Annotated in this window: 48 protein-coding genes and 2 pseudogenes (1 of these 50 only partly in view); 24 read left to right on the top strand and 26 right to left on the bottom strand. The window is 71.9% G+C overall.

The genetic code is table 11. The features are described 5' to 3' along the window. Positions 1-44 precede the first annotated feature (44 nt). Both DA075_RS13135 and DA075_RS13130 read left to right on the top strand, forming a co-directional pair. Positions 45-191: pseudogene (locus DA075_RS13135) on the top strand (IS5/IS1182 family transposase); the annotation flags it as partial. A gap of 616 nt (positions 192-807) precedes the next feature. After that, positions 808-1,659, top strand: coding sequence for a helix-turn-helix domain-containing protein (locus DA075_RS13130; RefSeq protein WP_232388387.1), 852 nt, complete (start codon positions 808-810; stop codon positions 1,657-1,659). Here DA075_RS13130 and DA075_RS13125 read toward each other — a convergent pair. From DA075_RS13125 to DA075_RS13110, 4 genes are read right to left on the bottom strand one after another with little or no spacing between them, the layout of a single operon-like run. Further along, positions 1,628-2,554, bottom strand: a complete 927-nt coding sequence (locus tag DA075_RS13125; protein WP_099953616.1) for a radical SAM protein — start codon at positions 2,552-2,554, stop codon at positions 1,628-1,630. The genes DA075_RS13130 and DA075_RS13125 overlap by 32 nt on opposite strands. A 23-nt stretch (positions 2,555-2,577) precedes the next feature. Then, entirely contained in the window at positions 2,578-3,453 is an 876-nt protein-coding gene (locus DA075_RS13120; RefSeq protein WP_099953615.1) for a hypothetical protein, read from the bottom strand. After that, the gene (locus DA075_RS13115) at positions 3,450-5,831 is read right to left on the bottom strand and encodes a tryptophan 7-halogenase (protein WP_099953614.1); all 2,382 of its coding nucleotides are present in this window, start codon (positions 5,829-5,831) and stop codon (positions 3,450-3,452) included. The genes DA075_RS13120 and DA075_RS13115 overlap by 4 nt, the downstream gene beginning before the upstream one ends. Beyond that, entirely contained in the window at positions 5,828-6,913 is a 1,086-nt protein-coding gene (locus DA075_RS13110) for a methyltransferase (protein ID WP_099953613.1), read from the bottom strand. Before DA075_RS13110 ends, DA075_RS13115 begins: the two co-directional genes overlap by 4 nt. A gap of 296 nt (positions 6,914-7,209) precedes the next feature. On the opposite strand from DA075_RS13110, the gene DA075_RS13105 reads away from it, so the two are divergent. The 5 genes from DA075_RS13105 to DA075_RS13085 all read left to right on the top strand — a co-directional run bounded on the left by DA075_RS13105 (position 7,210) and on the right by DA075_RS13085 (position 14,540). Next, complete coding sequence (locus DA075_RS13105) at positions 7,210-7,497, top strand: DUF3467 domain-containing protein (protein ID WP_099953612.1); 288 nt, start codon at positions 7,210-7,212, stop codon at positions 7,495-7,497. A 97-nt stretch (positions 7,498-7,594) separates the two neighbouring features. After that, positions 7,595-9,460 (top strand): efflux RND transporter periplasmic adaptor subunit, encoded by a 1,866-nt coding sequence (locus DA075_RS13100; RefSeq protein WP_099953611.1) that lies wholly within the window; start codon positions 7,595-7,597, stop codon positions 9,458-9,460. Between the two features lie 10 nt (positions 9,461-9,470). Next, positions 9,471-11,615 carry a PqqD family peptide modification chaperone gene (locus tag DA075_RS13095; protein ID WP_099953610.1) on the top strand — a complete coding sequence of 715 codons (2,145 nt, stop codon included), beginning with the start codon at positions 9,471-9,473 and terminating at the stop codon, positions 11,613-11,615. Next, a complete protein-coding gene (locus tag DA075_RS13090; protein WP_099953609.1) occupies positions 11,608-13,608 on the top strand; it encodes a preprotein translocase subunit SecA in 2,001 nt (666 codons plus the stop codon). Before DA075_RS13095 ends, DA075_RS13090 begins: the two co-directional genes overlap by 8 nt. 11 nt (positions 13,609-13,619) lie before the next feature. Continuing rightward, positions 13,620-14,540, top strand: coding sequence for an efflux RND transporter periplasmic adaptor subunit (locus tag DA075_RS13085; RefSeq protein WP_099956575.1), 921 nt, complete (start codon positions 13,620-13,622; stop codon positions 14,538-14,540). A 652-nt stretch (positions 14,541-15,192) separates the two neighbouring features. On the opposite strand, the gene DA075_RS13080 is transcribed toward DA075_RS13085, so the two are convergent. Further along, a complete protein-coding gene (locus DA075_RS13080; RefSeq protein WP_099953608.1) occupies positions 15,193-17,349 on the bottom strand; it encodes a methyl-accepting chemotaxis protein in 2,157 nt (718 codons plus the stop codon). Positions 17,350-17,765: 416 nt separating this feature from the next. Continuing rightward, positions 17,766-18,380 carry a TetR/AcrR family transcriptional regulator gene (locus DA075_RS13075; protein ID WP_099953607.1) on the bottom strand — a complete coding sequence of 205 codons (615 nt, stop codon included), beginning with the start codon at positions 18,378-18,380 and terminating at the stop codon, positions 17,766-17,768. 88 nt (positions 18,381-18,468) lie between these two features. On the opposite strand from DA075_RS13075, the gene DA075_RS13070 reads away from it, so the two are divergent. Together DA075_RS13070 and DA075_RS13065 are read left to right on the top strand one after the other, a co-directional pair. After that, positions 18,469-19,719 carry an efflux RND transporter periplasmic adaptor subunit gene (locus tag DA075_RS13070; protein ID WP_099953606.1) on the top strand — a complete coding sequence of 417 codons (1,251 nt, stop codon included), beginning with the start codon at positions 18,469-18,471 and terminating at the stop codon, positions 19,717-19,719. Between the two features lie 329 nt (positions 19,720-20,048). Then, positions 20,049-23,240, top strand: a complete 3,192-nt coding sequence (locus DA075_RS13065; protein ID WP_099953605.1) for an efflux RND transporter permease subunit — start codon at positions 20,049-20,051, stop codon at positions 23,238-23,240. Positions 23,241-23,649: 409 nt separating this feature from the next. On the opposite strand, the gene DA075_RS13060 is transcribed toward DA075_RS13065, so the two are convergent. The 5 genes from DA075_RS13060 to lptB form a co-directional block, all read right to left on the bottom strand. Further along, the gene (locus tag DA075_RS13060; protein ID WP_099956574.1) at positions 23,650-23,967 is read right to left on the bottom strand and encodes a hypothetical protein; all 318 of its coding nucleotides are present in this window, start codon (positions 23,965-23,967) and stop codon (positions 23,650-23,652) included. Between the two features lie 16 nt (positions 23,968-23,983). Then, on the bottom strand, positions 23,984-24,448 hold the full coding sequence (gene ptsN / locus DA075_RS13055; protein WP_048451812.1) for a PTS IIA-like nitrogen regulatory protein PtsN: 465 nt from the start codon (positions 24,446-24,448) through the stop codon (positions 23,984-23,986). Between the two features lie 90 nt (positions 24,449-24,538). Continuing rightward, a complete protein-coding gene (gene hpf, locus DA075_RS13050) occupies positions 24,539-25,141 on the bottom strand; it encodes a ribosome hibernation-promoting factor, HPF/YfiA family (RefSeq protein ID WP_099953604.1) in 603 nt (200 codons plus the stop codon). 164 nt (positions 25,142-25,305) lie between these two features. After that, positions 25,306-26,874 (bottom strand): RNA polymerase factor sigma-54, encoded by a 1,569-nt coding sequence (gene rpoN, locus DA075_RS13045; RefSeq protein WP_099953603.1) that lies wholly within the window; start codon positions 26,872-26,874, stop codon positions 25,306-25,308. A gap of 402 nt (positions 26,875-27,276) precedes the next feature. Further along, a complete protein-coding gene (gene lptB / locus DA075_RS13040; protein WP_099956573.1) occupies positions 27,277-28,107 on the bottom strand; it encodes an LPS export ABC transporter ATP-binding protein in 831 nt (276 codons plus the stop codon). 300 nt (positions 28,108-28,407) lie between these two features. Between lptB and DA075_RS13035 the strand changes: the two genes are divergently transcribed. Continuing rightward, positions 28,408-29,652 (top strand): amidase, encoded by a 1,245-nt coding sequence (locus tag DA075_RS13035; RefSeq protein ID WP_099953602.1) that lies wholly within the window; start codon positions 28,408-28,410, stop codon positions 29,650-29,652. A gap of 241 nt (positions 29,653-29,893) precedes the next feature. On the opposite strand, the gene DA075_RS13030 is transcribed toward DA075_RS13035, so the two are convergent. The 5 genes from DA075_RS13030 to DA075_RS13010 form a co-directional block, all read right to left on the bottom strand. After that, a complete protein-coding gene (locus tag DA075_RS13030) occupies positions 29,894-32,632 on the bottom strand; it encodes a bifunctional diguanylate cyclase/phosphodiesterase (protein ID WP_244936570.1) in 2,739 nt (912 codons plus the stop codon). A 414-nt stretch (positions 32,633-33,046) separates the two neighbouring features. After that, positions 33,047-34,333 (bottom strand): NAD(P)/FAD-dependent oxidoreductase, encoded by a 1,287-nt coding sequence (locus DA075_RS13025; protein WP_099953601.1) that lies wholly within the window; start codon positions 34,331-34,333, stop codon positions 33,047-33,049. Between the two features lie 37 nt (positions 34,334-34,370). Further along, positions 34,371-35,102, bottom strand: coding sequence for an amino acid ABC transporter ATP-binding protein (locus DA075_RS13020; RefSeq protein WP_099953600.1), 732 nt, complete (start codon positions 35,100-35,102; stop codon positions 34,371-34,373). Beyond that, positions 35,099-35,752 carry an amino acid ABC transporter permease gene (locus tag DA075_RS13015; RefSeq protein WP_099953599.1) on the bottom strand — a complete coding sequence of 218 codons (654 nt, stop codon included), beginning with the start codon at positions 35,750-35,752 and terminating at the stop codon, positions 35,099-35,101. Before DA075_RS13015 ends, DA075_RS13020 begins: the two co-directional genes overlap by 4 nt. 16 nt (positions 35,753-35,768) lie before the next feature. Next, entirely contained in the window at positions 35,769-36,548 is a 780-nt protein-coding gene (locus tag DA075_RS13010; RefSeq protein ID WP_099953598.1) for an ABC transporter substrate-binding protein, read from the bottom strand. Positions 36,549-36,669: 121 nt separating this feature from the next. Between DA075_RS13010 and DA075_RS13005 the strand changes: the two genes are divergently transcribed. Together DA075_RS13005 and DA075_RS13000 are read left to right on the top strand one after the other, a co-directional pair. Next, positions 36,670-37,308 carry a cupin domain-containing protein gene (locus DA075_RS13005; RefSeq protein WP_099953597.1) on the top strand — a complete coding sequence of 213 codons (639 nt, stop codon included), beginning with the start codon at positions 36,670-36,672 and terminating at the stop codon, positions 37,306-37,308. 103 nt (positions 37,309-37,411) lie between these two features. Continuing rightward, on the top strand, positions 37,412-38,179 hold the full coding sequence (locus DA075_RS13000) for an EAL domain-containing protein (protein WP_099953596.1): 768 nt from the start codon (positions 37,412-37,414) through the stop codon (positions 38,177-38,179). A gap of 69 nt (positions 38,180-38,248) precedes the next feature. On the opposite strand, the gene DA075_RS12995 is transcribed toward DA075_RS13000, so the two are convergent. Together DA075_RS12995 and ftsE are read right to left on the bottom strand one after the other, a co-directional pair. Then, on the bottom strand, positions 38,249-39,208 hold the full coding sequence (locus tag DA075_RS12995) for a cell division protein FtsX (protein ID WP_099953595.1): 960 nt from the start codon (positions 39,206-39,208) through the stop codon (positions 38,249-38,251). A gap of 18 nt (positions 39,209-39,226) precedes the next feature. Continuing rightward, positions 39,227-39,946, bottom strand: a complete 720-nt coding sequence (gene ftsE / locus DA075_RS12990) for a cell division ATP-binding protein FtsE (protein ID WP_099953594.1) — start codon at positions 39,944-39,946, stop codon at positions 39,227-39,229. A 190-nt stretch (positions 39,947-40,136) separates the two neighbouring features. On the opposite strand from ftsE, the gene DA075_RS12985 reads away from it, so the two are divergent. The 3 genes from DA075_RS12985 to DA075_RS12975 all read left to right on the top strand — a co-directional run bounded on the left by DA075_RS12985 (position 40,137) and on the right by DA075_RS12975 (position 42,011). Beyond that, positions 40,137-40,862: a zinc-ribbon domain-containing protein gene (locus DA075_RS12985; RefSeq protein WP_099953593.1), complete on the top strand. Its 726-nt coding sequence runs from the start codon at positions 40,137-40,139 to the stop codon at positions 40,860-40,862. Between the two features lie 5 nt (positions 40,863-40,867). Next, positions 40,868-41,437: a hypoxanthine phosphoribosyltransferase gene (hpt, locus tag DA075_RS12980; RefSeq protein ID WP_099953592.1), complete on the top strand. Its 570-nt coding sequence runs from the start codon at positions 40,868-40,870 to the stop codon at positions 41,435-41,437. A 193-nt stretch (positions 41,438-41,630) separates the two neighbouring features. Beyond that, entirely contained in the window at positions 41,631-42,011 is a 381-nt protein-coding gene (locus DA075_RS12975; protein ID WP_099953591.1) for a response regulator, read from the top strand. 8 nt (positions 42,012-42,019) lie between these two features. On the opposite strand, the gene DA075_RS12970 is transcribed toward DA075_RS12975, so the two are convergent. Then, a complete protein-coding gene (locus DA075_RS12970; RefSeq protein WP_099953590.1) occupies positions 42,020-42,913 on the bottom strand; it encodes a LysR family transcriptional regulator in 894 nt (297 codons plus the stop codon). Positions 42,914-43,020: 107 nt separating this feature from the next. Between DA075_RS12970 and DA075_RS12965 the strand changes: the two genes are divergently transcribed. Next, positions 43,021-43,998 (top strand): quinone oxidoreductase family protein, encoded by a 978-nt coding sequence (locus DA075_RS12965; protein WP_099953589.1) that lies wholly within the window; start codon positions 43,021-43,023, stop codon positions 43,996-43,998. Between the two features lie 7 nt (positions 43,999-44,005). On the opposite strand, the gene DA075_RS12960 is transcribed toward DA075_RS12965, so the two are convergent. Then, positions 44,006-44,530 (bottom strand): TspO/MBR family protein, encoded by a 525-nt coding sequence (locus DA075_RS12960; RefSeq protein WP_099953588.1) that lies wholly within the window; start codon positions 44,528-44,530, stop codon positions 44,006-44,008. A gap of 102 nt (positions 44,531-44,632) precedes the next feature. On the opposite strand from DA075_RS12960, the gene DA075_RS12955 reads away from it, so the two are divergent. Continuing rightward, positions 44,633-45,787 carry a trans-sulfuration enzyme family protein gene (locus DA075_RS12955; RefSeq protein WP_099953587.1) on the top strand — a complete coding sequence of 385 codons (1,155 nt, stop codon included), beginning with the start codon at positions 44,633-44,635 and terminating at the stop codon, positions 45,785-45,787. 84 nt (positions 45,788-45,871) lie between these two features. Beyond that, a complete protein-coding gene (locus DA075_RS12950; RefSeq protein WP_099953586.1) occupies positions 45,872-46,336 on the top strand; it encodes a hypothetical protein in 465 nt (154 codons plus the stop codon). Between the two features lie 7 nt (positions 46,337-46,343). On the opposite strand, the gene DA075_RS12945 is transcribed toward DA075_RS12950, so the two are convergent. The 3 genes from DA075_RS12945 to mdoH form a co-directional block, all read right to left on the bottom strand. Next, positions 46,344-46,934, bottom strand: coding sequence for a PIN domain-containing protein (locus DA075_RS12945; RefSeq protein ID WP_099953585.1), 591 nt, complete (start codon positions 46,932-46,934; stop codon positions 46,344-46,346). Between the two features lie 3 nt (positions 46,935-46,937). Next, on the bottom strand, positions 46,938-47,393 hold the full coding sequence (locus DA075_RS12940; protein WP_099953584.1) for an excisionase family DNA-binding protein: 456 nt from the start codon (positions 47,391-47,393) through the stop codon (positions 46,938-46,940). Between the two features lie 86 nt (positions 47,394-47,479). Next, entirely contained in the window at positions 47,480-49,420 is a 1,941-nt protein-coding gene (mdoH, locus tag DA075_RS12935) for a glucans biosynthesis glucosyltransferase MdoH (protein WP_099953583.1), read from the bottom strand. Positions 49,421-49,648: 228 nt separating this feature from the next. On the opposite strand from mdoH, the gene DA075_RS38525 reads away from it, so the two are divergent. From DA075_RS38525 to DA075_RS12910, 5 genes and pseudogenes are all read left to right on the top strand, one after another. After that, complete coding sequence (locus DA075_RS38525) at positions 49,649-50,050, top strand: NAD-dependent epimerase/dehydratase family protein (RefSeq protein ID WP_420813140.1); 402 nt, start codon at positions 49,649-49,651, stop codon at positions 50,048-50,050. A gap of 11 nt (positions 50,051-50,061) precedes the next feature. Further along, positions 50,062-50,643: an NAD-dependent epimerase/dehydratase family protein gene (locus DA075_RS38520; protein ID WP_420813139.1), complete on the top strand. Its 582-nt coding sequence runs from the start codon at positions 50,062-50,064 to the stop codon at positions 50,641-50,643. A gap of 268 nt (positions 50,644-50,911) precedes the next feature. Further along, positions 50,912-52,207: a TIGR04295 family B12-binding domain-containing radical SAM protein gene (locus DA075_RS12920; RefSeq protein ID WP_099953580.1), complete on the top strand. Its 1,296-nt coding sequence runs from the start codon at positions 50,912-50,914 to the stop codon at positions 52,205-52,207. Beyond that, entirely contained in the window at positions 52,192-53,364 is a 1,173-nt protein-coding gene (locus DA075_RS12915; RefSeq protein ID WP_099953579.1) for a glycosyltransferase family 4 protein, read from the top strand. The genes DA075_RS12920 and DA075_RS12915 overlap by 16 nt, the downstream gene beginning before the upstream one ends. Further along, positions 53,361-54,458 (top strand): annotated as a pseudogene (locus tag DA075_RS12910) (CgeB family protein). The gene DA075_RS12915 and the pseudogene DA075_RS12910 overlap by 4 nt, the downstream one beginning before the upstream one ends. Positions 54,459-54,471: 13 nt before the next feature. Here the strand turns inward: DA075_RS12910 and DA075_RS36565 are convergent. Then, on the bottom strand, positions 54,472-54,612 hold the full coding sequence (locus DA075_RS36565) for a hypothetical protein (protein ID WP_164712316.1): 141 nt from the start codon (positions 54,610-54,612) through the stop codon (positions 54,472-54,474). 263 nt (positions 54,613-54,875) lie between these two features. Between DA075_RS36565 and DA075_RS12905 the strand changes: the two genes are divergently transcribed. Further along, positions 54,876-55,139: a hypothetical protein gene (locus tag DA075_RS12905; protein WP_099953578.1), complete on the top strand. Its 264-nt coding sequence runs from the start codon at positions 54,876-54,878 to the stop codon at positions 55,137-55,139. A 42-nt stretch (positions 55,140-55,181) separates the two neighbouring features. On the opposite strand, the gene DA075_RS12900 is transcribed toward DA075_RS12905, so the two are convergent. Next, positions 55,182-56,390 (bottom strand): alpha-hydroxy acid oxidase, encoded by a 1,209-nt coding sequence (locus tag DA075_RS12900; protein WP_099956571.1) that lies wholly within the window; start codon positions 56,388-56,390, stop codon positions 55,182-55,184. A gap of 169 nt (positions 56,391-56,559) precedes the next feature. After that, positions 56,560-56,705, bottom strand: partial view of a cation:proton antiporter gene (locus tag DA075_RS12895; RefSeq protein WP_099953577.1) — the 3' end only. 1,405 nt of this gene lie beyond the right edge of the window; only the last 146 of its 1,551 coding nucleotides appear in the window; the start codon falls outside the window, past its right edge; it ends in the stop codon at positions 56,560-56,562.

Raw genomic sequence — 56,705 nt, 5'->3', positions numbered from 1 at the left:
AGACAGGAAGCCAAGCAGAGTTGCCCCGTGCAACTCTGCTTGGACGCTCGGCGATCGAGAGGACCGTCGGTTGGATCAGCCGCTGCCGCAGGCTGGCATGCGATCGCGGGGCGACCGCATCTTCCGCGCTCGCCGTCTTCGTCCTCGCCGCTGCCACGATCCTCGCCGGGCGCCGCGCAACAGCCTTGTGAAGCAGGCTCCGAGGCGCCGGACGGCCTGGTCGTCCGATCGCGGGAGAACGACTTTACTTCCGGCGCGGATTGAGCGATGCCGATGCGCCCAGAGGTCTCGACCAGACAGCTGCAGTCACGAGGCCTGGCGACACCTGCAGATCCGGGAGGCGATCGCTGCCGATGGCGGTCCGTGACGGAATCTACCCTGCGTTAGGATTGATGAGTCGACATCGTTCCAGGCCATGCCCCGATGTCCCGGACGGAGACGACAGACAGCCAGGGCGCGACATGTCTCTTCCTTGATGGCGGGAAGGAGAAGCGCCGTCCCGTCCAGGGTCAGGACATCAGAATAGACGCTGGAAATACGCCTGCAACACGTCCGTCCACCGTGAGCTTTCCCGCCTTCGCGGGAGAGGTGGGACGACCGCCTCAATCTCGAGCCGGCCGGGCCTCACACCATTGCCCCCTGCGGCTCCCACCTCGCCCGACGATGCTCCCTCACCTGCACTACCTGACGAACCATCTTCCGCCAGCCGAAGCCGGGAAGGTCTGGCGCGAGGTGATCTCACCTCTGTTCGAGCCGCGACCGTCGCAGCTGAGCCGCCAGATCCCGGTCGGATCGACGACGTCCGTGATGATCGGCGACATCATGCTCGCCCGGGCGACCTTCAATGCGCAGGGCTTCGTGCGCGACGCGCAGCGCATCCGGGCCACCCCGGACCACATCATGTTCCACCTCTACAAGACCGGCGGCTTCAACGGCCTGATCACCGGGGAGCAGACCACGATCTGGGGCGGGCAGGTCGCGGTGATCGATCTCGCCGTCGGGGTGGACACCCAGGCCGCCGCCTCCGACACCACGGCCCTGATCGTGCCCCGCAAGCTCCTGGGGCAAAAGGCGCTCGACCGCCTCAAGCCCCGCCTGGAGCCCCCACAGAACCGCCTGCTCGCCGCCTACATCGCCTCGTTGCGCGAGCGCAGCATGCGCCTCTCGGCGGGCGAGGTCGATGCGACCGTCGCCGAGGCCAGCGCCCTCCTGGGCCACATCCTCGATCCGAATTCCCAGGCACGCCCGGTCGAGGCGGCCTGCGCCCGGACGAGCCTGCTGACCCTCGCCGAGGAGGTGGTGCGCGCCAACCTCGCCTCCCCGGACCTGTCGCCGGATTGGCTCGCCTGCGAGTTGCAGATCTCGCGCGCCACCCTCTACCGGATGTTCACGCCGCATGGCGGGATCATGCGCTACGTCCAGGAGCGGCGGCTTCTGGCGGTGCAGGCCGCCCTGTCGGACCCGCTCGAGCGGCGGCGCCTCGCGCGGCTCGGCGCCGATCTCGGCTTCAACAGCGAGGAGCATTTCAGCCGCAGCTTCCGCAGCCGGTTCGGCGTCACCGCCAGCGAGTACCGTAGGCAGCAGCGGGCCCTCGCGATCGACGAGCAGGTCGCCAGCCCCGACACGATCAGGGAGTGGTGGAACGCGATGGAGGAGTGATCGGGAGCGGGCGCAGGGCCTCGGCCTCGGTTCCGAACTTCCGGATATAGGCGGTGTTGAGCCCGAGGCAGTCCCGCGAGCCACAGGCGTCGCGGTGGACGCATTGGTAGAAGCCGTTGCGCTCGAACTCGCTCCAGAAGCGCGGGTCGATATGCAGCTCCGGCTGCGCGTTGACCAGGGCGTCGCCGAGATCCCCGAGCAGGCAGTGCGGAAAGTTCTTGACCTCGACGGCGCGGCCGAGGGCCCGGGCGGCGAGGACGGCCTCGCGCAGGTAGGGCAGGACCTCGGTATGGCGGGCGATCATCCCCTTCTCGTCCTCCTCCGCCATCGGGAAGTAGAGCCAGAACTCCATCTGGGCGAGGCGGCGCAGATGGGCGAGGCGGGCGACGATCCCGGGGAGCAGGCGGTAGCTGCGCTCGGTCACCACGGTGTTGGTGAGCGTCGCGACGCCCTCCATCCCGTCGAGGGTCTCGAGGCCGCGCAGCGCCCTCTCGAACGAGCCCGGCACCAGGGTCAGCCCGTCGTGGCTCGCCGCGTCCGAGCCGGCGATGCTGACGAAGAACTCGTCGATGCCGGCCTCGACCAGCCGGCGGCAATAGCTCGGCTGGCCGAGATGCATGCCGTGGGTCTGGATCCGCACATGCGAGAAGCCGCTCGCCCGGGCGCGCCGGGCGAGGTCCGGCAGGTCGCGCCGCAGGGTGATCTCGGATCCGGTGAGGATCAGGCCGGTCCAGCAGCGCTCGCGGGCGTTGTGGGCGAGCACCGCCTCGAAATGCCCGTCGCTCTCCGGCGCGAGGCGGTCCATCGTGCCCTCGATCATGCAATGCACGCAGCGGAGGTTGCAGCGGAACTCCATCGTCAGCGAGACGTAGGCGGCGTGGTCGAAGCGGCTCATGGATGTCAGGAATCCGGAGGCGGTCAGAGCAGCCCGTAATAGGCGCTCTTGGTGATGCCGAGGCGGCCGTCGACCATCGCGTAATCGAGGCCGACATCGAACAGAAGGTGGTCGAGGCGGCGGCGGTTCTCGCGGACGAAACCGGTCACCGCCTCCGGGTAGCCGAGCCGCTCGAAGAACAGGATCAGCTGGTCGACGGTGATCCGCGAGAAGTAGAGCCCGTCGCAGCTGCGCTTGTTGGCCACCACCACGACGCCGCAGCGGATCAGTTCCGGCCAGAGCAGCGCCTCGAGGGACAGGCCCGGCAGGTCGAGATGCGCCGAGCAGGCCAGCTTGGCGCGCACGTGCTCCATCTCCCGGCGCGCGTCGAAGAAGGCGTAGAGGTTGTCGAAGGCCAGGCCCTCGCTCGTATAGGCGTAGGACAGGCCGGAGGAAACGCTGCTGCCCGGATGCCCGATATAGAGGTTGACCCGGTCGAGAGGGCGCCTGCCCTCGGCGAGCGCGTCGTCGACATCGAGGGAGAACATGAAGTAGGGGCGCCGGGCCGGGTCGAGGAGGGGGCTCGCCGCGAAGGGCGCGAGCAGGGCGAGCACACGGCCCACCGAGACGGTGCGCTCCAGGCGGTCGTAGTCGTAGAAGTAGAACTCCCAGGTCGTGACGCCGCCGCTCCGCTTGGCGCCCCAGACGATCCGCCCGGGCCCGAGCCCGGCACGCAGCGCGTCGCAGAGCGCGTGGAGGCGCGGGCCGGCCCCGGCGACCGCCAGCGAGTGCCAGAGCAGCGTCGCCTGCCGGAGGCGGCCGGTGGTCGGGCCGAGGGGCGGGTAATCCCACAGGCAGTAATCGGCGGTGCGGTCGCCGGGCCTTGCCCATTCGAGCCGGTCGGGCGGCAAGCCGGTCACCGCTCCTGCCCCCGGGCTCCGGAATCCTGCCCCCGGACCCCGGAATAGAGCGTCACGAAGGGCGCTCCGTCGCGGCCGAGGCCGGCGGCGACGTGGCCGAGCGTCTCGCCGCGGCGGGCGGCCAGCGCCGCGCCGGCCTCCGCGGCCGGGACGCCGAGGGCCGCGAAGGCGCGGCCCATCACCTCCTCCACCGCCGCGACCGTCAGGCCGGTCGCGTAGAGGTTGAGATCGTAGGAGAGGCGCGGGCCGGGCTCCTCGCTTGCCTCGAGATAGTGCGGCAGGCCGCTGCCCCGCGCGCGGACGATCGCCAGGATCTCCCGGGCGAGGCCGAGCGCGAAGGCGCCGCCGGTCGCGTCCGCCACCTGTTCCAGGCGCAGGGCGATCTCGTCCGGACCGCGCAGGCAGGGCCAGTGGTAGAGCGTCACGACCGGGTCGGCGGCTCTCAGCGGGCTCCACTTGTAGGCGCGATGCACCAGGACGGGCCGCTCCCCCGGCTCCGGCCCCGCCCGCCAGCGGCGATCGGCTTCGGCCGACCATTCGACGTAGAGCTTGTAGAGCGGTCCGCCGGGCCCGTCCTCGAAGCCGAGATGCAGGATGTCGGCCCCGGCGATCGCCGCCGCGGCCTCGGCGCGGGCGGGCGCCGCGAGGCCGAGTTCCGCCGCGATCCGCCCGACGGCCCGGCCCGGATCGAGGCCGAGCGCCGTGCGGTGGAGGCTGAGCAGGAAGCGGTCGGCCTGCAGGCGGCCGCCTGCCGCCTTGATCGAGCGCTCGCACCCGAAGGGCTGGCCGAGGGCGAGAACCCGGTCGAGCAGCCGCGCGCCGTGCTCCGAGCCGCGCAGGGGCGCCAGGAGATCGGGTGCGGCCGGCTCCGCCCGCAGGGCGGCCGCGGCGCCGGGCTCCGGCAGCGGGCCGTGGATGCGCGCGAGATGCCGGGCATGGGGCGCCATCGCCTCGGTCAGCCGCGCGATGCGGTCGCGGACCGCCGCCAGGAACCGCTCGCTCTCGTGACGGCTCGCGAGATCGGCCGGGGCGAAGGCACGCTGCGGCAGGTGACCGGCTCCCGCGAGGGTGTGGAGATACGCCGTCTCGTCGAAAGCGCCGGGCGGTTCCTCGATGCAGCCGGCCGCCTCGTAGAGGTCGAGCCGGTCCGCCAGGCTGTCGGGCAGGGAAGCCGCCCGCCCCCGTGCCCAGAACGGTTCCGGGCGCCGGACGAGGCCGTAATGCAGCGCGACCGCGTCGCGCGCCGCCGCCTGGAGCCGCCCCATCCGCGCGTTGTAGGCCCGGCGCAGCGGCGCCTCGACCGGTCCGCGCGGCAGGTAGTCGATCAGGGCCCCGACGGCGGCGAGGACGAGGGACAGGCCGAGCCCGGCGAGGGGCTCGACCGCCCCCGCCGCGGCGCCGATCGCCACCACGTTCTCCCGCCACGGCGCGGCCCTGTGCCCGGTGCGCAGGGGCGCGGCGCCGGACGCCTCCCCGCCGAGGCTCCGCGCCAGGGCGGCGGCCTCGCCGGTCCCGGCGACGAGGCGGCAGGCCGTCCGGTCGGCGAGCGGGAGGCGCGCGGTCCAGCCCGCCCCGAGGCCCCGATACGCCGTCGCCGGGATCCAGGCGGGATCGGGCGGCAGGGACAGCCACAGGCTCTCGCGCTCCCCCGCCGCCTCCCCGAGCCAGGGCTCCCCGAGCTCCGTCCCGATCAGCCGGCCCGCCGCGCCGCTGCAATCGAGGAACAGGTCGCCCGCGACGCGGCGCCCGTCGTCGAGGTCGAGGGCGGTGACCCGGCCGAACGCGTCCCGCTCGACCCCGCCGACCCGGCCCTCGGTCCAGCGGACGCCCTCCGCGCGGGCGAGATCGCGCAGGAAGCCGAGCAGCGCGTCGCGATCGAGGTGGAAGCCGTAATCGCCGGCCTCGGCGACCGGGGAGGCGCCGTCCGGGCCGGAAGGCCCGCGCGCCTGCGCGGCGAGCCGGGCGTTGAGGGCGTAATCGCCGTAGGCGCCGGCCCCCTCCCCGGCCAGGGCGAAGCGGACCCAGTAATGGAAGAGGTCGAGCCCGTTCGGCCGCGGCCCGGTCGGGCCCAGGGGCAGCCAGTGGCCGGTACCGGCCTCGAACCAGTCCTCGAAGCGGCTGGCCAGCCGATAGGTGCCGGCGCAGCGGCGCATCAGCACCGCCTCGTCGACGCCCGCCCCGCGCAGGAGGCGGGTGAGGTCGGGCCCGGTCGCCACGGCCGCCGGCCCGGCGGAGCGGGGCCGCGGCCCGACGAGCTCGATCCGCCACTGCGCGCGGCGCAGGGCCGGCTTCAGCACCGCCGCCGCCAGCAGGCCGGCCAGGCCGGCGCCGACGATGACGACCCGGCGCGGTCCGTCGCGCTCGCCCGGCGCCCTCATGCCGGCTCTCCTGTCTTGCGGCCCTGGACCAGGTGGAACGGCATGTCGAGGTCGATGGTCCCGGCGGTGACGGCGACGAGTCCGGCCCGCCGGAACGCCTCGAGGTAGAAGGCGGCGTCGCGGAAGAAGGGGGCGAAGACGAGGTTGGCCGCGCTCGCGTAATCGACCGGCCGCGTCCCGAACGGCATCGGGCCGCGCTCGGCCACCACGAGGCGCCCGCCGGGCGCGACCGCGGCCGCGGCGCGCGCCACGAGGTCCGCCGCCTCGCGCGGCGGCCAATCGTGCAGCACCGACTTGAAGACGACGAGGTCGTGCCCCTCGGGCAGGCGGTCGCGCAGCATGTCGGCGGGCCGGAACGCGACCCGCGCCGCCTCCGCCCGGTTCGCCAGGTTGTCCCGGCCGAGCGCGCAGACCACCGGCAGGTCGACCACCGTCGCGGACAGCCAGGGCGCCCGGGCGCAGGCCCGGGCGGCGAATTCCCCGCTATTGCCGCCCAGATCGAGCAGGCGGCGATGGGCGCCGAGGTCGAGGCGGTCGAGGATCGGGCCAGCCTCGTAGCGGGTCAGGCAGGTGGTGTAGGCGACCCAGGGCCGGGTCGCGGCGCAGTTCTCCGGCGTCGCCACGAGGCAGCGGTCGTAGCGGAACAGCTCGAAGGTGCGCGCCTGCTCTAGGAAGCGCTCGGGATCGTCGATGAAGGCCGGAAACAGCCGCCGGAGATCGTCCGAGACCAGGTCCAGGAAGGCGAGCTTCGCCTCCAGCAGGTCGCGGCAGGGGAGCACCGCCCGGAAGGCCGGGGTGAGCGCCAGCGTGCCGTCCGGTGCCGCCGCGATCACGCCGCCGGAGGCGAGGAGCCCGAGGAGCAGCGCGAGCCGCTCCGGCGCGAGGCCGGTCTCCGCCGCGAGGGCCGCAATCGTGGCCGCGCTCCGCGCCAGGCGGTCGATGACGCCGCGGCCGAGTGCGGCCGCCAGGGCACGCGCCTCGAATTCGTGGCGCAGGAAGCGCTCGACGTCCGGAAAGGCGTGGTCCGCTGCGGGCGCGCCGGGCACGGATGCGGCGGCGGCGGGAGGGGCCGGTGGGGACATGTGAGACTCTAGATCAACCAAATCCACGCAGCGGGTCTTGCCTGCCGTACTGAAACCGCGATCGGCCTACAGACGGACGCAGTGTTGGTCCCGGTGTTGTGTTTCGAGCCTTGCGCAGAACCGGCGAACCAATCAAGGGTAGGGCGCGACGCACCCAGCGCATAGGGCGGTTCGATCGACAATCCGGCGCGGACATGACGACGACGAGGCCCGACCGGCCCGCCGCCGCCTGCTCACGCACGCCATATCACTGCGATCGACCGCAGAGGGACGGCAGAGGGACGGTAAGACATCCGATGCAGAACGGTTCCGATTCGATGAAGAGCCGCGCCATCATCTGGCGCGAGGACGAGATGGTCACCCAGTTCGCGAACGTCGTGAACGTGCAGGGGACGCGCGAGCAGGTCGACCTGTTCTTCGGCACCAACCGCACCTGGAACGTGAGCGAGGAGTCCGATGTCGTGGTCGACCTGTCGAACCGCATCATCCTCACCCCCCTGGCGGCCAAGCGGCTGCTCTCGGTGCTGACCGGCGTCCTCGGCGAGTACGAGAGCCGTCACGGCCGTCTCGACATCGAGAGCTGAACTTACCGCAACCCCGCGCCTTCGCGCGCCGCGGGGCCGGGCTCCGCGCTCCCCGCCGGCGGGCATCCGGCGTCATGGTGTCATCGGACGACGAGCGATGAGCAACGGCGTGGCGGCGGACAAGGGCGGTGACGCCGCCGTGAACGACGAGCGGCCGCTGGTCCTGGAGCCGGCCCTGTGGCAGCGGCTCCAGGCCGCCGCCACCTTCGAGGCCGCCGCCGCGGCCTGGCTCCCCCTGCAGACGCAGTCGCTGCGCAACGCGCAGAGCGGCCTCGTGCTCGCCGGCGACGCGGCGGCCGCGCTGACGCCGCTCGCGGTCTGGCCCGCCGGCACCCGCGACGACCTCGCCGCCGCCGCCAGGCTGGCCGTCACCGAGAGGCACCCGATCGTCCAGGAGCCGAAATCCGGCGAGGGCGCGGCCCTGATCGCGGTGCCGCTCACCGAGGGCGAGGGCGGCGAACTGTTCGGCTGCGTCGCCTTCCGCCTCGCCACCCGCGACCGGGACGGACTTCGCGCGGCGATCCGGCAGGTGCAATGGGGCGCCGCGTGGCTCGCGGCCAAGCGCGGGCTCGCCGCCGGGCGCGACGAGCGCCGGCAGCTCGCCCGCACCCGCGCCACCCTCGACCTGCTCGCCGGGGCGCTGGAGCAGGAGCGCTTCAAGGCCGCCTGCATGGCGGTGGCGACCGATCTGGCGATCGCCTTCCACTGCACCCGGGCGGCGGTCGGCTTCTCGCAGGCGGGCCGGACGCGCGTGGCGGCGATCTCGCACACCGCGCAGTTCGAGCGCTCGATGAACCTCGTGCGCAAGCTCGGCGCCTGCATGGACGAGGCCCTCGACCAGCGCAGCCTCGTCCTGTTCCCGGCCCCTTCCGGCGACGGCACGGTCACGCGGGCCCATGCCGACCTCGCGCGCCTGCGCCACGACGGGCGGGTGCTGACGGTGCCGTTCATGGCGGGCGACCATTTCGCGGGCGCCTTCACCCTGGAGCGGACCGGGGAGGAGCCCTTCGACGAGGAGACGATCGCCATCATCGCGGCGGCCGCCGCGGCGATCGGCCCGGTGCTCGACGAGAAGCGACAGAACGACCGCTGGCTGGCGGCCAAGGCCTGGGAGGCCTGCGCGACGCTCGTGCGACGCGTGGTCGGCCCGCATCACGCGACCCTCAAGCTGTCCCTGGCCGCCGCCGCGATCGCCGGGCTCGCCCTCGCCACCGTGAAGGCGGATTACCGCGTGACCGCGGACGCACGGGTCGAGGGGCTGGTGCGCCGCGCCATCGTCGCTCCCTACGACGGCTACCTCAAGGTCGCGGAGCACCGGGCGGGCGACACCGTGCGCAAGGGCGACCTGCTCGCCGCGCTCGAGGACCGCGACCTCGTGCTGGAGCGCCTGCGCTGGGTGACGGAGCGCCAGCAGCGCCGGTTCGAGTACGACAAGGCGCTCGCGACGCGCCAGCCCGCGACGATCAACGTGGTCCGCAGCCAGATCGAGCAGGCCGAGGCGCAGATCAACCTCGTCGACGAGCAGCTCTCGCGCCTCAAGTTCTACGCACCCTTCGACGGGCTGATCGTCTCGGGCGACCTCAGCCAGGCGATCGGCGGAGCGATCAGCCGCGGGCAGGTGCTGTTCGAGGTCGCCCCCCTCGACGATTACCGTGTCGTGATCACGGTGGACGAGCGCTTCATCGCCGACCTGCGCGAGGGCCAGACCGGCCAGATGCTGGCGGGCGCGCTGCCCGACACCCCTTACCCGATCGTGGTGCAGACCATCACGCCGGTCGCCGAGGCCAGGAACGGCCGCAACATGTTCCGGGTCGAGGGCCGGGTCACCGCGGCCGCGACCCGCCTGCGCCCGGGCATGGAGGGGATCGCCAAGGTCGAGGTGGACCGGCGCCTGCTGGCCTGGACCTGGGCCCGGCCGATCCTCGACTGGCTGCGCCTCGCCGTCTGGCACTGGATGCCGTGAGGGACGCGCCGTGCAATCGCTGTTCAGCCAATCCTGGTACCGCGTCGCCGCGCTGAAGCCGCGCCTGCGCAGCCACGCCGAGATCCACCGCCAGCGCTTCCGCGGCGACGTCTGGTACATCCTGCAGGATCACCAGACCGGCCGCTTCCACCGGCTCTCGCCGGCCGCCAACCTGATCGTCTGCCTGATGGACGGGCGCCGCAGCGTGCAGGAGATCTGGGAGCGGGTGGTCGCCCGCAACGAGGACGATCCGCCGACCCAGGACGAGACGATCCGGCTGATCTCGATGCTGCACGGCTCGGACCTGCTCGAGGGCGCCTTCCCGCCGGATTTCGCCGAGCTGCTCGAGCGCTCGGACTCGGTGGCGCGGCGCAGCCTGATCGCGCGCCTGCGCAACCCCCTCGCCCTGCGCTTCCCGCTCTTCGACCCGGACGCGCTGCTCGACCGGCTGGCCCCGCTGTACCGGCCGCTGTTCTCGCTGCCGGGGCTGCTCGTCTGGCTCGCCGTCGTGGCGGCGGGCCTGGTCGTGGCCGGGCTGCACTGGAAGGAGGTCACAGGCGACTTCGCGACCCAGCTCCTGTCGGCGCAGAACCTCGCGGTGATGGCCTGCCTCTATCCGGTTGTGAAGGCGCTGCACGAGGCCGGCCATGCCTGCGCGGCCAAGGCCTGGAACGGCGAGGTGCACGAGGTCGGGGTGATGCTCCTCGTGATGATCCCGGCGCCCTACGTCGACGCCTCCAGCTCGGCGGCCTTCGGCTCGAAATGGCAGCGGATGGTGGTCTCGAGCGCCGGCATCCTGGTGGAGATGGCGCTCGCGGCCGTCGCGACATTCGTGTGGGCGACGGTCGAGCCGGGCCTCGTGAAGGCGGCGGCCTTCAACGTGATGGTGATCGGCGGCGTCTCGACCCTGCTGTTCAACGGCAACCCGCTGCTGCGCTTCGACGGCTACTACATCCTGGCCGACCTGATCGAGATCCCCAATCTCGCCGCCCGCGCCAACCGCTACGTGTTCTACCTCGTCCAGCGCTACGCGCTGAAGATCGAGAGCGCCGAGAGCCCGGTCACGGCCCGCGGCGAGCGGTTCTGGATGGTCGCCTACGCGGTGAGCGCCTTCCTCTACCGCACGACCGTCTCCCTCGCGATCGCCTCCTTCGTGGCGACGCAGTTCTTCGTGTTCGGCGTGCTGCTCGCGGCCGCGGCGGTCGCCGGGATCGTGCTGCAGCCGCTCGTCAAGGGCGCCCTGTTCCTCCTGACCGACCGCAAGCTCGACGGCCGGCGCGGCCGGGCCCTGCGGGTCACCGGCGCGGCGCTGGCGGTCCTGGTGGCCGTCGTCTTCGCGGTCCCCCTGCCCTACGCGACCACCGCGCAGGGCGTGGTCTGGGTGCCCGACCGCTCGGAATTGCGGGCGCGCACCGACGGCATCCTGGCCGAGTTCCTCACCGAGCCCGGCCGCCAGGCCCGCCAGGGCGACACCCTGGCGCGGCTCGACGATCCGGCCCTCGACGCCCGGGTCGCCCTGCTCGAAGCGCAGCTCGGCGAGCTGCGGATGCGCTACGACGCCGCCCGCCTCGGGGACCGCGTCCAGGCCGGGATCCTGGAGGAGCAGATCGGCAGCGCCGAGCAGACCCTCGCGGTGTTCCGCACCCGCGCCGCCGACCGGGTGTTGCGGGCCGAGCGGGACGGCCGGCTCGTGGTGCCGGCGGCCGCCGACCTCCCGGGCCGCTACTTCCGCCGGGGCGACCGCATCGGCTTCGTCCTGCGCGCCGACGACCCGGTGGTGCGGGTTGTGGTGCCGCAGGCCGACGTGGACCTGGTGCGCAGCCGGCCCGGCCCGGTCGCGGCGCGCTTCGCCGACAGCCCGCATCTCCGGCACGCGGCGACGATCCTCCGGGAGGTGCCCGGCGCGCAGAGCGAGGTGCCGAGCCTCGCCCTCACCCCGCAGGGCGGCGGCGTGATCGCGGTCGACAGCACGACCGGCGACAAGCCCCGGGCGCTCCAGAGCATCTTCGTCTTCGACGTGCAGGTCGCGGGCGGCATTCCCCTCGACGTCATCGGCGAGCGGGTTCACGTGCGCTTCGACCACGGCAGCGAGGCGATCGGCTGGCGCCTGTTGCGCGGCCTGCGCCAGCTCTTCCTGAGCCAGTTCCGTGTCTGAGGCCCTCGCCGCCACGCCGCCCTCGGCCGCCAGGCTCCCGCCGATCCTGGCCTACGCGGAGCGCAAGGTCCTGCGGCCCGGCGTGATCGACCGGGCGGCAACCCGGGTCGTCGGCGCCGCGCGGGCGCGGCTCGCCGGCTGGCAGGGCCGGCGCCATGCCGGCATCGCCGAGGCCGCGATGGCGCGCTGGACGGAGCTCGCGGCGCTCTCCGACGCCGACCTCGATGCCGTGCGTCGCACCGCCTCGGCGGAGCTGCGCGGCCGCGGGGACTTTCCGCCGGAGCTGGTGGCGAACGCCTTCGCGCTGATCCGCGAGGTGTCGGGGCGGGTCAGCGGCCAGCGCCCCTACCCGGTGCAGATGATGGGCGCCGCCGCGATCCTGCACGGCCGCGTCGCCCAGATGGCCACCGGCGAGGGCAAGACCCTGACGGCGGGCCTCGCCGCGGCGACCGCGGCGCTGGCCGGCCTCCCGGTCCACGTCGTCACCGTCAACGCCTATCTCGCCGAGCGCGACGCGGGCCTGATGCAGCCGCTCTACGCGGCGCTCGGCCTGAGCGTCGGGGTGGTGAGCGACGGGCAGGAGCTCCCCGCCCGGGCCGCCGCCCATGCGTGCGACATCACCTACTGCACCAACAAGGATCTCGCCTTCGACTACCTCCGCGACCGTATCGCCCTCGGCCAGCGCGCCAGCGACATCCGGCTGAAGCTGCGCGGCCTCGCGGCGGAGCCGGGGGTGACGGCACCGCTGCGCCTGCGAGGGCTGCACTTCGCCATCGTGGACGAGGCCGACAGCGTGCTGATCGACGAGGCGCGCACGCCGCTCATCATCTCGGCCTCGGCCGGCTCGCAGTTCGATTCCGCCACTCTGACGGAGGCGCTGGCGGTCGCGGCGGCGCTCGCCGCGGGGCAGGACTACGTCATCGACCTCGACCAGCGCCGCGTCGTGCTGACCGAGGAGGGCCGTACGGCCATCGATGCCCGCCTCGCCGGGGCGGGGCCGGCCTGGCGCGCCCGCGTCACCCGGGAGGAGCTCATCCGGCAGGCGCTCTCGGCGCTCCACCTGTTCCACCGCGACGAGCACTACATCCTGCGCGACGGCAAGGTGGTGATCATCGACGAGTATACCGGCCGGGTCATGCCCGACCGGGCCTGGAGCGACGGCCTCCACCAGATGATCGAGCACAAGGAAGGCTGCGCGCTCTCCTCGGCGCGCACGACCCTCGCGCGCATGACCTACCAGCGCTTCTTCCGGCGCTACTGCCGGCTCGCCGGCATGACCGGCACCACGGCCGGGGTCGAGGCGGAGTTCTGGACCGTCTACGGGCTCGCGGTCGCCCGGATCCCGACCCATCGCCCGATCCGGCGCATCCATCGCCCCGACCGGGTCCTGCCCGACGAGGAGACGAAATGGGCGGCGGTGATCGAGCGGGTGACGGCGCTGAACCGGCAGGGCCTGCCGGTGCTGCTCGGCACGCGCTCGGTGGCCGCCTCCGACGTCGCGAGCGCCCGGCTCGCCGCGGCCGGCCTGGCGCACACCGTGCTCAGCGCCGCTCAGGACCGTCAGGAGGCCGAGATCGTCGCCCGGGCGGGAGAGCGCGGCCGCATCACCGTGGCGACGAACATGGCCGGGCGCGGCACCGACATCAAGCTCGACCCCTGGGTCGCAGAGAATGGCGGTCTCCACGTCATCATGACCGAGCGCCACGACGCCCGGCGGATCGACGGCCAGCTCGCCGGGCGCGCCGGGCGCCAGGGCGAACCCGGCAGCTTCGAGGCGATCCTGTCCCTCGACGACCCGCTGCTCGACGGCCTCCCGGTTCCCCGCCCGCTCGCCCGCGCCCTCCTCGCCCGATTCGGGCAGCCGGCCGGCCGGCTGCTGCTGCGCTGGGCCCAGTCGCGCGCCGAGCGGCTTCACGCGCGCATGCGCGGGGATCTCCTGCGCGCCGACCGGATGCAGGACCGCATCCTGGCCTTCGCCGGCCATTCAGAATGAAGACCCGCCCGATGACACCACCCGTATCCCGGACCGCCCGCCTGCTCCCCGTCGCACTTGTCGCCGCCCTCGCCGCCGGCGCGACGGCCGCCGGGGCCGAGCCGGGCACCGTCGATTGCGTGATCGAGCCGGCCCAGAAGGTGAAGATCGGCTCGGCCACCCTCGGCATCCTCAAGGAGGTCGCCTTCAACCGGGGCGACGCGGTCAAGGCCGGCGACGTCATCGCGCGCCTCGACACGAGCGTGGAGGAGGCCAACGTCGCCCTCGCCCAGGCGCAGGCGTCGAGCCGGGAGCCGATCGAGGCCCAGCGCGCCCGCGTGGAGCTCTACAAGCGCCGGCTCGACCGGCAGAACCAGCTGTCGAAGGGCATCGTCACCCAGGAAAAGATCGATCAGGTCGAGGCCGATTACGAGATCGGCAAGCGCGACCTCAAGACCGAGATCCTGAAGAACGACCTCGCCGGGCTCGAGCTCGCCCGCGCCCGGGCACAGCTCGAGCTTCGCATCATCCGCAGCCCGATCAGCGGGCTCGTCACCGAGCGGCTGATGGCGAGCGGCGAGTTCGTGCGCCAGGACAGCGCCATCTATACGCTGGTGCAGCTCGATCCGCTCTACGTCGAGGCCTACGTGCCGGTGACGGGCTGGGGCGAGATCCAGCCGGGCTCGGTCGGCACCGTGGCGCTCGACAAGCCGATCGGCGGCACCTACCAGGCCGAGGTCACGGTGGTCGACCGGGTCTTCGACGCGGCGAGCGGCACCTTCGGCGTGCGTCTCGAACTGCGCAACCCGAACAATGCCCTCCCGGCCGGCCAGCGCTGCCGGGTCAGCTTCGCGATGCCGGCCGCCTCGACACCCCAGGCCAACGCGCTGCCGCCCGACGAGACGGAGACCGGAGGGCGCAGCCGCGCGTCGATCCCGCGCGGGCGCCCCTGAGCGCCGAACGGCGGCTCACGGGGTTTCCGCCTGATCCGTTCGCGCAAGGGAGAGCGCGTCTTCCCCCCGCATGGGAGACGGGGTCCCGCGCCTGGCCTTCGTCGGATCGGGCGGACGTCGGATGGGCGGCGCTTCCGTGGGCCTCGCCATCTCACGTCCGTGGCGGTGCAGGAGACTCCGCCGCTGCGGGTGCCGGTGAGGAGCGTCGCGGTGCCGGGCGGGGCTGCCCGCAGCCGGCGACGATCATCGGGGCGCCGTCGGCCCTCGGCTGGAGCATTCAGCCGGGTCCAAGCATCGTCCGACGAGGTGGTCACCGATTCGGCGGCAGACACGAGACAGGAACAGGACGCAACGCGGAACGGCTCCGTGCAATTCCGCGCAAGTCGACGGCCCCGACCTGAACGACCCGATGCAGTCGGCCGTCTCACGGCGGCAGGCACGGCCGATCCTGACCGCCGGGACGCGCGACCTCACCTGCCGTCGAACACCGTGCGGGTGCACCGCACGCCCACTCCATCTGCGACGACACCGCGCCCGAGACCCGGATGGTGCGCGCGCAGATCGCCGGTGCGTCACCCGGCCTCTCGGCCGGTGACGGTGCGAGGGCGGCCGTCCTCGCATGACCGCCGGCGGCACCGGCCGGGCCCGTCCGTCAGGCGGCGCGGACGCTGCTCAGGAAACCGTCGACCTCCTGGCGCAGGTGGGCACACTGGACCGACAGGGCGTCGGAGGCCTGCGCCACCTCGGAGGCCGCGCGGCCCGCGGTGCCGGCCGCGTCGGCGACCTCGCCGATGTCGCGGGTCATCGCGGCGGTGCCGTCCGTCGCCTCGGCCATCTGGCGCACGATCTCCTGGGTCATCGCGCCCTGCTCCTCGATCGCCGAGGCGATGCCGGTCGCGACCTGGCTCATCGCCTCGATCTGCGCGGTGACGCCGGCGATCGCCGCCCCCGCCCCCTGGCTGGTGGACTGGATCGCCGCGACGTGGCGGCCGATCTCCTCGGTCGCCTTGGCGGTCTGGCCGGCCAGCTCCTTCACCTCCGCCGCCACCACCGCGAAGCCGCGACCGGCCGCCCCCGCCCGCGCCGCCTCGATGGTGGCGTTGAGGGCGAGCAGGTTGGTCTGGCCGGCGATCTGCGAGACGAGGCCGACGACATCGCCGATGCGGGCTGCGGCGGCGGAGAGATCCGCCATCGTGCCGCCGGCGTCGCGCGCCTGCGCCACCGCCTCCGCCGACATGGTGGCGGCCTGCACGACCTGGCGGCCGATCTCCGCGACGGTCGCGCCGAGTTCCTCGGCCGCCGCCGCGACGGCGCCGATATTGCCGCTGGTCTGCCGCGCGGTGGCCGCGACGCCGACCGAGCGGGACGTGGTCCCCTCGACCGCATGCGTCACGGCGCCGGAGGCCCCGGTCAGCCCCTCGGCCGTCCCCGAGACCGCCGCCACGATGCCGCCGACCGAGACCTCGAACCGGTCGGCGAGGTCGCGCAGCAGGCCGCGCCGGGCCTGCTCCTCGCGCAGGCGCGCCGCCTCGGTGGTCTGGAGCTGCCGGGCCGCCTCCTCGAGGGACAGGTCGCGGATCATCACGACGGCCCGGGCGATGTCGCCGATCTCGTCGCGGCGCCGGTGGCCGGGCACCTCGTCGAGGGTCCGGCGGGCGGCCAGAGCCGTCAGCGCCGCGGTGAGCGCGCCGAGGGGACGGACGATCGCCCGCGACATCAGGAGCCCGAGCAGGGCGGTGCCGACCAGCACGGCGAGGCCGATCAGCACCAGGATGCGGGACAGGGCGTCCACGGTCCGGAGCGCTTCGGCCTCCGACTGCTCGGCCAGCATGGTCCAGCGGGCGCCGAACACCGGAACGGCAGCGCTCACCGCCATGCGGCGTCCGGCAGGGGCCTCGTAGGAGAACGGCGCTTGCGCGGCGAGCCGGTCCGGGGTGATGCCGAGATCGCTCGCGGCGGCACCGGCCGTGACGCCCGTCGAGAGGGGCGGCGTGCCGCGCAGGCGGCCGTCGGCGCCGACCACCAGGGTCTGGCCGGTCTCGCCGAGGCCGGCGCGCTGCGCCAGGGTCGCGTCGAACAGGGCGGGCGTGATCCGCATCACGATGTAGCCGGCGCGCTCCACCGCCTGCGCGGTGCCCATGGCGACGTTGGCGCGCCGGTTCATCGCCTTGCCGATGAAGGCCGCCGGGGCGCCGCCGACCGGATAGGCGGAGAAATCCGCGAAGGAGACCGCATCGGGCCCGGCCTCCTTCATCTGCGCGAACAACCGGGCGAGGCCGGTCCCGCGCAGGGCCGGATCGCCGACCGAGGCGGCGAAGTCGTCGCCCTTGGTCGCCGTGTAGACGATGCGCCCGTTCGGATCGAGGAACAGGAGGTCGGCGTAGCCCGGCTGGCTCAGGAGCTTGCGGGCCACCTCCTGCACCTTGACGTGCCGGCGGCCATACATCGTGTTGGTGGTGGCGCCGTCGAAGGCGAGCCGCGCCTCGGGATTCGGCGGGGCCCGGAAGGCTGCCAGGATCCCGGCGTAATCGGGCTTGCCCGGATCGAGGGTCTCGATCAGGTCGGTGAAGTTCGAGGCGACCTGCGGGTGACCGGCGGCGGCGACGAAGTCGGCCCTGGCCTGGTCGGCGACGAGAGCGATGCCGTGGCCGGTCGCCGTCGCGGCGAGTTCGAGCCTGTCCTGGACGGCCGCGACCAGGCTGCTCTTGGCCGAAGACCAGCTCAGGCCACCCATCACCGCCGCGCTGACGAGCGCGAGCCCGATGATGGTCGAGGGCAGCCTGACGGCCAGCTTGGACAGGGAGATCATGCGGTGATCCAGCTCGCGATGCGCTGCTTGCCGTTGAGAGCCTCGTTAAGGGCCCTATGAGAATGAGGAGCCGATGCCCCGGATCACACGGAGCCAGAATTCCTATAATTTTCGGTAAAAGATCTAACGGTCGACCGCTGCGTCGATCGACGAACGCTACATGAAGAAATCACCCTGAATTATGATGTTACGGTTAGTTCGCGAACGGGATCACTGTCGATCGATCCGAAGCCGTCCTGCCTCCCTGAGCAGTTCTCGCGACAGTGATGGCCGGTTCTGCGACAAAAGTCTGAGACAAACCAGACTCGAGCGGGCGACGCATCGGCCTGCCGAAGCAAGCCTGCTTCGGTCGGCGGGCAGCATGCGACAGTGCCTCGCGCCGACGGACGAGGAGGCCAGGCGGGCATCCCTCTTCGTCAGCCCCGCCCGTCCTTCGCTGCACCGCTCGGCGGGAAGGCGCCGAGCGACACGAGCGCCACCTCCCGCAGGGCCTCCCGGTCGGCCCCCGAGGAGGCCAGCACCCCCATCCCCGAGGCGACCGTCGACAGGAAGCGGGCGAGCGCTGCCGGGTTGCCGTCCTCCGGCAGATCCCCCTCCCCCTTCGCCCGCACGAAGCGGTCGCGCAATTCGGTCTCTGTCTGGGCGCGGCGGGCGGCGAGCTCGAACGGAATGTTCTCGGAGCCGGCGCCGCAGGCGAGCCCTCCCTGCACCAGCAGGCAGCCGGGCGGGTTGGCCGGATCGGTGTGGCTCTCGGCGATGCTCCACAGGAAGCGCTCGGCCACGTCGCGGGCGGTGGCGCCGGCCAGCACGTAGCGCATGTGCTCGGAGCGCCGCTCGGCATAGCGGTCGAGGGCGGCCTTCAGCAGGCCCTCCTTGCTTCCGAAGGCGGCGTAGAGGCTCGGCGGCTTGATGCCCATCGCCTTCGTCAGCATCGCGAGGGTCGCCCCGTCGTAGCCGTGGCGCCAAAAAACCTCCATCGCCTCGTCGAGGGCCTTGTCCGTGCAGAAGGACCGGGGCCGCCCCATCACCATTGTCCGCTGGCTCCAACTTTTGTATCGAGTGGTAGATAAGTCTCTTGACGGCCGGCGTCCATGCCGACATGTGTAACGCACCTTACAGATGTCGGAGCCGGTCGTGAATCCCGAGCCTGCTGTCGTTCCCTCCCGCACCCCGCGCCTCGTCGCGGCCGGCCTCGCCCTCGCGCTTCTCGCAGGGGCATCCTATCACTTCGCTCCCCTATCCCGTCTCACCGGAAATCAGGCGGTCGCCGCGACCCCGCCGGTCGAGCAGGCCGTCCCGGTCCCGGTCGCCGCGGTCGAGCCCCGCGACGTGGTGCTGTTCGACGAGTTCTCGGGCCGCCTCGAGGCGGTCGAGCGCATCGACGTGAGGGCCCGGGTCGGCGGCGCGGTCCAGGCGACGCACTTTTCGGAGGGCGACCTCGTCCGCGCCGGCGACCTCCTGGTGACCATCGACCCCGCGCCCTACGCGGCGGAGGTGCAGCGCCTGGAGGCGCAGGTGGCGGGCGCCGAGGCGCGGCTGGCGCTGACGGCGAGCGACTACGAGCGCGGGCAGCGCCTGTCGGACCAGCGCATCGTCACCGCCCGCGACCTCGACGTGCGGGCGAACGCCTTCAAGGAGGCGAAGGCCAATCTCGACGCCGCGAAGGCGACGCTGGCCTCCGCCCGGCTCAACCTCGACTACACGCAGGTACGGGCCGCGGTGAGCGGCCGGGTCGGACGCCGGGAGATCACCCCGGGCAACCTCGTGGCGACGGGAGCGGGCGCCGCGGTGCTCACCACCCTGGTCTCGGTCGACCCGATCTACGCGAGCTTCGACGCCGACGAGACGGTGGTCCTGAAGGCGCTCGGCGCCATCGCCGACCCGTCGGGCCGGCGCGGCAAGCTCGACCGCATCCCGGTCGAGATGGCGACCGCCGACGGCGAACGAGCCAAGGGGCACCTCCAGTTCATCGACAACAAGGTCGATGCCCGCAGTGGCACCGTGCGGGTGCGCGCCACCTTCGCCAATGGCGACGGGCACCTGATTCCGGGCCAGTTCGCCCGCATGCGCCTCGGCCAGGCGGCGCCGGAGCGACTGCTCCTCGTCGACGAGCGGGCGGTCGGCACCGACCAGGACAAGCGCTTCGTGCTGGTGGTCGGGGCCGACAACCGGGCCGAGTTCCGGGCCGTGACCCTCGGCCGGGCGGTCGAGGGCCTGCGGGTCGTCACCGCCGGGCTGTCGGGGGGCGAGAGGATCGTCGTCAACGGCTTGCAGCGGGTGCGGCCGGGCAGCCTCGTCAGCCCGTCGCCCGTGACGATGGGTGCGCGGCCGATGCAGGAACCGGGGACGGGGAAGCTGGCGCAACGGTGAGGGCCAGCCGGAAGCGTCTTCGCGTCCTCTAGATCTAACAATTTCACAAGCAGATCCTGCGATCGACGCAGGCGTTCGATAGTGGATCACCGTTCCCCTGTCCCGTGTGGGACAGGGGCCAGGGGTGAGGGTGCTACGCCGCCGAGAATAGCTCGGATCGTTCCGGTTCCAGCACCCCGATCAGCGCTCGATCCTGAACCGGCACACCCTCACCCCTACCCCTCTCCCACCCGGGAGAGGGGATCCCGCGATCATCTCGATCCGACTCGCGTGCGGCAGACCCTGCCCACGGCCTCCTCACGGCCTCCTCACGCCCTCGGGAGGGCGGCATGAACCTCTCCAAGTTCTTCATCGACCGCCCGATCTTCGCGGGCGTGCTCTCGGTGCTCATCTTCATCGGCGGTTTGCTGTCGCTGTTCGCGATGCCGATCTCCGAGTACCCGGACGTGGTGCCGCCCTCCGTGGTGGTGCGGGCGACCTTCCCGGGCGCCAACCCCAAGGTCATCGCCGAGACCGTGGCGACGCCGATCGAGGAGCAGATCAACGGCGTCGAGGGCATGCTCTACATGTCGAGCCAGGCGACGACGGACGGCATCATGACGCTGACCGTGACGTTCCGGCTCGGCACCGATCCCGACAAGGCGCAGCAGCTGGTCCAGAACAGGGTCTCGCAGGCCGAGCCGCGGCTGCCGGCGATCGTGCGCCAGCTCGGCATCGTCACGGTGAAGTCCTCGCCCGACCTGACGATGGTGGTCCATCTCGTGTCGCCGAACGGCCGGTACGACATGACGTACCTGCGCAACTACGCGGTGCTGAACATCAAGGACCGCCTCGCCCGCCTCGACGGCGTCGGCCAGGTGCAGCTCTTCGGCTCGGGCGATTACGCGATGCGGATCTGGCTCGACCCGCAGAAAGTCGCCGAGCACGGCCTGTCGGCCGGCGACGTGGTGCGGGAGATCCAGGCTCAGAACGTCGAGGCGGCAGCGGGCGTCATCGGCGCCTCGCCGGCGATCCCCGGCCTCGACCTCCAGCTCTCCCTCAATGCCGAGGGGCGCCTCACCAGCGAAGAGCAGTTCGGCGACATCGTGGTCAAGACCGGCGAGAACGGCGAGATCACGCGCCTGCGCGACATCGCCCGGATCGAGCTCGGGGCGTCGGACTACGCGTTGCGCTCGCTCCTCGACAACAAGTCGGCGGTGGCGATCCCGATCTCGCAATCGCCCGGCTCGAACGCGATCCAGATCTCCGACGAGGTCCGCCGGACCATGGCGGAGATCAAGAAGACCATGCCGGAGGGGATCGACTACCAGATCGTCTACGACCCGACGCAGTTCGTGCGCGCCTCGATCGAGGCGGTGATCCACACCCTGCTCGAGGCGGTGGCCCTCGTCGTCCTGGTGGTGATCCTCTTCCTGCAGACCTGGCGGGCCTCGATCATCCCGCTCCTCGCCGTGCCGGTCTCGATCGTCGGCACCTTCGCGGTGATGCACGCCTTCGGCTTCTCGATCAACGCGCTCAGCCTGTTCGGCCTCGTGCTCGCCATCGGCATCGTCGTCGACGACGCGATCGTCGTGGTGGAGAATGTCGAGCGCAACATCGAGGCCGGCCTGTCGCCGCGCGACGCCAGCTACCAGGCGATGCGCGAGGTCTCGGGCCCCATCATCGCCATCGCCCTCGTGCTGGTGGCGGTGTTCGTGCCGCTCGCCTTCATCAGCGGCCTGACCGGGCAGTTCTACAAGCAGTTCGCCCTGACCATCGCGATCTCGACCGTCATCTCGGCGATCAACTCGCTGACCCTGTCCCCTGCCCTCTCGGCGCTGCTCCTGAAGGACCACCACGCGCCGAAGGACCGGCTGACCAAGGTCGTCGACACCCTGCTCGGCTGGTTCTTCCGCCGCTTCAACCGCGCCTTCGGGTGGGCCTCGGACGGCTACGGGCGCGGCGTCGGCGGCGTCATCTCGCGAAAGGGCGCGATGATTCTGGTCTACCTCGTCCTCGTCGGCGTCACCGCGATGCTGTTCCGCCAGATCCCCGGCGGCTTCGTGCCGGGCCAGGACAAGCAGTACCTCGTCGGCTTCGCGCAGCTGCCCGACGGCGCGACCCTCGACCGGACCGAGGAGGTGATCCGCAAGATGAGCGAGATCGCCCTCAAGGAGCCGGGCGTCGAGAGCGCGGTCGCCTTCCCGGGGCTGTCGATCAACGGCTTCACCAACTCGTCGAATTCGGGGATCGTGTTCTCGACCCTCAAGCCCTTCGAGGAGCGAAAGGAGCCGGGCTTGAGCGGCGCCGCCATCGCGATGTCGCTGAACAAGAAGTACGCCGCCATCCCCGAGGCGTTCATCGCCATGTTCCCGCCGCCGCCGGTCAACGGCCTCGGCACGATCGGCGGGTTCAAGCTCCAGATCGAGGACCGGGCCGGCCTCGGCTACGAGGCGCTGAACGAAGCCACGAAAGCCTTCCTCGCCAAGGCGGCGCAGGCGCCGGAACTCGCCGGCCTGTTCTCCAGCTTCCAGATGAACGTGCCGCAGCTCTTCGCCGACATCGACCGGACCAAGGCGCGCCAGCTCCGCATCCCGGTCACCGACGTGTTCGACACGCTGCAGATCTATCTCGGATCGCTGTACGTCAACGACTTCAACCGGTTCGGGCGCACCTACTCGGTCCGGGTCCAGGCCGACGCGCCGTTCCGCGCCCGCTCCGACGATGTCGGCCTCCTGAAGGTGCGGGCGGGCTCCGGCGAGATGGTGCCGCTCTCGACGCTCCTGCGCGTGCGCCAGACCGCCGGCCCCGAGCGGGCGATGCGCTACAACGGCTTCCTCTCCGCCGACATCAATGCGGGTGCGGCCCCCGGCTACTCGTCCGGCCAGGCGCAGGAGGCCGCCGCCCGCATCGCCGCCGAGACCCTGCCGCGCGGCTTCGCCTTCGAGTGGACCGACCTCACCTACCAGGAGTTCATCGCCGGCAATTCGGGCGTGTGGGTGTTTCCGCTGGCGCTCCTCCTCGTCTTCCTGGTGCTGGCGGCGCAGTACGAGAGCCTGGCCCTGCCTCTGGCGATTCTGCTGATCGTGCCGATGGGCCTGCTCGCGGCGATGACCGGCGTCTGGCTGTCGGCGGGCGACAACAACGTCTTCACGCAGATCGGCCTCATCGTGCTGGTCGGATTGTCGGCGAAGAACGCCATCCTGATCGTCGAATTCGCCCGGGAGCTGGAATTCTCCGGCCGCACGCCGGTCGAGGCGGCGATCGAGGCGAGCCGCCTGCGGCTTCGCCCGATCCTGATGACCTCGATGGCCTTCATCATGGGGGTGCTGCCCCTCGTCACCGCCACCGGCGCCGGCTCGGAGATGCGCCGCGCCATGGGCGTGGCGGTGTTCTCCGGCATGATCGGGGTGACGGCCTTCGGGCTCTTCCTGACCCCGGTCTTCTACGTGCTGCTGCGGCGGCTCAGCGGCAACCGGCCGCTGAAGCAGCATGGCGGGCATGAGGCGGTGGCGGAGGGGCGCGTGGCCGAGGTGGCGTGAGGGAGACGTCGCCGGTGGCGCCGTCGGGCGGCACCGGCGACCGGGCGGCGGGCACAATCGTCGTCGCGCATCATCAGCGGCGCTGATCCCCGTAGGGGGAGGAACAGCGCTGCTCGGCGAGGGCGCGTTTTACGCGATCGCCAAATTTCATCGCACCCACGATTTCATCCTGAGGGGCGAGGCGATCGGAGATCGCCGAGCCTCGAAGGAGGCCCCCAGAAGTCTCCGAGCGAGCTGGAGCCCCTCCTTCGAGGCTTTCGCTTCGCGCGCGTTCTTCGATCGCCTCGCCCCTCAGGATGAGGGTATGTGTGGGATCGAAGAGGAGGCCGCATTGCTGCTCTGACGATCGGACGGGTCCCGACACAATCACGTGGACGCCGCGAGACGGGCCGCTCCGCCCGACCACCACCTACCGCCCCTTGCAGCGGCTCCGCAGCAGTTCTGAAAATTCCTTCTCGGACCCCTGGACCTGGGCCAGGCGCTCGCTCCGCTCCGCGCCCGAGAGGCAGCGGCCGTAGACGGTGGCGGCGCGGCGCATCGTGTCGACATGCTGGCGCCAGCCGCGGCAGCGATCGGCCTCGCTGTCGCCGAGGGTGTCCAGACGCTCGATCGCCATCTTCTGCGAGGATTGCGCCACCAGGAGGTCGCGGGCGCAGGTGCCGTCGGTGGCGCGGGCACCACCGGAGGCGACGACGAGGAGCGCCGCCGCACAGAGGGAAGTCCGCATCGTCACGCCGCTGTTCTCACGCCGCCTGGGCGGGGGATTGGGTGAGGAGGGCGTAGAGCGCATCGGCGTCGCGGGCGGCGCGGATGCGGTCGATGATGCCGGGCTCGCGCAACACCCGGGCGACCCGGGCGAGCGCCTTCAGGTGGTCGGCGCCGGCCCCCTCGGGGGCGAGCAGCAGGAAGGCGATGTCGACCGGCTGGCCGTCCAGGGCCTCGAAATCGACCGGGCGCTCGAGGCGGGCCATCAGGCCGAACAGCGTGTCGAGCCCCGGCAGCTTGCCGTGCGGGATCGCCACGCCCTCGCCGATGCCGGTCGAGCCGAGGCGTTCCCGCTGCAGCAGCGTCTCGAAGATCTCGCGCTCGTCCAGGCCCGGCAGGTGGCGGGCCGCCTGGGCGGCCAGCTCCTGCAGAACCTGCTTTTTCCCCTGCGCGCGCAGCGCCGGGAGGACCGCCTCCGGCTTCAGGAATTCCAGCAATGGCATCGAGACCGCTGCCTCATCGGCGGGGAGCGCGACGGCGCCCCGCACTTGTTCCAGGACCGGAGGCCTTCCGCGGCAGGGGGTTAGACCTGCTCACGGAGTGCCGCGTTCCGGCGGATCGATCCAGCCGATCGCGCCGTCGCCCCGACGATATACGACGTTGACCCGCTCGGTTCCAGCGTGAACGAAGACGAGAACGGGGACACCGGTGAGATCGAGCTCCACCACCGCCTCGCTCACCGTGCGACGGTGCAGGGTGCGGGTGCTCTCGGCGATGATCGGCGGGTGCTCGCCGGTATCCTCCTCGGGCGCTTCCATCACCGAGTAGGCCGCCTCCATCACGGCGGTGTCGACAGCCCGCAAGGCCCCGTCGGCGGCCGCGCCCTTGGCGTGCCCGTTCGGATGGGCCTTGAGGCGGTGCTTGTAGCGGCGCAGGCGCTTCTCGATCCGCTCGGCGGTCTGGTCGAAGCTCGCATAGGCGTCGTGGGCGGCGCCCGACGCCTCGAGGGTGATGCCCGAGGGCAGGTGCAGCACGCAGTCGGTACGATAGGCGCTGCCGTCCCGTCCGACCGTCACGTGGCCGTGGTAGGCACCGTCGAAGTACTTGGCGAGGGCGGCCGAGATCCGCTCCTCCACCCGGGTTCTCAGGGCTTCCCCGAGATCCACGCCGCGACCCGACACGCGCAACGCTGCCATCAGCTCCCTCCGGTCTCGTTGTCCGTCGGCCCTGGCTCGGGGACGTCTCCGGCGCCAGGGCCGGCCCTCAAGAGCTAAGAACGCCCGGACGCGAAGTCAACGAAGCCGGCTCAGTTGCGGCGGAGGAGGGGCGGCGCCCTCCGGAGGCTCGGCCCCCGGGCGTCCTACCGCGCCGGCATCGCGGCACGCTCGCGCCGGCGCTCGATCGAGGAGGGGATGCGTAACGATTCCCGGTACTTCGCCACGGTGCGGCGGGCGATGTCGACACCCTCGCCGCGCAGGCGCTGCACCAGGGCATCGTCCGACAGCACGTCGGCGGCGGTCTCGGAATCGATGAGCTGCTTGATGCGGTGGCGCACGGCCTCGGAGGAATGGGCCGCGGCGCCCGCCGCCCCGGGGATCGCCGCGGTGAAGAAGTACTTCATCTCGAAGGTGCCGCGGCTGGTGCCGATCGACTTGTTCGAGGTCACCCGCGAGACGGTGGATTCGTGCATGCCGATCGCGTCGGCGACGGTCTTCAGGTTGAGCGGCCGCAAGTAGGCGACGCCGTTGACGAAGAACCCGTCCTGCTGGCGCACGATCTCGCTCGCCACCTTCAGGATGGTGCGGGCGCGCTGCTCCAGGCTGCGGGTGAGCCAGTTGGCGGTCTGGAGGCATTCCGACAGGAAGGCCTTGTCGGTGTCGGTCGTCGCCCCGCGCGAGACGGTGGCGTAGTAGCTCTGGTTGACCAGAACCCGCGGCAGGGCCTCGCTGTTGAGCTCGACGAGCCAGGAGCCGTCCGGGGCCGGGCGCACGAACACGTCCGGCACCAGCACCTCGACCGGGCTGGCGCCGAAGGCGCGGCCGGGCTTCGGGTCGAGGCGGCGCAGCTCCGACAGCATGTCGGCGAGGTCCTCCTCGTCGACCCCGCACAGGCGGCGCAAGGACGAAAAGTCGCGCTTGGCCACGAGGTCGAGGCGCGAGACCAGGGCCTGCATCGCCGGATCGAAGCGGTCCTGCTCGCGCAGCTGGATCGCCAGGCACTCGGCGAGGTCGCGGGCGCCGACGCCGGACGGGTCGAAGCCCTGGACGATCCCCAGCACCCGCTCGACGATGGCCAGACCGACGCCGAGGCGCTCGGCCAGGGTTGCGAGGTCCTCGCGCAGGTAGCCGGCCTCGTCGACCGCATCGACCAGGAAGCCGCCGACCAGGCGCTCGACGGGATCGCGGGTCGCGATGTCGAGCTGGGCCGAGAGGTGGTCGTGCAGCGAGGATTCGGCGGTCAGCGTCGCCTCGAAATCCGGCGCCTCGCCGTCGAAGCTGCCGCCGGTGCCGCTCCAGGGCGCCGGGGTGAGCGACAGCGCCTCGCCCCCCGCCGCCGGCGCCTCGCGGCCCACCGGGCCGTCATCCGGAAAGACGTTGTCGAGGCGGGTGCCGAGATCGCCCTCGATCTCGCTGCGGCTCGGGTTGAGGTCGTGGGACAGCCAGGGCTCGGCCGCCCCGTCGCCGTCGAACCGGTCGCCGTCGAACCCGTCCCCGTCGCCGCCCGATTCGGCAGCCTCGCCGCGGGACTCGCCGGGCTCCGGTGCTTCGACCTCGACCCGCTCCAGGAGCGGGTTGCGCTCCAGCTCGGCATCGACATAGGTCGCGAGGTCGAGGTGAGAGAGTTGCAGAAGCTTGATCGCCTGCAGGAGTTGCGGCGTCATCACCAGGGCCTGGCCCTGGCGCATCTCGAGCCGTTGCAGCAAACCCATCAGCCAGCCCCGCCATGCGACGCCCCGGTTACGGCCGGGGTCGGCACAAGTCTTGCTTCACACATCTGACAGCAGCTTTAAACCGAAGCGTGACACGCGTCAAAGCGATCGTGCGAGCCTGGCGGGCCACGCCGCGAGGGTGGCGCAGGACCGGAAGGGGCGCCAGTGAAAAAACGGCTTGCCGCCGCCGGGACGCAAGGGGAGCGAAATCGGCGGGCGCGGCGGCGCAGCAGACGATCCCATCACGGGTGAGAACGACCTGCGATCGGTTCTATCTGCCGTCTTGTGGTGTTGTGCCGTGCGTCGGCGGGAATGAATCGATCTTTCGCCCGCACGATCGTCCCGGGACGATGGGCGGGATGATCGTGGGGCGATCCGGTTCCCTCGCGCGGCCCCGATTCCCTACAACCGGAAATCCTCGCCGAGATACAACCGTCGCACGTCCTCGTTCGCCACGATCTCGTCGGGCGTGCCCTCGGTGAGGATGCGGCCGGAATGCACGATATAGGCCCGGTCGATCAGGCCCAGCGTCTCGCGCACGTTGTGGTCGGTGATGAGCACGCCGATGCCGCGGCCCTTGAGATGCATCACCAGTTCCTGGATGTCGCCGACCGCGATCGGGTCGATGCCCGCGAAGGGCTCGTCGAGCAGCATGAAGGAGGGCGAGGAGGCGAGCGCCCGGGCGATCTCGCAGCGCCGCCGCTCGCCGCCCGAGAGCGCGATCGAGGGCGACTTGCGCAGGCGGGTGATGTTGAACTCCTCGAGCAGCGAATCGAGCTTGCGCTCGCGGGCCTTGCGGTCGGGCTCGACCACCTCGAGCACCGCCCGGATGTTGTCCTCGACGTTGAGGCCGCGGAAGATCGAGGCCTCCTGCGGCAGGTAGCCGATGCCGAGCCGGGCGCGCTGGTACATCGGCAGCCGGGTGATCTCGTGGCCGTCGAGGCTGATCGTGCCGCGATCGGCCGAGACGAGGCCGGTGATCATGTAGAAGATCGTTGTCTTGCCGGCCCCGTTGGGGCCGAGCAGGCCCACCGCCTCGCCGTTGCGCACGGTGAGGCCGGCATCGTGCACCACCGTGCGGGCGCCGTAGCTCTTCTTGAGGCCGGCCACCGCCAGGATGCCGGGCCCGCCGAAACCGTCCGCGGCACCGTCCTGCGCCGCCGTCAGGGCATCGGTCCTGCGCCCGCGGCCGAACAGGCGCCCGAGGCGCGAGGCGGTCCTGGCAGTCGGCATGGCACGCGTCAGGGTCGCTTCGGCTTGCAGGGGCAGGGCGGAGGGAAAGGTCACGGGCTCACTCGCGAAGGATGCCGGGTCCCCGGCGCCCCGCCGCGTCGGCCTGATCCGCCCCAGGCGGCCGTGCGGCGGATGAACGGCGCCGGTTTAGCCGAAGCCGGCCCCCGGCCGCAACGCGCGCGAGTCCCGCCAGGCCGCGCCGGGCCCCGCTTCGTGTCCTGGAACACATCGCCCTAATGCGCTTACAAAGTCTTTCGACCGATTCTCCCTGCACCCGACTCCTCTCGCCCGGACGGCCCGATGCTCTCGCTCCTCGACCTCTGCGCCCGAATCGATGCCGGCCGGCTGACGCCCGAGGGGGCGATCGGCCTCGTGCGCGAGGCGATCGCGGCCCGCGAGCCGGAGGTCGGCGCCCTGGTCTGCGTCGATCCGGCGCCGGTCGTCCCGGGCAAGGGCCCGCTCGCCGGCATCGCGGTCGGGATCAAGGACATCATCGACACCGCCGACCTGCCGACGCGGATGGGTTCGGCCATCTATGACGGCTGGCGCCCGCGCGCCGACGCGCCGGCGGTGGCGCGGCTGAAGACCCTCGGCGCGGTGCCGCTGGCCAAGACCACCACCACGCCCTTCGCCTTCCTCGACCCCACGGCGACCCGCAACCCGAACCATCCCGGCCACACACCCGGCGGCTCCTCGGCCGGCTCGGCCGCCGCGGTGGCGGCCGGGATGCTGCCCCTCGCCCTCGGCACCCAGACCGGAGGCTCGATCATCCGCCCGGCGGCGTTCTGCGGCGTCGTCGGGGTCAAGCCGTCGTTCCGGCTGCTGCCGACCGTGGGAGTGAAGTGCTATTCCTGGGCCCTCGACACGCTCGGCCTGTTCGCGGCCGGCGTCGCGGATGCCGCCCACGCGCTGGCGCTGCTGGCCGACCGGCCGGCCATCGCGCGGGTGGAGGAGGCGGGCGCGCCCCGGATCGGGATCCTGCGCCAGGATTTCTGCGCCGCCCCCGAGCCGGAGGCGGAGGCGGCCCTCGCCCGGGCAGCGCAAGCCGCCGAGCGGGCCGGCGCGGCGATCCGCGACCTCACCCTGCCGGCGCCGTTCGGCGAGGCCTTCGCGGTCCACGGCACGATCCAGGACTACGAGGCGCGCCAGGCGCTGGCCTGGGAATACGCCACCCACCGCGACGCCCTGCCGCCGCGCCTGCGCGCCGCCCTCGACGCGGCGCAAGGGATCGAGACCGCCTCCTACGACGCCGCCCGCCGCACCGCCCACCACGCCCGGCGCGGCCTGAAGGACGTCTTCTCGGAGGGCGGCTTCGACGTGCTGCTGACCTATGCCGCCCCGGGCGCGGCGCCGGCCGGCCTCGACCACACGGGCGATTCGCGCTTCAACCGCCTCTGGACCCTGATGGGCGTGCCCTGCGTCACCCTGCCGGTCGACCGGACCTCCGCCGGCCTGCCGGTCGGCATCCAGGTGATCGCCCGGTTCGGCGACGACGGACGGGCGCTCGCGGCGGCGGGGCTGATCGAGCGGGCGCTGCGGGAGTAATGCCAACGGTCGTTGAGAATGACCGTTGGTTCCGTTCTCGAATTTCTGCCGAGCCTATGGCTTGAAATCGGAAATTCGAGGTGGACCGATGCGTCAGCATCCTGGGCCATCGGTATCATACCATCGCGCTTTCGCATCGACGTGTCGATGCGAGGGCGTCCGGCGCATCGGCGCCGGCGCCCGTTCGGGCTTAGCCAGCGCCTTCGAACGAGTCCGTTCGGAGGCGCTGGGGTATAAAAGCTCACGCCGCCGCCGACACCCCGTCGCCCCGCCCCTCGATCTCGCGCAGCGCGCCGATCGGGCGGGGCCGGCCGAACAGGTAGCCCTGCAACTCGTCGCAGCCCGCCTCACGCAGGATCGCGGCCTGCGCCTCGGTTTCGACGCCCTCGGCCAGCACGACCATGCCGAGGGCCTTTCCGAGACCGATCGTGGCGCGGACGATCTCGACGCTGCCGGTCTCCTCGCCCGCATCCAGCCCGAGACCCTGCACGAAGCACCGGTCGATCTTGATCTTGTCGAAGGGGAAGCGGCGCAGGTAGCTCAGGGACGAGTAGCCGGTGCCGAAATCGTCCATCGCCGTGCCGATCCCGAGGGCGCGCAGACGGTGCAGGATCGCCAGCGTCGCGTCGTCGTCCTGCAGCAGCACCGATTCGGTGATCTCGAGTTCGAGCCGCTCCGGCGGCAGGCCGCTCGCCGCGAGGGCCGCCGTCACCTCCTCGACGAGGCTGTCGCCGACGAACTGCGCCGGGGAGAGGTTCACCGCCACCTTGATGTCGGCGGGCCAGGCGGCGGCGTCGGCGCAGGCCCGGGCGAGCGCCCAGCTGCCGAGCCGGCGGATCTGCCCGGTCGCCTCGGCGATCGGGATGAACTCGCCCGGGCTGACGAAGCCCTCGCGCGGGTGGCGCCAGCGCAGCAGCGCCTCGCGGGCACGCAGGCCCGACCCGTCGGCGGCGACGATCGGCTGGTAGTGGAGGTCGAGCTGGCCCTCGGCGAGGGCGCTGCGCAGGTCCGCGCCGAGCTGGCGGCGGCGTTGCAGGTCGGCATCCATCGCCGGGTCGAAGGCGCGCCAGCCGTTCCGCCCCGAGGCCTTCGCCTGGTAGAGGGCGACGTCGGCCCGGCGCAGCAGCTCGGCGGTGGTGAGGCCGGATTCGGTGGTCATCGCGAGGCCGACCGAGGTGCCGATGCCGACCTCGTGGCCCTGGACCTCGAAGGGCCGCCGCAGCAGCCGCACGATCCGCTCGGCCAGCGCCGCCACGCCGGCCGGGTGCGAGGGCGCGCAGCGGATCACCGCGAACTCGTCGCCGCCCAGGCGCCCGACGAGGGCCGTGCCGCCGACCGCCTCCTGGAGGCGCCGGGCCACGAGGCCCAGGAGCTCGTCGCCGACCGGATGGCCGTGGGTGTCGTTGACGTCCTTGAAGCCGTCGAGGTCGAGGCAGAGCACGCTCACCGCCTCGTCGGCGCCGCGTTCCGCCAGGGCCGCGTCCAGGCGCTCCTGAAGCTGCGCACGGTTCGGCAGCCCGGTCAGGGCGTCGTGCCGGGCCATGTGGGCGATGCGCGCCTCGCTGCGGCGGCGCTCCGTCACGTCCTCATGCGTGCAGATCCAGCCGCCGCCCGGAATCGGCACGTGCACGACCGCGATGGCGCGCCCGTCGGCCAGGTCGCAGGTGAAGCTCGCCGGCGTCCCGCCGGCGGCGATGCGGGCGCAGGATTCCACCAGCGGCACCGCCAGCCGCCCGGCTGCGCCGAGATGCCCCAGCAGCGCCGAGAGCGGCGTGCCCGGCTGGCGCAGGGTCTCCGGCATGGCATACATCTGCGCGTAGCGCGCGTTCATCACGATCAGCCGGTCGTCGCGGTCGAACAGGCACAGGCCCTGGGTCATGTGGTCGAGGGCGATGCCGAACTGGGCGTGCTGGGCACTGAGCTCCCGCTCTGCCAGCGCGCGCAACTCGGCGGCGGCGCGGGCGGCCTCCGCCTGCGCCAGCCGCGCCTGCGCCCGCGCCTGGCGGAAGGCGATGAGCACCAGCCCGGCGAGGCCGAGATCGAGCAGAAGCGCGGCCGCGCCGATAAGCCACGCCTGCCGGCGCCATTCGGCGAGGCTCGCCTCCGCGGTGCGGCTGACGCTCAGGATCATCGGGTAGCGCGCCAGGGCCCGGGTGGCGGCGATCCGGTCGTGGCCGTCGATCGGGCTGACGTTGCGAAGCACGCCGCCGGCCGGATTCTTGAGCGCGATGCGCACGGCCGCGGTCTCGGCGAAGCTCCGGCCGATGCTGCCGTCGTACTGGGGATAGCGCACCAGGAGGGTGCCGTCGTCGCGGAAAACCGAGACGACGTAGTCGCGCGCCGGTGCGATCGCCTCGTAGAGCCGCTCGAAATAGGCCAGCTCGACCGCGCCCAGCACCAAGCCGAGGAAGTTCCCGTCCGGAGCCCGCACCTTGCGGGCGATGTAGATCGTCCACACCCCGTCGCCGCGATTCTGCACCGGCCGGCTGATGAAGCGGTCGAGGGCGGGATCGGTCGCGAGGGCCTTGAAGTAGTCCCGGTCGGCGATGTTGACCGTCGGGATCGGCCAGTAGCGGCTGAAGTTCAGAAGGGTGCCGCGGCGGTCGATCACCGTGACGGCGTTCACCTGCGGCAAGGCGGCGATCCGGGTCTTGAGCGCCTCGTGCAGCGGCTCCCGACCGGCGAACGCCGCGTAGGCCTCCTCGCTCGCCACCTGCGCGCTCCGGACCTCGCCGATCACAGTGTCCTGGACCAGCTCGATCGATTGCAGCGCACGGTCGGCCTGGTCAGCGAGGACCGTGGAGAGGCCGACCAAGCTGCGCTCGGTCTCCGTGACTGCGTGCTCGTGCAGGCTGCGCACCAGCAGCCCCGCTGTGGTCGCGATCAGCGCCGCCAGCAGGCCGGCGGATGCCGCCACCATCCGGAAGGAGCGGCGGCGCGGGGCCTCCGTGGGCCGTAAGATCTTGATCGTCGAGTCCACAGCTCTCGTCTGGTCAAAGAGAACACGCAGATCCGACATGTATGCGCTGCAGGTTTAAGGAGCCATGAAGCCGGGTGCCGGATTTCGGATTCGTCGGGAGAGGGGCCGAGTATAGAGGCGAGCTTCGATTTCAAGGGCGCAGAGATCGTATCGCGCCGACTGCCCCCGGGCGCACCGGCCCGGCCGGAACGGCCGCCTTCCAGCGAGAAAATACAATATGGCTGGGCTAGCGCAGCGATCTCGTCCCCGCTCGGACCGGCGAGGAACAGATATTGACCGACGCCCGGAAAATATTCCCGCCACAGGGTGCCACTCCCCTAGCGTCACGACTGGACCTGACGGGTGACACGCGGCATCGGCGCGCGTCGGTAGAGAGATCGGAGCAGCGCCCCAGCGGCGATCGACTTGCCGCCGTCACAACCCTCCATCCCGCAGCCGGTACCAGGCCACCACCGCCGAGGCGTAGAGCCGGTGCAGCCCGTGCAGCGGCAGCGGCGTGATCGGGGTGGGGGCGAGCGGCAGCGCATCGGCGTCGCCCCGGGCGATAGAGGCGGCGATCGCCTGACCCATGCGGGTCTGCAGGCCGACGCCGCGGCCCTGGCAGCCGATATCGATGAGGAGGCCGGGCTCGGGGGCATGCAGGTGAGGCAGGTAGTCGCGGGTGACCGCGACCCGTCCGCACCAGCGGTGATCGAAGCCGATCCCGGCGAGCTGCGGGAACAGTTTCGGGACGATCCGCTCCAGGTGCGCCCAGTCGCTCTGCCCTCTGGGCTCGCGGAACGGCCCGCGCCCGCCGAGCAGCAGCCGGCCGGTATGGTCGAGGCGGAAATAGAGCAGGAGCTTGCGGGTGTCGGAGGAGACCTGGCCCTCCGGCAGCACCGTGCGGCGCAGGTTGTCGGAGAGCGGCGTCGTGGCGACCTGGAACGAGTTCGCCGCGATGATCGTCTGGCGCAAGTTCGGCCACAGGTCGCCCGAATAGCCGTTGGTGCAGAGCACCACCCGCTCGGTGGTCAGGCTCGGTCCGGACGCGGTCCGCACCGTCCAGACATCGCCCTGCCGCGACAGGCCGGTCACCGGGGTGCCGGTATGGATGCGGGCGCCGGCCGCCAGGGCCGCCCGCGCGAGGCCGCGGGCGTAGGAAAGCGGCTGCACCGCCCCGCCGCGCCCGTCGAGCCAGCCGCCGCGGTAGCGCTCGGAGCCGAGGAGCCGGTCGGTCTCGGCCTTGTCGAGGAGGCGCGCCGGGGCGCCGCGCCGCGCCCATTGCTCCGCCCGGCGTTCCGCCTGGGCCAGCCCCTCGTCGGTATGGGCGCCCTGGATCCAGCCGGTGCGGGTGTGGGGCACGTCCATCCGGTGCTTCGCGATGAGGTCGAACACCGCGTCGGCGGTGCCGGCCCCGAAGGCGGCGAGGCGCTCGCCGCGTTCCGCCCCGAACATCTGCACGAGTTCGTCGGGATCGTGCTTGAGGCCCGGGATCACCTGGCCGCCGTTGCGGCCCGATCCGCCGAAGCCGATCTCGCGGGCCTCGAGCAAGACGGGCTTCAGGCCTCCTTCCGCGAGGTGGAGCGCCGTCGAGAGGCCGCAGAAGCCGCCGCCGATCACCACCACGTCGGCCCGGCCGGATTCGGCGAGGGGCTGCGTGGCGGGCGGGGGCGCGGCCGTCGTGGCCCAGAGGGCGGGCCCGAGGGGGAAGGGTTCGGTCATGGCTCGGAACTCGGCTCGGAACTCGGCTCGGAACTCGTCACAGCGGGTTCAGCACCCGTCTCAGGAAGTCCTGGGTGCGGGGCTGCTGCGGCCGGCCCAGCACCTCGCGGGCCGGCCCCTCCTCGACGATCACGCCGCCGTCGAGGAAGAGCACCCGGTCGGCGACCTCGCGGGCAAAGCTCATCTCGTGGGTCACGACCACCATGGTCATCCCCTCCTCGGCGAGCCCGCGCATCACGCCTAAGACCTCGCCGACGAGCTCCGGATCGAGGGCCGAGGTCGGCTCGTCGAACAGGATCGCGTCGGGCCGCATGGCCAGCGCCCGGGCGATGGCGACCCGCTGCTGCTGGCCGCCCGAGAGCTTCGACGGATGAGCCTCCTCCTTGCCGGCGAGGCCGACCCGGGCGAGCAGCGCCCGGCCGCGCTCGGTCGCCTCCCGCCGGTTCTCGCCCTTCACGTAGATCGGCCCCTCGATGACGTTCTCGAGCGCCGTACGGTGGGGAAACAGGTTGAAGCGCTGGAACACCATCGAGACCTGGACCCGCACGGCGCGGATCGAGCGGTCGGCCCGGTCGACCCGGCGACCGTTCACGCGGATCGTCCCGCCATCGTAGGATTCGAGACCGTTGATGCAGCGCAGGACCGTGGACTTGCCCGAGCCCGACGGCCCGATCACGCAGACCACCTCGCCCTTCCGCACCTGGGCGGTGATGCCCTTGAGGACCGGCAGCGCCCCGTAGGACTTGCGGACGTCGTCGAGCTCGATCATCGCCGGCCGGCCTGCTTCTCGAAGTGACGCACGATCAGGATCAGCGGCAGGCTCAAGGTCAGGTACATCAGCGCCACCAGAGTGAACACGCTGGTGTTCTTGAAGGTCGCCGAGGCGATGAGCTTGCCTTGCAGCGCCAGCTCCGCCACCGTGATGGTGGAGGCCTGCGACGAATCCTTCAGCATCATGATCATCACGTTGCCGAAGGGCGGCAACGCGGTGCGGAAGGCCTGCGGCAGCAGCACACGCCGCATGGTCAGCCCCCAGCCCATGCCGATGGTCTGCGCCGCCTCGACCTGGCCCTTGTCGATCGCCTCGATGGCGGCCCGGAAATTCTCGGCCTGGTAGGCCGAGTAGGCGAGGCCTAAGCCCAGCACGCCCGCCTGCACCGCCGTGAGCGACAGCCCGAAATCCGGCAGCACGAAGTAGATGTAGAACAGCTGCACGATGATCGGGATGCCCCGGATCACGTTGATGAAGGTCGCGGCGAAGAACGAGAGGGCGCGCACGCCCGAGACCCGCATCATCGCCCAGACGAGGCCGAGCGCGGTCGAGACCACGAGCGAGCCCACCGTGATCAGGATCGTCAGCCACACACCCTGGAGCAGGATCGGAACGAACTCGCGGGCGTCAGACAGGAAGCTGTCCATGGACGGGCCGGCCCGCTCAGGACGGGTTCACGGAGGGCTGGAGGCCCCATTTCTCCAGGATCTTGGCCAGCTCGCCGCTCTCCTTGATCTTGGCGAGCCCGGCATTGATCTTCGCCAGGAGGGCGGTGTCGTCCTTGCGCACGCCGATCCCGACCGAGCCGACGACCACCGGCTTGTACGAGGCGACGAGGTGGGCGTTGGGGAAGTTGCCGCTCTTGAGGTTGTAGGCGATGATCGGCGAATCGGCGAAGATCGCCTTGACCCGGCCGGCATTCACGTCGCGCAGCATGTCGGGAAAGGTATCGTAGACCTTCACCTCGGGGAACTGGCCCGATTTCTTGAGCGCGTCGACGAAGGCGGTGCCGACCTGGGCGCCCACCGTCTCGCCCTTGAGATCGGAAAAGGCGGTGTAGGCCTTGGTGTCGGCCTTCGGCACCACCATCCCCTCGCCGTACGAATAGACCGGACCCGAGAAGGCGATCACCTCCTGGCGCGGCGGCGTGATGAACATCGCGGCCGAGATCGCGTCGATCTTCCTGGCGTTGAGCGCCGCGATCAGGCTCGAGAACTGGAACGGCTCGATCTGCACCGAGAAACCGGCCTGCTTGCCGATGGCGGTGATCACGTCCACCATCACGCCCTGGATGGTGTTGGTCTTGGTGTCGAGGAAGGTGAAGGGGATACCGGTCGGCGTCGAGCCGACCCGGACCGTCTCCTGCGCCACGGCGGGGCGGGCGAAGCCTGCGCCTGCGAGCAGCACCAGGGCCGCGCCTGCGGCCCGAATCATGCGCCTCATCGTCTTCTCCCCTGCCGGCACTTGCGGCTCTTTGACGACCTTTGTCGGTTCACCGATTGAATTTCATTGACATGAACATCAGGCCATAATTCGCTGCATCCCGCAATCGAATTTCATGCATATGAAACAGGCGGCGAAGCGACCACGAAACGGGCAAGCAGGCGGGCAAGGGAGCCAGCAAGGCCGCGGGCCGGTGGCGGCCGATCTCGCGGTCGGGCAGCGGCTGCGCGGCCTGCGGCAGGCACGCGGCCTGTCGCTGAAGGCGGTGGCGGCAGCGACCGGGCTGTCGATCGGCTATCTCAGCCAGGTCGAGCGCGGCCTGTCCTCGCCGTCCTTGCGGGTGCTGACCCAGGTCGCCGACCTCCTCGGCGTCGGCCTCGGCGCCCTGTTCGGCTCAGCCGAGGGCGCGGCCGCCGACGGGATCGTCACCCGGGCCGGCGAGCGGGCGGCGCTCACGCTCTGGCGCGCCGGCATCACCAAGCAGCTGCTGACGCAGGGCGACGGCACTTTGAGCCTGTTCCTGATGCAGCTCGCCCCCGCTTCCGGCACCGGCGACGAGGCCCTGGTCCATGACGGCGAGGAGGCCGGGCTGGTGATGGAGGGCGCCCTCGTCCTCACGGTGGAGGACACGACGGCGGAGCTTGGGCCCGGCGACAGCTTCCGCTTCGCCAGCCGGCGCCCGCACCGCTACCGCAACCCCTCTGCCGAAAGGTCCACCCTGGTGCTGTGGGTCAACGCCGTGCCGCGGGCGCGAGAGTGACGGCCTTGGGAAAATCCTCTTATCCACAGATCCGCGGAGCCGGCTTCATCTTGCGTGAACATAACTGAGGGAGGGTATCTGACGACGAAGCCGGACTGGTATCATGACGAAGCGCAGCGGGTGCGAGCAGTGCAGGAGCGGCGAGCCGCTGCCCTTCACCTTCACGATGGCGTTCCACCCGATCGTGGACCTCGAGCGGGGTGACGTCTGGGGCTACGAGGCCCTGGTGCGCGGCACCGAGGGGCAGGGTGCGGGCCATATCCTCGGCCAGGTCGACGACGGCAACCGCTACCGCTTCGACCAGGCCTGCCGCACCAAGGCGATCGAGCTCGCCGGCGGGCTGTTCCCGGCCGGCGACGTCCGGCTGTCGATCAACTTCCTGCCGAACGCGGTCTACGAGCCGGCGGCCTGCATCCGGGCGACCCTGGAGGCGGCGCGGCGGGTCGGGTTTTCGCATCAGCGGATCATGTTCGAGTTCACCGAGAACGAGCGCATGACCGACGTCGGCCATGTCCAGCGCATCATCACCGATTACCGCCAGCGCGGCTTCCTCACCGCCCTCGACGATTTCGGTGCCGGCTATGCGGGTCTGGGCCTGCTGGCGCGCTTCCAGCCCGACCTCATCAAGCTCGACATGGAGCTGATCCGCGGCATCGCCGACTCGCCGGCCCGGCAGGCGATCGTCTCCGGGGTGATCTCGATCGCCCGGGCCCTCCGCGTCGCGGTGATCGCCGAGGGAATCGAGACGCCCGAGGAGCTCGCGGCCCTGCGCGAGGCCGGCATCACCCTGTTCCAGGGCTACCTCTTCGCCCGGCCGATGGTGGCGGCCCTGCCGGAGCTGAGCCTGCCGGAGATGCGGCGGGCGGCGTGACGCGCGGCCGGGCCTCGCATCGGCTGCGCCCGTCCGCGGCTTGTGGGCCGCCGCGAGACCCGGGCGGCGCTAATCCAGGAACCGCCGCACGGTGAGGCGCGAGACCACCGCGGTGACGATCGAGGCGATGACCCCGATCAGCACCACGCTGGCATAGCCGCGCCAGCCGATGGCGAAGCCGCCGAACAACGCCTCCAGCTCGTCGCCGGCGGGACCTGCGCGCCAGAACCGGGCGAGCGCGCCGCCGGCCCCGATCACCGCGAGGGCGGCGACGGCGCCGATCGCCCCGCCGCGCAGGCCGAGGCGGAAGAAGCGGCGCTGGAACTCGCGGGCGATGAAGTCGGCATCGGCGCCGACGAAGTGCAGCACCTCGACCACCTCGCGGTTGCCCGCCATGGCGCCGCGGGTCGCGAAGGTGACGGCGAGCCCGGTGGCGAGCAGCACCAGGGCCACCACCGCCACGCCGACGCCCACCACGGTGTTGGCCATGGTCGAGAGGCGCGAGAGCCAGAGCGCATGGTCGTCGAGGCTCGCCACCCCCGGCAGGGCCTCGGCGAGGCGCTGGCGCAAGGCGCCGAGATCCGGCGTGCTCGCCCCCAGCCGCACCGTGATGAGGCGCGGCACCGGCAGATCGCCGAGATCGAGGCCGCTGCCGAGCCAGGGTTCGAGCAGGCGCTCGGATTCCGCCTTGGTGAAGGGCCGCGTCGAGGCGATGCCGGGGGTGGCGGCGGCGAGCGAAGCCGCCTTGGCGACGTCGGCGTCGGTGTCGCGGCCCGCGCCCGGGCGGACCTGGATCGTCACCTCCTGCGCCACCGAGCCCTGCCACTGCGCGGCGCTCGAGGCGACGATCTCGGCGCCCCCGGCGCAGAGGGCGGCGAGGAAGGTCAGGATGGCGATCACCGCGGCGAGCGCGCGGCCGGCGCTGGTATCGGTCGGCACCAGGGCCGCGTTGCGGCGCAAGGTGGGCGGCAGGTCGGTGCCGGGCGCCTCGCGCCGGGGCGGCCGCTCCAGGGTGGCTCCGTCAGACATGGTGCGTCTCCCCGCGGCTCATCCTTCGATCCGCAGGCGGTTGTTGCCCAGGACGAACCGGCGCGCGTCGACGAGGTCCATCAGGGCGAAGTCGTGGGTGGCGATCAGCACCGAGGTGCCGAGGCGGTTGAGCTCGACGAACAGGCGCAGCAGGCGCCGGCCGAGCTGGGGGTCGACGTTGCCGGTGGGCTCGTCGGCGAGCAGCAGTTCCGGCCGGGCGATCAGCGCCCGGGCGATCGCCGCGCGCTGCTTCTCGCCGCCCGACAGGAGCGGCGGCAGCACGTGCATCCGCTCGCCCAAGCCCACCCAGCGCAGGAGTTCCACCACCTCGGCCCGGTAGCTCGACTCGGCCCGGCCCTGGACGCGCAAGGGCAGGGCGACGTTCTCGTAGGTCGTCAGGTGGTCGAGCAGGCGGAAATCCTGGAACACCACGCCCATGCGCCGGCGCAACGCGGTCAGCGCATCGCTCGAGATGCCGCTCACTTCCTCGCCGAACACCGAGACGAGACCCCGGCTCGGCCGCGCCGAGAGCAGGATCAGGCGCAAAAGCGTCGTCTTGCCGGCGCCCGACGGGCCGGTGAGGAACTGGAACGAGTGCGGCGCGATGGTGAAGCTGATGTCGCTCAGGACCTCGGGACCGACCCCGTAGCGCATCCCCACATTCTCGAACCGGACCACCGGCTCGTCCATCCCGCCGAGCAGGCTGCTTCCGGTCCCCCGGTCCTTTCTCGCGTCCATCCGGTCTCCCTGCACGCCGGTCTCTCCATCCGGGTTACTCCCCATCCGGGTTCCTTGGCGCGGGCTCATGTCATGCGCGAGCGCTTTTTCCGCGCGGGCGCCCTGGCGATCCGCGCCGCTTTACCACGCATTAAGGCTGGAGCGTGAGGAGTCGTGATCCGGCTCCGGTGCCGTGCCCGACTGATTCGCCATGCTGATCGTCTGTCCCGCCTGCGCAAGCGAATATACGCTCGATCCCGAGCAGATCGGCCCCGGCGGACGCACCGTGCGCTGCGCCGCCTGCCGCGAACCCTGGTTCGTCTCCGCCCCCGCGGCGGAGCCGGGCCCCGGACTCTCGCCCCCCGGCGAGGCGGTGTTCTCCGCCGCCGGGACCTCCGCGCCCCGCCGGGCCGGGGCCCGCGCCGCGCAGGCGATCGCCGCGGGGGCCGCCTCGCGCCGGGGCCTCGCCGGGGCGGCGCTGGCGGTCGCGGGCCTCGGCGCGGTCGTGGTCGCCCTGCTGCCGGCGGGACGCGACGGTCTCGTGCGCGCCCTGCCGCAGGCCGCCCGGCTCTATGCCGGCATCGGCCTGCCGGTGAACCTGCGCGGCCTCGCCTTCCGGGACGTCGCCGCCTACCAGGTGCCGGACACCTCGGGCGCGGGGCGCCTCGTGGTCGAGGGCGACGTGGTGAGCGACTCGAAGCAGGCCGTGCCGGTGCCGCCCCTGCGCATCGAGCTGCGCGACGAGCACGGCCAGGTCGTCTACCGCTGGACCGCCGAGGCACCGCGGACGCAGCTCGAGCCCGAGGAATCCGCCCGCTTCCGGGCCGAGCTTCCGAACGCCCCGGCCAAAGGGCGCGCCGTGCTGGTCCGCTTTGCCGCGGTTGACAGCGGGAATTCTGCCGTCAGCCTGAGGGCTCCGATGAATTCCCACGACTGAGACCGATGAATCCGCCCCTGCCCCGCGTCCGCGTCCTCTTCGACGAATCCGCCATCGCGCAGCGCAACGAGGAGATCGCCCGCGCCATCGCCAGCCAGCCCCTGGAGAATCTCCTGGTGGTGGCGGTGCTCAAGGGCAGCTTCATGTTCGCCGCCGACCTGATCCGGGCCCTGCACCGGGCGGGTCTCGCGCCGCAGGTCGAGTTCATCCATCTGTCGAGCTACCGCGCCGCCACGGTCTCGTCGGGCCAGGTGGCGATCCTGCGCGACGTCGAGAGCGAGGTGCGCGGGCGCGACGTGCTCCTGATCGACGACATCCTCGAATCCGGCCGCACCCTCGTCTACGCCAAGGACCTGCTGATGGCCCGCGGGGCGCGGCGGGTGCTCACCACCGTGCTGCTCGAGAAGCCCGGCAAGCGGGCGGTGACGATGGACGCCGATTATGTCGGCTTCACCTGCCCGGACGTGTTCGTGGTCGGCTACGGGATGGACGTGGCCCACGCCTTCCGGCAGTTGCCCTATGTCGGCCTCGTCGATTATGGGGATGACGGGCCGGACCTCTTCGACAAGGGCTAGGAGGTCCGGGCCCGGTGTCTCGGCGGCGTGGCCGTGGGCCCGAAGCGATGCGCGATTGCAACGCGGGCGCGCATCGCTCCGGAAAGCGACACGAAATCGGAACCGTAGCTGACGCAACGGCTTGACCCGGTATGGCAGGCCCCGTCACATTTGCCCTGTCCGCGCGGTTTTCGGACCGGAGAGACGAGAGGACATGGCGCGCATCCTGCTGGTCGACGACGAGGAACCGATCCGGGGCTTCCTGAAACGCGGGCTGGAAATGGACGGCCACACGGTCGTGACGGCGATCGACGGCAGCGACGGTCTCGAACGGCTGTCCGAGACCACCTTCGACCTGATGCTGACCGACATCCGCATGCCGCTGATGGACGGGATCGCCCTGGCCCTCGCCGCCAAGCGGGACCATCCCGACCTGACGATCCTGCTGATGACCGGGTTCGCCGACCAGCGCGAGCGCGCCCGCGGGCTCGACGCCATCGTGGCCGATGTGCTGACCAAGCCCTTCACCCTGGCCGACATGCGCGCCACGGTGTCCCGCACCCTGCGCAGCGCCGGGGTGGTGGCGGCGCGCTGACGGCCCCGTCAGCCGGCCGGACCGGCGAAGCGGGCGAGCGCGAAATCGATGAAGGAGCGCAGCTTCGGGGTGAGCCGCCGGTCGGGCGCGTAGAGCAGGTGCATCGGGCGGGAGACGGGCCGGTAGGCCGGCAGCACCGGCACCAGGTGGCCCGCCGCCACCGCGTCCCGCACCAGGGCGGCCGGCTGGAGCAGCAGGCCGAGGCCGGCGAGCGCCGCCGTCAAGAGAGCCTGGCCGTTATTGACCAGGAGCCGGTACGACACCTCGACCGTCTCCGGTCCCTCCGGCCCGACGAAGCGCCACTGATCCCCCGTCGCCATATAGGCGAAGCCGAGGCATTCGTGCTGCTTGAGGTCGCCCGGTGCGCGCGGCGTCCCTCGTGCCGCGAGGTAGGACGGGGCGGCGCAGAGGGCGAAGTCCATCGGGCGTAAAGGGCGGGCGATCAGGCCGTTCCCGGCCGGCGGACCGACGCGGAACACCACCTCGTAGCCCTCCTCGATCAGGTCGGCCTTCCGGTCCGAGAGGGTCAATTCGACGTCGACCTCAGGATAGGCCGCCAGATAGGCGGGCAGCACCCGGGCGAGGTCGTAGGCGCCGAAGGTGACCGGGGCGTTCACGCGGATCTGGCCCCGCGGTACCGCCTGGCTGCGGGCCGCGACCGCCTCCACCGCCTCGACCTCCGCCAGGATGATGCGCACCCGCTCGTAGAGGTCGCGCCCCGCCTCGGTCAGGCTCTGCCGGCGGGTCGTCCGGTGGATCAGCCGGACGCCGAGATGCTCCTCCAGCAGGCGCACCTGCTTGCCGACTGCCTGCGGGGAGAGCCCGAGGCTCTCGCCCGCGGCCGAGAAGGACCCCGTCTCCACGGCCCGGGCGAAGGCCTCCATGCCCGACAGACGGTCCATCGATTATAAACCGGGCGTTTCAAATCTCGAATGCGGACCCGGATTTATCATGGCCGCCGACGGGTTCATACCGGGCCGCCCGAGCGGGGCAGAGCAGAGGAGAGGGCATGACGACCCAACGCCGCGTGGTGATCACCGAGTTCGGCCCGCCGCAGGTCATGACCTTGCGCAGCGGGGACCTGCCCGCGCCGGGCGCGGGCGAGGTGTGCGTGCGCCAGACAGCCATCGGCTTCAACTTCATCGACATCTACCAGCGCCGGGGCGCCTACCCGCTCGACCTGCCGACCGGGCTCGGCTTCGAGGCGGCGGGCGTGGTCGAGGCGGTGGGGCCCGACGTGACGGACGTGACGCCCGGCGACCGGGTCGCCACCATGAATGCCGGGGTCGGCGCCTATGCGGACCGGCGCAACGTCCCGGCCGCCAAGCTGGTGCGGCTGCCGGACGGCGTCGGCGACGAGACCGCCGCCGCCCTGCTGTTCAAGGGCATGACGGCGCAGTACCTGCTGCGCAAGACCCATGCGGTGCAGGCGGGCGACCTGCTGCTGGTCCATTCGGCCGCCGGCGGCGTCGGCCAGATCCTGACCCGCTGGGCCACGGCGCTCGGCGCGACGGTCATCGGCACCACCGGCTCGCCGGCCAAGCGCGACGCGGCGCTCGCCGCCGGCTGCGCCGCGGTGATCGACCTCAACGACGACTGGCCCAAGGCCTTCCTGGAGGCGACCGGCGGCGCCAAGGCCCGGGTCGTCTACGACGCCGTCGGCAAGGACACGCTGCTCCAATCCCTCGACTGCGCCGCCCCGTTCGGACTCGTCGTCTCCTACGGCGCCGCGTCGGGACCGTCTCCGGCGATCGACCCGGAGCTTCTCAACAAGAAGGGCTGCCTGTTCCTGACCCGGCCCTCGGTCTTCCCGCACAATGCCGACCCGGCCACCTTCCGGGCCAACGCCGCCGACCTGTTCGACGCGATCGGCCGCGGCCACGTCGCGGTCGATATCGGGGCGCGGTTCCCCCTCGACCGGGTGGTGGAGGCGCACGAGGCGGCGGAGGCGCGGGCGGTGACCGGGGCGATCGTGCTGGTGCCGTGACGGGCCGTCAGTTCATCCACCAGATCGCCGCGTTGAGCGCCGTCGCGTAGGCGACCCACGCGGCGTAAGGAACGAGCACGAGGGCGGCGATCCGGTCGAGCGGCAGGAACAGCCGGATCGTCCACAGGATCATCACCAGCAGGGCGCCCACCACGACGAGGCCGCCGCCGAGATCGTGCCGGGCGAAGAACACCGGCGTCCAGGCGCCGTTGAGGGCGAGCTGGACGAAGAACGCCCAGAGGGCGAGCGTCCGGGTGCGCCGCAAGGTCCCGGTCGCCGGCGCGCGGCCGAGCACCCGCCAGCCCGCGAAGGCGATCAGCGTGTAGAGGATCGTCCAGGCGACCGGGAACAGCCAGTTCGGCGGCGTGAAGCCCGGCTTCGCCAGACCCGCATACCAGGTCGGGATGTTCGGCGTGGTCGCCAGGCTGCCCAGCACCGCGACCGCGGCGACGGGAGCGATCGCCGCGAGGAGGCGCGGCACGGGCGAGAGGACGGGTCGGGCGGAGTGGGGCAGCGTTGCGGTCGGCGACATCACGGGCTCGGGTGCTATACCGGCATGGAGGTTGCGCACCGGCACCGGTTCTGCAAGGCCGGCGGTGACGCAAAACATCCCCGCCATCCCCGGAGACCCCGCATGAGCAGCGCCCCGCGCCCCTGGTCGAAGAAGAGCCTCGCCGCGCAGGCGCTGGGCCACGTCGATCCGGTCACGAAGGCCGTGGTGCCGCCGATCCACGTCGCCACCACCTACATCCGCGACCCGGACAACCAGTATTCCTCCGGCTACGTCTACGGCCGGCCCGACAACGCCACGGTGCGCGAGGCGGAGGCCGTGATCGCGATGCTGGAGGAGGCGCAGGCCGGCGCGCTCCTGTTCTCCTCCGGCATGGCCGCCGCCACGGCGGTGTTCGGCGCCCTCGATCCCGGCGACCACATCGTGGCACCGACCGTGATGTACTGGGCCCTGCGCCGCTGGCTGTCCGAGGAGGCGACGCGTTGGGGCCTCAAGGTCGATTTCGTCGCCACCGACGACCTCGATGCCCTGAAACGCGCGGTGCGGCCCGGCGAGACCAAGCTCGTCTGGCTCGAGACGCCCTCGAACCCGCTCTGGACCGTCACCGACATCGCGGGGGCGGCCGAGATCGCCCACGCGGCGGGGGCGCGGCTCGCCGTCGATTCGACCGCGAGCTCACCGGTGGTGACTCGGCCCCTGAGCCTCGGCGCCGACGTGGTGATGCACGCCGCCACCAAGGTGCTCAACGGCCATTCCGACGTGATCGCCGGGGCGCTCGCCGGCGCCAAGGCCGACGACTTCTGGGCCCGGATCCAGCGCATCCGCTCCGGCAACGGCGCGATCCTGGGGCCGTTCGAGGCCTACCTGCTGATGCGCGGGATGCGCACCCTGCACGTGCGCATCGCCGCCCAGATGGCCAATGCCGGCGACCTCGCCCGGCGGCTCTCGGCGCACCCTGCCGTGGCCCAGGTGCTGTATCCAGGCCTGCCCGAGCATCCCGGCCACGCGGTCGCGGCCCGGCAGATGACCGGCGGCTTCGGCACCATGCTGTCGATCCGGGTGGCGGCGGGCGAGGCGGCGGCGATCCGGACGGCGGCCCGGGTGTCCTTGTGGAAGCGCGCCACCTCGCTCGGCGGCGTCGAGAGCCTGATCGAGCACCGCGCCTCGATCGAGGGCCCGAGCACCCCCTGCCCGCCGGACCTCCTGCGCCTGTCCGTGGGCATCGAGGATGCGGACGACCTCTACGCCGACCTGGACCAGGCCCTGCGGCACGAGTGAAGGAGCAGGCCGCGGGAGCTTCCGGCGCTGTCGGCGCGTTGAACCGGCGAAGCTTTTTCTTCTCCGGCTCACGGGAGACCCGCCATGCCCGCCGCCCTGCCCCTCGCGCTCATGAGCGCGCAGCTCATCCTCGTCGCGGCGGACGGTCCGCCGCGGCTCGACATCTCGGCGACCTGCAACTCCCCCGGCCGCGCCTCGGTCAGCCAGGAGGCCGGCTCGGACGGCTGCCTGCGCTCCGAGCGCTCGGCGGGCGACGAGCTGCGCAAGCGCTGGGGTCAGTTCTCCGGCTCGGCCAAGAGCCAGTGCTCGCAGCAATCGCGCGCCGGCGGCTTCCCGAGCTACGTCGAGATGCTGACCTGCCTCGAACTCGCCAGCGGCGCCGTGCCGGTGACGAGCCCGACCAACCGTGCCACCGCCGGCCAGGGCAGCCCCGCCACCACCGGCAGCGTCCGCGGCCAGCCGGAGGAGCGCGCCGACCGCCTCACCGCCGAGCCGGAGCCGAGCCAGCGCACCGACCCGCTCAAGGTGCTGGGCAAACCGGCGCAGTAGAGCCAGATTACAGCACGGCGGCGTAGGGGCGGAGCACGTCGACGGTCTCGACGCGGCCGGCGGCGCCCATGTCGACGAGAAGCGCCTCGGCGTGCTTCTCGGGCCGCTTGAAGCGCAGCCGCATAGTGCGGACCGCAGCCGTGGCCCGGCCGGGATCGAGCGCGATCGTGTCGGCGAGAGAGGCGTCGGTGGAGCGGGCCTCCAGGTCCAGCGGCGGAAGGATCTTCACCGGAAAGTCCTTCAGGTTGTCCGTCACGACGACCGAGGCACGCGTCTTGATCGCGGCCGCCAGGACATGAGCGTCGTTCTGGTCCGGCAAGCCTTCACCGGGGACCAGGAGATCCGCGAAGCCCGTGACCGTCGCTTCCGCGAACGCGGCCTCCATCTTGGCCCGTGCACGCATGGCATGTGTGGTGGCATCGGCCACGCCCTTGCCGGTTAGAATCTCCGCGGTGGTGCGCTCGGTCTCCTGGAGGACGGGCTCGGACCATCGGACACGGAAGAACTCGGCTTCGGCCAAAGTCAGCAGCCGGATCCGCTTCAAGGCGCCCGCGAGCGCGCAGGCATCGATGAATGCGGTAAAACGGCTGGCGAACATGGTTCAGAGATGCGCGGCATCCATCTCCGCCAGCACGGACAACGCCTCGCCCCGCTTGGCGTCCCGCGCCCGCTTGTAGGCGCACAGGTGCTCCGCCCTGATCCGACGATGCCGCCCGACCAGCGTGTGAGGGATCTCCTGACGGCCGAGCAGGGAAATGAGGAACGGCCGCGAGACGTTCAGCAGGTCGGCCGCCTGCTGGGTAGTGAGCATCTGGCCCACCGGCACCACCGTCACCGCGTGGCCGCTGCCGACATGCCGCAGCAGATCGATCAGCAGGTTCGACGGCGCCGGGGTGAGCGTCACCTCGACCGGCGATCTGGCCTCGTCGAGGATGCGCAGGCTCGCCCGGTCGGCGGCGTGGGCCGCGAGGATCGTGCGACGCTGGTTGGCCACGGCTCGCTCATCCTCAGAAGGAAGGCGGCGACCCAGCGGCTCGGCGTGGGCCGGCACGGTCATGAAAGCCGCTTCCCTCCGAACCGGAGCAGCCACATTATTCGCAATAATCGCAAGCTGGAATCAGGAGAGGCGTTCCGGGCTGCCCCTCAGATCTCCCGCGACGGCGATGCCTTCGCGTCGTCCGTCGCGGTCGCGAGCCAGACCGGGGCCTCGCCGCGGACCGGATGCGGCCGGGCTGGCGCCGGCGGCGCGGCGCGGGCGGCGGCGAGGTCGCGCAGCTCCGGCGCCTGGGCGGTGTCGTCGACCGTGAGGAAGAGGCCGCGGCGGCGTGCCGCCTGTCCGAGATCGGCGCGGCTGGTGAGCACGCTGAGCGCCGGGCTCGCCAGCAGGGCGAGGACCAGCGGCGCCATCCAGAGGGTCAGCAGCGGGTCGGCGGCATAGGCCAGGGCCGCCGCCAGCAGGACACCGGCAACCAGCGAATCGGCCTGGAGCCGGCAGGCCTCGGACCACGGCACCCGGCGGTCGTCGCGCACCTGGGTGTCCCAGCGCACCACGCGACCGGCGAAGGTCGTCGCGACGGCGCCGGCATTGAACAGGGTCATGACCGGCCAGAGCAGCACCCACAGGGCCTGTTCGAGGGCGGCGCTCACCAGAAGGCTCCGGATGCCCCCGAAGGCGGCGCGGCGCGACGGGCTGAGGAGCACGTGGCCGAGGCTGAGGAGCTTCGGCAGCGCCAGGACGGCGAGGCTCAACCCGGCCAGGATCGCCGCCGCCGGCCCCTCGCCGGTGAGGCCGTAGGCGAGCAATCCGAGATCGCCGCTGCGGATCGCCTGCCAGGTCCCGAGGCTCAAGAACGCGACCCAGACCGGCGCGGCAAGGTAGGACAGGATGCCGGCACCGAGATGCCAGCGGCTGCCCGCGGTGAGTCCGGCCAGGCCGATGATGCCGAGATGCTGGAGGTTGCCCTGGCACCAGCGCCGCTCGCGGCCGAGCAGGTCGGTGAGGTTGGTGGGCATCTCCTCCCAGGTGCCGGGCTCCTCCGGCAGGAGGCGCAGCTCCCAGCCGGCCCGGCGCAGGAACGCCCCCTCGACCGTGTCGTGGCACAGGATCTCGCCGCCGAGCGGCGCGCGGCCGGGCAGCACCGGCAATTCGGCATTGGCCGCGAAGGCCTCGATCCGCAGGATGGCGTTGTGGCCCCAATAGCCCCCGTCCGGCCCCTGCCAGGTCTCCAACGCCCGGATCGACAGCGGGGCGTAGAGCCGCACGGCGAATTGCTGGATGCGGGCGAACAGCGTGTCGCGCCCGGCCGCGTAGCTGACGGTCTGGATCAGGCCGGTGCGCGGGTTCTCCTCCATCAGCCGCACCAGGCGGCGCATGGCGGCACCGGTCATCAGGCTGTCGGCGTCGAGCACGATCATGAAATCGTAGTCGTGGCCGTAGGTCGCGCAGAACTCCCCGATATTGCCGGCCTTGCGCCCGGCATTGTCCGGGCGGCGGCGGTAGCGGATCGCCGGCAGGCCGGGCCCGGCCGTGTCGCGCCACGCCTGGATGCGGGAGACCTCGCGCTCTTCGGCCGCCGCGATCTCCGGGTCGCGGGTGTCGCTGAGGACGAAGATGTCGAGGTCGCGCCCGTCGCCGCCGGTGCGGGCGAGGGACCGGGCCATCACCCGGATCGCCGCGAAGACCGCGGCGGCGTCCTCGGCATGGATCGCCACCAAGGCGGCGGTGCGGCTGCGGCCGCTGGCGACCGGCGGCGTCGCGGCGGCCTGCCGCTCCACCGCCGACATCACCCGGGCGCCGAGGCCGGCCGCGACCGCTCCGTAGAGATACGTCCAGGCGATGTAGGCCTGCCAGGCCATCGCCAGGCAGAACAGGACCAGGACCGCCGCCGCGAGCGGCCCGTCCGGCACGCCGGCGCTGGCGGTCGCCGCCGCCGCGAGGGCGAGCGCCGTCGCGACGGTCGGCAGGACGAGAGCGAGGCGGCGGCGCCGCAGCGACGCGGCCTCCTGCCGGGCATCGTGCCGCTGGGTGAGGTCCGCGCCGGGCGCAGCCGGCACCGCATCGTGCGACGAGGGAACGAGGGACATGAGGGGTTGCGTGAACTCGGTGGAGGGGGCCGTGGCGGGACGCGGGCACTCGGCGCCGTGGCTGCGCTCTCCCGCTGACATCTCTCTGAACGATCTCTTGAATCGATCTCCTGGATCAATCGGGCTGAATGACGCCAGAACAATGACACCTGTCCGCGGCGCGTCCGCTCCGTAGATACGGCCAGGATGTATCGGCCGGCCAGGGTCGGAAGCGGAGGAGCGCGACGGGTGCCGCAGACCATCCTGATCACCGGCGGGGCCGGCTTCGTCGGCCGGGCCGTGGCGCGGGCCCTCGTCGCCCGGGGCGACCGGGCGCGCGTGCTGGACAGCCTGATCGAGCAGGTCCATGGGAGCCGGGCGCGCCCGGAGGGGCTGCCGGACGCGGTCGAGCTGCGCACCGGCGACATCCGCGGCGGGCGCGCGGTGGCCGGAGCGGTGGCGGGCGTCGACGCGGTGATCCACCTCGCCGCCCAGGTCGCCGTGACGACGAGCCTCACCGATCCGGTGACGGATTTCGCCGTCAATCTCGGGGGGACGCTGACCCTGCTCGAGGCCCTGCGCCGCCGCGCCGACCCGCCCTTCCGGTCTTCGCCTCGACCAACAAGGTCTATGGCGACCTCGCCGACCTGACCTTCCGCCGGGTGGGCGACGCCGACGCGCCGGACGACCCGGGGATCCTGGCCCACGGCATCGGCGAGGAAAGACCCCTCGACTTCCACACGCCCGATGGCTGCTCGACGGGCGGGGCCGACCAGTACGTGCTCGACGACGCCCGCGGCTTCGGCATTCCGACCTGCGTCCCGCGAACGAGCTGCATCTACGGCCCGCGCCAGATGGGCACGGAGGATCAGGGCTGGGTCGCCCATTTCCTGATCCGGGCGCTGGAGGGACGGCGGATCACGGTCTACGGCGATGGCCGCCAGGTCCGCGACGTGCTCGATGTCGGCGACGCGGTCGCAGCCTACCGGGCGGTCCTGGCTCGGATCGCGCAGGTGAAGGGCCGGGCCTACAATCTCGGCGGCGGGCCGGCCGACGCGGTGTCGCTGCGCCAGGTGCTCGCGGCCATCGAGGCACTCGTCGGGCATCCCCTCGATGCGGGCTTCGAGGAGTGGCGCGCCGGCGACCAGCGCTACTACGTCTCCGACACCCGCCGCGTTGCCGCCGATCTCGGGCTCGCCGCGCCGCTGCCCTGGCGCCAGGGGCTGGCACGCTTGGCGGAATAGCTTGCCGGGAGCCGGGGCCTGCGCCTGACACCGCGGGCGGTGCCGGCCTGAAGCACGCGCGAGAGGCGATTCGGTTCCGGCCATAAGCCTGCGGCGACGGCATGGTCGGGGCCGCGCCATGCGCCTGCGGCATGACAAACGGCCCAGAGGTATCAATCGCTTAACCGCACCTGAGCGAAAAGCTCTTGTCGTCCGGAGCGGTCCGCCACTTCCTCCAATAGTCGCCATCAGTATCCGCGATGCCCGTTCCCGGTTCAGGACAGCCGCATTGAGAATCGCCCTCGTCAACCCGACCTGGAGCTTCGAGAACAGCATCGATGTCGGCTGCCGCTCCCCGCATCTCCCCATGGACCTCGGGGCCTGCAAGGTGCTGCTGGAGCGGGCCGGCCACGCGGTGCTGATGCTGGACGGGGCCCTCGACGGTCTCTCGCTTGCGGACCTGGCCGAGAGGGTGGCGGACTTCGCCCCCACCATGACGGTGGTGACCACCGCCCCGACCTACCTGTTCTGGCGCTGCGCCCAACCGGAATTGCGGGTGCCCCGCGCCTTCCTGGACGCGCTGGGAACGCGCGGCGGCCGGACCGTGGCGGTGGGCCCGCACGGCTCGGTGACGCCGGAGACGACGCTCGCCAAGCTCGCCTGCGACATCGTGGTCCGGGGCGAGTGCGAGGAGATGGTGACGCGTCTCGCCGGGGGCGGCCTCGCCCGGCTCGATGCCGTGCCGGCCCTCGCCTTCCGCGACGGCGCGGAGATCGTCGTCACCGGCGGTCCCGCCGCGACCGGCTTCGTCGATCTGCCGGCGCTTACCTGGCCCGATGCCTGGGTGGCGCGCCACGCCCACCACCACCGCTTCGACCGGGCGCCGGAGGGGCCGGGCGCCGAGGTCGAGGCCTCGCGCGGCTGCCCTTATTCCTGCACCTTTTCCGCCAAGATCGACTTCCGGGACACATACCGGCGCCGCGCACTGCCGAACATCCTGGAGGAGGTCGACCGGTTGATCGCGCAAGGGGCGACCTACCTCTACTTCATCGACGAGATCTTCCTGCCGCAGAGACCCCTGCTGGAGGCCCTGGCCACCCGCAAGGTGGAGTTCGGGGTGCAGACGCGGATCGACCTGTGGAAGCCCGACATGCTCGACCTCCTGGGCGCCGCGGGCTGCGTCTCGATCGAGGCCAGGGTCGAGAGCCTGACGGAGGCGGGCCGTGCCCTCCTCGACGAGAATTGCCGCGCCTCGACCGACGACCTCGCCGAGCGCCTGCTCCATGCCCGCCGCCCGGTGCCGTTCGTGCAGGCGAACCTCATCAGGGTCGCGGGCGACGATCCCGCACTGGCGGCGGCCTGGCGCGACCGCCTGCGCGCCGCCGGCGTCTGGGCCAACGATCCCGTGCCGCTCTATCCCTACCCGTCCTCGCCGGATTACCGCCGCCTCCGGGGCGAGCCGGACGGCGAGGCCTGGGAGCGGGCGCACGCCCATTACCTCGGCCAGTTCGATCGCTTCAGCGACATCCAGGAAGAGCGGCCGGCCCCGTTGCGCGAGTTGGAGGCGGCATGCTGCCCAGCCTGACGGTCCCGGCCGGACGACCCCTCCCCTACCGGGGGGCGCCGGCCCTCAACCTGTTCATGACCGTCGATGCGGTCGGCGGCACCTGGCAATACGGGCTCGACCTCGCCGAGGAGCTGACCCGCCAGGGCGTCGGCGTCACCCTGGCGGTGCTGGGACCTGAGCCGAGCCAGGACCAGCTTCGCGCCGCCCGCGCCATTCGCGGCCTCGCCCTGTGCCCGCTCGGCGCCAGCCTCGACTGGATCGCCCTCACCCCCGGCGAGGTCGAGGCGGCCGCCGCCATGGTCGCCCGCGAGGCCGAGCGGGCGAACGCCGACCTGATCCACCTCAACAGCCCGGCGCTCGCCGCCATCACCGAATTCTGTGCTCCCGTGGTGGCGGTGGCGCATTCCTGCGTGGCGACCTGGTGGGCGGCGATGCGGCCCGGCCCCCTGCCGCCGGACCTCGCCTGGCGGGCGAGCCTGGTGGCGGAGGGCTACCGCCGGGTCGACGCGCTGCTCAGCCCCAGCCGCGCCTTCGCGGACGCCACCGCCGCGACCTACGGGATCGCCCCGCCCCGGGTGGTGCCGAACGGCCGGCGCAGCGCCGCGTCGCGGGGCCAGCGCACCCCGGCGGGCGCCGCCGCTTCGCCCTTCGCCTTCACCGCCGGCCGGCTCTGGGACGAGGGCAAGAACGCCCGCACCCTCGACCGGGCGGCCTCCCGGATGCGCCTGCCGCTCCTGGCCGCCGGCGACCTCAAGGGCCCGAACGCGGCGCAGTTCACGCCCGAGCACCTGCGGCCGCTCGGGCGGCTCAGCGACCAGGACGTGGCGCGCTGGCTCGGAGGCGCGCCGATCTACGCCTCCGCCGCCCGCTACGAGCCCTTCGGCCTCGGCGTGCTGGAGGCGGCGAGCGCCGGTTGCGCCCTGGTGCTCTCCGACATCCCGACTTTTCGCGAGCTGTGGGACGAGGCCGCGATCTTCATCGCGCCCGACGACGATGCGGGCTTCGCCCACGCGATCGAGATGGTGGCGGCCGATCCCGCCATCCGGGCCCGGCTCGGCGCCGAGGCGCGGGCCCGGGCAGAGGCCTTCACGGTCGAGGCGATGACGGCGGGCGTACTCGACGTCTACCGGGCGGTGCTGGAAGCTCCCCCCCTGCGGGCCGGGGTGCCGGCGTGAGGATCGTCGCCTTCACGCATTCGCTGCGCTCGTGCTGGAACCACGGCAACGCCCATTTCCTGCGCGGCGTGCTGCGCGAGTTGCAGGCCCTCGGCCACGCGATCGCCGCCCACGAGCCGGAGGGCGCCTGAGGCATCGAGAATCCCGTCCGCGATCACGGCGAGGCGGGCCTCGCCTCGTCGCTCGCGCCCTACCCCGGGCTGACCGCCACGATCGACCCGCCGGGCTTCGATCCGGACGCAGCCCTCGACGGCGCCGACCCCGTTCTGGTGCACGAGTGGAACGAGCCCGCCCTCGTCGCCCGCATCGGCGCGGCGCGGCGCAACGGCGCACGGTTCACGCTGCTCTTTCGCGATACCCACCACCGGGCAGTGAGCGAGCCCGACGCGATGCGGGCCTACGACCTCTCCGGCTATGACGGCGTGCTGGCCTTCGGCGAGACGCTGGCCGAGGTCTATCGCGGCTGGGGCTGGGGACATCGCCTCATCGTCTGGCACGAGGCCGCCGACACCCGCCTGTTCCATCCGCCGGAGGTGGAGGGGCCTCTCGAGGGTCTGGTCTGGATCGGCAAGTGGGGCGACGGCGAGCGCAGCGCCGAGCTGGAGCACTTCCTGTTCGGGCCGGCGCAGCGCGCCGGCCTGCCCCTCGACATCTGGGGCGTGCGCTGCCCCGACGCGGCGCTGGCGGCCCTGGAGCGTCATGGCGCCCGCTACCGCGGCCGGCAGCCCGATTCCGGCGCCCCGGAGGTCTTTTCCCGCCACCTCGCCGCCGTGCACGTGCCGCGGCGCTTCTATGTCGAGGCCCTGCCGGGCATCCCGACCATCCGGGTCTTCGAGGCCTTGGGCATCGGCATCCCCCCGGTTTCGGCGCCCTGGTGCGACAGCGAGGGCCTGTTCACCCCCGAACGCGACTTCCTGGTGGCGCCGGACGGGCCCGCGATGGAGCGCCACCTGCGCAATCTCGCGCGGGATCCGGGCTTGCGGGCGCAACTCGTCGAGCACGGTTTGCGGACGATCCGGGCGCGGCATGCCTGCGCGCATCGCGCGGCGGAGCTGCCGGCGGTGGCGGAAACAGTGAGTGGCGGGGCGGCGTGATGCCCCGAAGGCCTCAATACTGTACGAACTCGCCGAGCCGGCCGGCGAGGCGGTAGGCGCGCTCGCGGGTGAGGCCGCGCAGGATCACCCGCGTGTCGCTGTAGAGCGTGAAGGTGCCGTCCGCGTCGGCCTGAATCCGGATGCCATCGTGCATGGTCTGGCGCCCCCCGTCGTTGCGGCATCCGCTCCGGGATGCGGGGAGAAACGCGCAGGCATGCGCCGGGATCGGAGCCCGTCATCATTTTTTTAAGCGTCGAATTTTTTTACGCAGCGGACCCGAGAAAAACGATCCTTCTGCCGGAACCTTCGCCGTTGGAAAATTCTTGTCCGTGACCCGTTCCAAGCGGGTGAGCCCGCCGCGCCGGCGGGTCGGTTCCCGCTGTCGGACGCGGGGGCCGTGCAGAGGAGACACCCAAGATGAAGAAGACGACTCTGGGCCTCGCGGCGGCGGCGGTTCTCGGCTGCCTCACCTTCGGCATCGGCGCGGCCTCCGCCGCCCCGGCGAGCCCGGCCGGCATCCAGGCCGCTCCCATGGTGGAGCAGGTGCAGATGACCCGGGGCGAGCGCCGGATGATGCGCCACCACCGGATGCATCGTCACATGATGCATCGCCGCCACATGATGCACCGGCGGCACATGATGCGCCACCGCATGATGCACCGCCACATGCACCGCATGTGAGGCTGGACGCCCGCCCGGGGTTACCGGGCGGGCTTTCTTGGGTCAGAACGGCCGGTTGCTGAGGGCCGGCTTGCCGGCCAGGATCCGCTCGTCGACCTGGCGCACGTCGCGCAGGCCGCACATCGCCATCGTGACGTCGAGTTCCTTGCGGATGATGTCGAGGCACTGGGTCACGCCCGCCTCGCCGCCGGCCCCGAGCCCGTACAGGAAGGCCCGGCCGATGAAGACGCCGTGGGCGCCGAGCGCCAGGGCCTTGATCACGTCCTGCCCCGAGCGGATGCCGCCGTCCATCAGCACCTCGATCCGGTCGCCCACCGTCTCGACGATGGAGGGCAGGGCCGCGATCGACGAGATCGCCCCGTCGAGCTGACGCCCGCCGTGGTTGGACACGATCAGCGCCTCGGCGCCGCTCTGGGCCGCCAGCTCCGCATCCTCGGGATCGAGGATCCCTTTGAGGATCAGCTTGCCGCCCCAGCGGTCGCGGATGCGCTTGACGTCGTCCCAGTTGAGCCGGGGATCGAACTGCTCGGCGGTCCAGGACGAGAGCGAGCGCAGGTCCCCCACCCCTTGCGCGTGCCCGACGATGTTGCGGAAGGTGCGCCGCTGCGTGCGCAGCATGTTCAGGCACCAGCGCGGCTTCGTCGCCAGGTTGATGATGTTGGGGATCGTCATCCGGGGCGGGGTCGAGAGGCCGTTCTTCACGTCCTTGTGGCGCTGGCCCAGGATCTGGAGGTCGAGGGTGAGCACGAGCGCCGAGCACTGCGCCGCCTTGGCCCGGTCGATCAGCCGGTCGATGAAGTCCCGGTCGCGCATCACGTAGAGCTGGAACCAGAACGGCGCGTCGGTGTTCTCGGCCACGTCCTCGATCGAGCAGATGCTCATGGTCGACAGCGTGAACGGCACCCCGGCCTTGGCGGCGGCGCGTGCCGCCAGGATCTCGCCGTCGGCATGCTGCATGCCCGTGAGGCCGGTCGGCGCCAGCGCCACCGGCATGCTCACCGGCAGGCCCACCATGGTGCTGGCGAGCGTGCGGTTCGTCATGTCGACTGCGACGCGCTGGCGCAGCTTGATCTTGGAAAAATCGTCCTCGTTCGCCCGGTAGGTGCCCTCCGAGTACGAGCCGGAATCGGCGTAGTCGTAGAACATCCGCGGCACCCGCCGCTCGGCGAGCACGCGCAGGTCCTCGATGCAGGTGACGGGCCCGCTCGTGAAGAACCGCGACGTCCAGGACGGCGGCCGCGAGGAGGGCATTCGGGTGGCGTGCATGGCGTCTCGCTCGTGGGTCTCTTCGCCCCTGCGCCGGGCATCCTCGGGCCCGGCGCGCAGGTTTTTGGTCTCAGGCCCGCCCGGGATACAATCAACCGTTCGGGTCTGACCATCGTTTTTGCCGTGCGCCTGACGCGGCCCGGCACCGCGGCGGTCACGGGACCACCTCCTCCCGCGGCGTGGCACTGAGCTCGGCCCAGTCCAGTTCCTCCTCGAGGCGCAGGTAGGCGTCGTCGCCGATCTCGTCGCGCTCGCGCAGATCCACGATGACCGCGCGGGCGGCCTCGACGGCGCGGCGGC

Origin of the sequence: Methylobacterium currus (assembly GCF_003058325.1) — a bacterium.
GTDB lineage: Bacteria > Pseudomonadota > Alphaproteobacteria > Rhizobiales > Beijerinckiaceae > Methylobacterium > Methylobacterium currus.
This window is presented reverse-complemented; position numbering and strand designations above follow the sequence as displayed.

Coding starts and splice junctions, on each gene's coding strand:
- DA075_RS13130 (WP_232388387.1), top strand. CDS start 808: ATGATCGGCGACATCATGCTCGCCCGGGCGACCTTCAATGCGCAGGGC.
- DA075_RS13125 (WP_099953616.1), bottom strand. CDS start 2,554: ATGAGCCGCTTCGACCACGCCGCCTACGTCTCGCTGACGATGGAGTTC.
- DA075_RS13115 (WP_099953614.1), bottom strand. CDS start 5,831: ATGAGGGCGCCGGGCGAGCGCGACGGACCGCGCCGGGTCGTCATCGTC.
- DA075_RS13110 (WP_099953613.1), bottom strand. CDS start 6,913: ATGTCCCCACCGGCCCCTCCCGCCGCCGCCGCATCCGTGCCCGGCGCG.
- DA075_RS13105 (WP_099953612.1), top strand. CDS start 7,210: ATGCAGAACGGTTCCGATTCGATGAAGAGCCGCGCCATCATCTGGCGC.
- DA075_RS13100 (WP_099953611.1), top strand. CDS start 7,595: ATGAGCAACGGCGTGGCGGCGGACAAGGGCGGTGACGCCGCCGTGAAC.
- DA075_RS13085 (WP_099956575.1), top strand. CDS start 13,620: ATGACACCACCCGTATCCCGGACCGCCCGCCTGCTCCCCGTCGCACTT.
- DA075_RS13080 (WP_099953608.1), bottom strand. CDS start 17,349: ATGATCTCCCTGTCCAAGCTGGCCGTCAGGCTGCCCTCGACCATCATC.
- DA075_RS13075 (WP_099953607.1), bottom strand. CDS start 18,380: ATGGTGATGGGGCGGCCCCGGTCCTTCTGCACGGACAAGGCCCTCGAC.
- DA075_RS13070 (WP_099953606.1), top strand. CDS start 18,469: ATGTCGGAGCCGGTCGTGAATCCCGAGCCTGCTGTCGTTCCCTCCCGC.
- DA075_RS13065 (WP_099953605.1), top strand. CDS start 20,049: ATGAACCTCTCCAAGTTCTTCATCGACCGCCCGATCTTCGCGGGCGTG.
- DA075_RS13060 (WP_099956574.1), bottom strand. CDS start 23,967: ATGCGGACTTCCCTCTGTGCGGCGGCGCTCCTCGTCGTCGCCTCCGGT.
- ptsN (WP_048451812.1), bottom strand. CDS start 24,448: ATGCCATTGCTGGAATTCCTGAAGCCGGAGGCGGTCCTCCCGGCGCTG.
- hpf (WP_099953604.1), bottom strand. CDS start 25,141: ATGGCAGCGTTGCGCGTGTCGGGTCGCGGCGTGGATCTCGGGGAAGCC.
- rpoN (WP_099953603.1), bottom strand. CDS start 26,874: ATGGGTTTGCTGCAACGGCTCGAGATGCGCCAGGGCCAGGCCCTGGTG.
- lptB (WP_099956573.1), bottom strand. CDS start 28,107: ATGCCGACTGCCAGGACCGCCTCGCGCCTCGGGCGCCTGTTCGGCCGC.
- DA075_RS13035 (WP_099953602.1), top strand. CDS start 28,408: ATGCTCTCGCTCCTCGACCTCTGCGCCCGAATCGATGCCGGCCGGCTG.
- DA075_RS13025 (WP_099953601.1), bottom strand. CDS start 34,333: ATGACCGAACCCTTCCCCCTCGGGCCCGCCCTCTGGGCCACGACGGCC.
- DA075_RS13020 (WP_099953600.1), bottom strand. CDS start 35,102: ATGATCGAGCTCGACGACGTCCGCAAGTCCTACGGGGCGCTGCCGGTC.
- DA075_RS13015 (WP_099953599.1), bottom strand. CDS start 35,752: ATGGACAGCTTCCTGTCTGACGCCCGCGAGTTCGTTCCGATCCTGCTC.
- DA075_RS13010 (WP_099953598.1), bottom strand. CDS start 36,548: ATGAGGCGCATGATTCGGGCCGCAGGCGCGGCCCTGGTGCTGCTCGCA.
- DA075_RS13005 (WP_099953597.1), top strand. CDS start 36,670: ATGAAACAGGCGGCGAAGCGACCACGAAACGGGCAAGCAGGCGGGCAA.
- DA075_RS13000 (WP_099953596.1), top strand. CDS start 37,412: ATGACGAAGCGCAGCGGGTGCGAGCAGTGCAGGAGCGGCGAGCCGCTG.
- DA075_RS12995 (WP_099953595.1), bottom strand. CDS start 39,208: ATGTCTGACGGAGCCACCCTGGAGCGGCCGCCCCGGCGCGAGGCGCCC.
- ftsE (WP_099953594.1), bottom strand. CDS start 39,946: ATGGACGCGAGAAAGGACCGGGGGACCGGAAGCAGCCTGCTCGGCGGG.
- DA075_RS12985 (WP_099953593.1), top strand. CDS start 40,137: ATGCTGATCGTCTGTCCCGCCTGCGCAAGCGAATATACGCTCGATCCC.
- hpt (WP_099953592.1), top strand. CDS start 40,868: ATGAATCCGCCCCTGCCCCGCGTCCGCGTCCTCTTCGACGAATCCGCC.
- DA075_RS12975 (WP_099953591.1), top strand. CDS start 41,631: ATGGCGCGCATCCTGCTGGTCGACGACGAGGAACCGATCCGGGGCTTC.
- DA075_RS12970 (WP_099953590.1), bottom strand. CDS start 42,913: ATGGACCGTCTGTCGGGCATGGAGGCCTTCGCCCGGGCCGTGGAGACG.
- DA075_RS12965 (WP_099953589.1), top strand. CDS start 43,021: ATGACGACCCAACGCCGCGTGGTGATCACCGAGTTCGGCCCGCCGCAG.
- DA075_RS12960 (WP_099953588.1), bottom strand. CDS start 44,530: ATGTCGCCGACCGCAACGCTGCCCCACTCCGCCCGACCCGTCCTCTCG.
- DA075_RS12955 (WP_099953587.1), top strand. CDS start 44,633: ATGAGCAGCGCCCCGCGCCCCTGGTCGAAGAAGAGCCTCGCCGCGCAG.
- DA075_RS12950 (WP_099953586.1), top strand. CDS start 45,872: ATGCCCGCCGCCCTGCCCCTCGCGCTCATGAGCGCGCAGCTCATCCTC.
- DA075_RS12945 (WP_099953585.1), bottom strand. CDS start 46,934: ATGTTCGCCAGCCGTTTTACCGCATTCATCGATGCCTGCGCGCTCGCG.
- DA075_RS12940 (WP_099953584.1), bottom strand. CDS start 47,393: ATGACCGTGCCGGCCCACGCCGAGCCGCTGGGTCGCCGCCTTCCTTCT.
- mdoH (WP_099953583.1), bottom strand. CDS start 49,420: ATGTCCCTCGTTCCCTCGTCGCACGATGCGGTGCCGGCTGCGCCCGGC.
- DA075_RS12915 (WP_099953579.1), top strand. CDS start 52,192: ATGCTGCCCAGCCTGACGGTCCCGGCCGGACGACCCCTCCCCTACCGG.
- DA075_RS36565 (WP_164712316.1), bottom strand. CDS start 54,612: ATGCACGATGGCATCCGGATTCAGGCCGACGCGGACGGCACCTTCACG.
- DA075_RS12905 (WP_099953578.1), top strand. CDS start 54,876: ATGAAGAAGACGACTCTGGGCCTCGCGGCGGCGGCGGTTCTCGGCTGC.
- DA075_RS12900 (WP_099956571.1), bottom strand. CDS start 56,390: ATGCCCTCCTCGCGGCCGCCGTCCTGGACGTCGCGGTTCTTCACGAGC.